Source organism: Enterovibrio norvegicus FF-33, from assembly GCF_000286835.2.
Lineage (GTDB): Bacteria > Pseudomonadota > Gammaproteobacteria > Enterobacterales > Vibrionaceae > Enterovibrio > Enterovibrio norvegicus_A.
In genome coordinates this window covers 653363-711033 of the sequence record NZ_AJYD02000013.1, presented here as the reverse complement: position 1 = coordinate 711033, position 57671 = coordinate 653363, and the positions used below count along the sequence as shown (strand labels likewise).

General features: G+C 47.1%; 48 protein-coding genes (2 of these 48 running past the window's edge). 27 read left to right on the top strand and 21 right to left on the bottom strand.

Annotation, left to right across the window (positions count from 1 at the left end; genetic code table 11):
- The 5 genes in view from sapA to A1OO_RS05470 are tightly spaced (at most 3 nt apart) and all read left to right on the top strand, a layout consistent with a single transcriptional unit that may run on beyond the window.
- Positions 1-1158: the 3' portion of an ABC transporter substrate-binding protein SapA gene (gene sapA, locus A1OO_RS05490; protein ID WP_016960488.1), read on the top strand. It extends 462 nt beyond the left edge of the window; only the last 1158 of its 1620 coding nucleotides appear in the window; its start codon lies beyond the left edge, outside the window; it ends in the stop codon at positions 1156-1158.
- 3 nt (positions 1159-1161) lie between these two features.
- A complete protein-coding gene (locus tag A1OO_RS05485; RefSeq protein ID WP_017004844.1) occupies positions 1162-2124 on the top strand; it encodes an ABC transporter permease in 963 nt (320 codons plus the stop codon).
- On the top strand, positions 2111-2998 hold the full coding sequence (sapC, locus tag A1OO_RS05480; RefSeq protein WP_016960490.1) for a putrescine export ABC transporter permease SapC: 888 nt from the start codon (positions 2111-2113) through the stop codon (positions 2996-2998). Before A1OO_RS05485 ends, sapC begins: the two co-directional genes overlap by 14 nt.
- Positions 2998-4008: a peptide ABC transporter ATP-binding protein gene (locus A1OO_RS05475; protein WP_016960491.1), complete on the top strand. Its 1011-nt coding sequence runs from the start codon at positions 2998-3000 to the stop codon at positions 4006-4008. Before sapC ends, A1OO_RS05475 begins: the two co-directional genes overlap by 1 nt.
- Entirely contained in the window at positions 3992-4798 is an 807-nt protein-coding gene (locus A1OO_RS05470) for a peptide ABC transporter ATP-binding protein (RefSeq protein WP_016960492.1), read from the top strand. Before A1OO_RS05475 ends, A1OO_RS05470 begins: the two co-directional genes overlap by 17 nt.
- 122 nt (positions 4799-4920) lie before the next feature.
- Here the strand turns inward: A1OO_RS05470 and pyrF are convergent, their stop codons facing one another.
- From pyrF to gyrA, 11 genes are all read right to left on the bottom strand, one after another.
- On the bottom strand, positions 4921-5616 hold the full coding sequence (gene pyrF, locus A1OO_RS05465; RefSeq protein ID WP_026024057.1) for an orotidine-5'-phosphate decarboxylase: 696 nt from the start codon (positions 5614-5616) through the stop codon (positions 4921-4923).
- 6 nt (positions 5617-5622) lie between these two features.
- A complete protein-coding gene (lapB, locus tag A1OO_RS05460; protein WP_016960494.1) occupies positions 5623-6792 on the bottom strand; it encodes a lipopolysaccharide assembly protein LapB in 1170 nt (389 codons plus the stop codon).
- Between the two features lie 6 nt (positions 6793-6798).
- Complete coding sequence (locus tag A1OO_RS05455; protein WP_016960495.1) at positions 6799-7083, bottom strand: LapA family protein; 285 nt, start codon at positions 7081-7083, stop codon at positions 6799-6801.
- Between the two features lie 227 nt (positions 7084-7310).
- Positions 7311-7589, bottom strand: coding sequence for an integration host factor subunit beta (ihfB, locus tag A1OO_RS05450; RefSeq protein ID WP_016960496.1), 279 nt, complete (start codon positions 7587-7589; stop codon positions 7311-7313).
- 75 nt (positions 7590-7664) lie between these two features.
- Positions 7665-9335, bottom strand: coding sequence for a 30S ribosomal protein S1 (rpsA, locus tag A1OO_RS05445; protein WP_016960497.1), 1671 nt, complete (start codon positions 9333-9335; stop codon positions 7665-7667).
- 102 nt (positions 9336-9437) lie between these two features.
- Complete coding sequence (gene cmk / locus A1OO_RS05440) at positions 9438-10124, bottom strand: (d)CMP kinase (RefSeq protein ID WP_016960498.1); 687 nt, start codon at positions 10122-10124, stop codon at positions 9438-9440.
- 182 nt (positions 10125-10306) lie between these two features.
- The gene (gene aroA, locus A1OO_RS05435) at positions 10307-11590 is read right to left on the bottom strand and encodes a 3-phosphoshikimate 1-carboxyvinyltransferase (protein WP_016960499.1); all 1284 of its coding nucleotides are present in this window, start codon (positions 11588-11590) and stop codon (positions 10307-10309) included.
- A gap of 115 nt (positions 11591-11705) precedes the next feature.
- Positions 11706-12770: an ion channel gene (locus tag A1OO_RS05430; RefSeq protein ID WP_017004843.1), complete on the bottom strand. Its 1065-nt coding sequence runs from the start codon at positions 12768-12770 to the stop codon at positions 11706-11708.
- A 178-nt stretch (positions 12771-12948) separates the two neighbouring features.
- Complete coding sequence (locus tag A1OO_RS05425; protein WP_016960501.1) at positions 12949-14352, bottom strand: uracil-xanthine permease family protein; 1404 nt, start codon at positions 14350-14352, stop codon at positions 12949-12951.
- A gap of 322 nt (positions 14353-14674) precedes the next feature.
- Positions 14675-15757 (bottom strand): 3-phosphoserine/phosphohydroxythreonine transaminase, encoded by a 1083-nt coding sequence (serC, locus tag A1OO_RS05420; protein WP_017004842.1) that lies wholly within the window; start codon positions 15755-15757, stop codon positions 14675-14677.
- 252 nt (positions 15758-16009) lie between these two features.
- On the bottom strand, positions 16010-18703 hold the full coding sequence (gene gyrA, locus A1OO_RS05415) for a DNA topoisomerase (ATP-hydrolyzing) subunit A (protein ID WP_017004841.1): 2694 nt from the start codon (positions 18701-18703) through the stop codon (positions 16010-16012).
- Positions 18704-19361: 658 nt separating this feature from the next.
- On the opposite strand from gyrA, the gene ubiG reads away from it, so the two are divergent.
- From ubiG to glsA, 11 genes are all read left to right on the top strand, one after another.
- On the top strand, positions 19362-20075 hold the full coding sequence (ubiG, locus tag A1OO_RS05405; RefSeq protein ID WP_016960506.1) for a bifunctional 2-polyprenyl-6-hydroxyphenol methylase/3-demethylubiquinol 3-O-methyltransferase UbiG: 714 nt from the start codon (positions 19362-19364) through the stop codon (positions 20073-20075).
- Positions 20076-20147: 72 nt separating this feature from the next.
- Positions 20148-20804, top strand: a complete 657-nt coding sequence (locus A1OO_RS05400) for an HAD family hydrolase (protein WP_017004840.1) — start codon at positions 20148-20150, stop codon at positions 20802-20804.
- A gap of 400 nt (positions 20805-21204) precedes the next feature.
- On the top strand, positions 21205-23484 hold the full coding sequence (nrdA, locus tag A1OO_RS05395; protein ID WP_016960508.1) for a class 1a ribonucleoside-diphosphate reductase subunit alpha: 2280 nt from the start codon (positions 21205-21207) through the stop codon (positions 23482-23484).
- Positions 23485-23550: 66 nt separating this feature from the next.
- Positions 23551-24684 (top strand): class Ia ribonucleoside-diphosphate reductase subunit beta, encoded by a 1134-nt coding sequence (gene nrdB / locus A1OO_RS05390; protein WP_017004839.1) that lies wholly within the window; start codon positions 23551-23553, stop codon positions 24682-24684.
- Positions 24681-24971: a 2Fe-2S iron-sulfur cluster-binding protein gene (locus A1OO_RS05385; protein WP_016960510.1), complete on the top strand. Its 291-nt coding sequence runs from the start codon at positions 24681-24683 to the stop codon at positions 24969-24971. The genes nrdB and A1OO_RS05385 overlap by 4 nt, the downstream gene beginning before the upstream one ends.
- A gap of 361 nt (positions 24972-25332) precedes the next feature.
- Positions 25333-26346, top strand: coding sequence for a C4-dicarboxylate TRAP transporter substrate-binding protein (locus A1OO_RS05380; RefSeq protein WP_017004838.1), 1014 nt, complete (start codon positions 25333-25335; stop codon positions 26344-26346).
- A gap of 72 nt (positions 26347-26418) precedes the next feature.
- Positions 26419-26895, top strand: a complete 477-nt coding sequence (locus tag A1OO_RS05375) for a TRAP transporter small permease (RefSeq protein ID WP_016960512.1) — start codon at positions 26419-26421, stop codon at positions 26893-26895.
- Between the two features lie 9 nt (positions 26896-26904).
- Entirely contained in the window at positions 26905-28188 is a 1284-nt protein-coding gene (locus A1OO_RS05370; RefSeq protein ID WP_026024056.1) for a TRAP transporter large permease, read from the top strand.
- A 344-nt stretch (positions 28189-28532) separates the two neighbouring features.
- A complete protein-coding gene (locus A1OO_RS05365) occupies positions 28533-29912 on the top strand; it encodes a glutamate decarboxylase (protein WP_016960514.1) in 1380 nt (459 codons plus the stop codon).
- 86 nt (positions 29913-29998) lie between these two features.
- On the top strand, positions 29999-31546 hold the full coding sequence (gene gadC / locus A1OO_RS05360) for a putative glutamine/gamma-aminobutyrate antiporter GadC (RefSeq protein ID WP_016960515.1): 1548 nt from the start codon (positions 29999-30001) through the stop codon (positions 31544-31546).
- Positions 31543-32484, top strand: coding sequence for a glutaminase A (gene glsA / locus A1OO_RS05355; RefSeq protein WP_017004837.1), 942 nt, complete (start codon positions 31543-31545; stop codon positions 32482-32484). Before gadC ends, glsA begins: the two co-directional genes overlap by 4 nt.
- Before the next feature lie 68 nt (positions 32485-32552).
- Here glsA and A1OO_RS05350 read toward each other — a convergent pair whose 3' ends face one another.
- Positions 32553-33806 (bottom strand): CinA family nicotinamide mononucleotide deamidase-related protein, encoded by a 1254-nt coding sequence (locus A1OO_RS05350; protein WP_241819045.1) that lies wholly within the window; start codon positions 33804-33806, stop codon positions 32553-32555.
- A gap of 467 nt (positions 33807-34273) precedes the next feature.
- On the opposite strand from A1OO_RS05350, the gene A1OO_RS05345 reads away from it, so the two are divergent.
- The gene (locus tag A1OO_RS05345) at positions 34274-35161 is read left to right on the top strand and encodes a DUF3943 domain-containing protein (protein WP_016960518.1); all 888 of its coding nucleotides are present in this window, start codon (positions 34274-34276) and stop codon (positions 35159-35161) included.
- A gap of 78 nt (positions 35162-35239) precedes the next feature.
- On the opposite strand, the gene A1OO_RS05340 is transcribed toward A1OO_RS05345, so the two are convergent.
- The 3 genes from A1OO_RS05340 to cysB form a co-directional block, all read right to left on the bottom strand.
- Entirely contained in the window at positions 35240-35962 is a 723-nt protein-coding gene (locus A1OO_RS05340; protein WP_016960519.1) for a sulfite exporter TauE/SafE family protein, read from the bottom strand.
- Entirely contained in the window at positions 35963-37177 is a 1215-nt protein-coding gene (locus A1OO_RS05335; RefSeq protein ID WP_017004836.1) for a methyltransferase, read from the bottom strand.
- 127 nt (positions 37178-37304) lie between these two features.
- On the bottom strand, positions 37305-38279 hold the full coding sequence (gene cysB, locus A1OO_RS05330) for an HTH-type transcriptional regulator CysB (protein WP_017004835.1): 975 nt from the start codon (positions 38277-38279) through the stop codon (positions 37305-37307).
- Positions 38280-38609: 330 nt separating this feature from the next.
- On the opposite strand from cysB, the gene A1OO_RS05325 reads away from it, so the two are divergent.
- From A1OO_RS05325 to A1OO_RS05300, 6 genes are all read left to right on the top strand, one after another.
- Entirely contained in the window at positions 38610-39365 is a 756-nt protein-coding gene (locus A1OO_RS05325) for a hypothetical protein (RefSeq protein WP_016960522.1), read from the top strand.
- Positions 39366-39686: 321 nt separating this feature from the next.
- On the top strand, positions 39687-41660 hold the full coding sequence (locus tag A1OO_RS05320) for a methyl-accepting chemotaxis protein (RefSeq protein ID WP_016960523.1): 1974 nt from the start codon (positions 39687-39689) through the stop codon (positions 41658-41660).
- Positions 41661-41670: 10 nt separating this feature from the next.
- Positions 41671-42972, top strand: coding sequence for an ABC transporter substrate-binding protein (locus A1OO_RS05315; protein ID WP_017004834.1), 1302 nt, complete (start codon positions 41671-41673; stop codon positions 42970-42972).
- A gap of 325 nt (positions 42973-43297) precedes the next feature.
- Positions 43298-44122 carry a DUF3100 domain-containing protein gene (locus A1OO_RS05310; protein ID WP_016960525.1) on the top strand — a complete coding sequence of 275 codons (825 nt, stop codon included), beginning with the start codon at positions 43298-43300 and terminating at the stop codon, positions 44120-44122.
- A 3-nt stretch (positions 44123-44125) separates the two neighbouring features.
- A complete protein-coding gene (locus A1OO_RS05305; protein WP_017004833.1) occupies positions 44126-44575 on the top strand; it encodes a hypothetical protein in 450 nt (149 codons plus the stop codon).
- Positions 44575-45762: a M20 metallopeptidase family protein gene (locus tag A1OO_RS05300; protein WP_017004832.1), complete on the top strand. Its 1188-nt coding sequence runs from the start codon at positions 44575-44577 to the stop codon at positions 45760-45762. Before A1OO_RS05305 ends, A1OO_RS05300 begins: the two co-directional genes overlap by 1 nt.
- A 141-nt stretch (positions 45763-45903) precedes the next feature.
- On the opposite strand, the gene adiA is transcribed toward A1OO_RS05300, so the two are convergent.
- Complete coding sequence (gene adiA / locus A1OO_RS05295; protein WP_016960528.1) at positions 45904-48198, bottom strand: arginine decarboxylase; 2295 nt, start codon at positions 48196-48198, stop codon at positions 45904-45906.
- A gap of 407 nt (positions 48199-48605) precedes the next feature.
- On the opposite strand from adiA, the gene potE reads away from it, so the two are divergent.
- Both potE and A1OO_RS05285 read left to right on the top strand, forming a co-directional pair.
- The gene (potE, locus tag A1OO_RS05290; RefSeq protein ID WP_016960529.1) at positions 48606-49925 is read left to right on the top strand and encodes a putrescine-ornithine antiporter; all 1320 of its coding nucleotides are present in this window, start codon (positions 48606-48608) and stop codon (positions 49923-49925) included.
- Between the two features lie 10 nt (positions 49926-49935).
- Positions 49936-50337 (top strand): hypothetical protein, encoded by a 402-nt coding sequence (locus tag A1OO_RS05285; RefSeq protein ID WP_016960530.1) that lies wholly within the window; start codon positions 49936-49938, stop codon positions 50335-50337.
- Positions 50338-50490: 153 nt separating this feature from the next.
- Here the strand turns inward: A1OO_RS05285 and A1OO_RS05280 are convergent, their stop codons facing one another.
- From A1OO_RS05280 to A1OO_RS05270, 3 genes are all read right to left on the bottom strand, one after another.
- On the bottom strand, positions 50491-51465 hold the full coding sequence (locus A1OO_RS05280; protein WP_026024055.1) for a LysR substrate-binding domain-containing protein: 975 nt from the start codon (positions 51463-51465) through the stop codon (positions 50491-50493).
- A 190-nt stretch (positions 51466-51655) separates the two neighbouring features.
- Positions 51656-52129 (bottom strand): low molecular weight protein-tyrosine-phosphatase, encoded by a 474-nt coding sequence (locus A1OO_RS05275; protein WP_017004831.1) that lies wholly within the window; start codon positions 52127-52129, stop codon positions 51656-51658.
- Positions 52130-52207: 78 nt separating this feature from the next.
- The gene (locus tag A1OO_RS05270; protein WP_017004830.1) at positions 52208-52936 is read right to left on the bottom strand and encodes a dienelactone hydrolase family protein; all 729 of its coding nucleotides are present in this window, start codon (positions 52934-52936) and stop codon (positions 52208-52210) included.
- Between the two features lie 220 nt (positions 52937-53156).
- Between A1OO_RS05270 and cobO the strand changes: the two genes are divergently transcribed.
- A complete protein-coding gene (gene cobO, locus A1OO_RS05265) occupies positions 53157-53747 on the top strand; it encodes a cob(I)yrinic acid a,c-diamide adenosyltransferase (RefSeq protein WP_017004829.1) in 591 nt (196 codons plus the stop codon).
- A gap of 100 nt (positions 53748-53847) precedes the next feature.
- Here the strand turns inward: cobO and A1OO_RS05260 are convergent, their stop codons facing one another.
- Entirely contained in the window at positions 53848-54897 is a 1050-nt protein-coding gene (locus tag A1OO_RS05260) for a metal-dependent hydrolase (protein WP_017004828.1), read from the bottom strand.
- Between the two features lie 212 nt (positions 54898-55109).
- Here A1OO_RS05260 and A1OO_RS05255 point away from each other — a divergent pair, with 212 nt between their 5' ends.
- Entirely contained in the window at positions 55110-55553 is a 444-nt protein-coding gene (locus tag A1OO_RS05255; RefSeq protein ID WP_017004827.1) for a CBS domain-containing protein, read from the top strand.
- A gap of 117 nt (positions 55554-55670) precedes the next feature.
- Here the strand turns inward: A1OO_RS05255 and A1OO_RS05250 are convergent, their stop codons facing one another.
- Positions 55671-57671, bottom strand: partial view of an AsmA family protein gene (locus A1OO_RS05250; RefSeq protein WP_017004826.1) — the 3' portion only. Its footprint extends 165 nt past the window's final position; 2001 of the gene's 2166 nt are visible here — the last part of the coding sequence; its start codon lies off the right edge, out of view; the stop codon is at positions 55671-55673.

Genomic DNA, 57671 nt, shown 5'->3' with positions numbered 1-57671 from the left:
GTCGATAATGTCGCCGCCATCGGTCAATATCAGGTGAGATTCACTTTGTCTCGACCTGATGTGTCGTTCCTTTCTACACTCGCCACGACTTATGCTGTTGTTCATTCTGCGGAGTACGCCAAGCATCTACTCACATCAGGCACACCGGGACGTATTGATACGCATCCCGTGGGTTCCGGCGCATTCTATTTGGATGAGTACCAACCTCACCGCTATATCCGATTGAAACGCCATTGGGGGTATTGGAATGGTGCAGCGCCAATGGAACAAGTTGTCTTTGACATCAGTACACGCGGAACGGGGACATTTACCAAGCTGATCACACGTGAGTGTGACGTGTTGTCGTCGCCTATCGCCAGTCAGTTATCTGTCATCGAGAAAAACCCTGATTTTGTTCTCGCGTCACAAACCGGTATGAACGTCGCCTTTCTTGCGTTGAATACTCGCCACCCTGCGTTATCAGAACTTGAGGTGCGTCAAGCCATTAGCTTGGCTATCAACCGCGATGCGCTCATTCAATCGGTTTACTACGGCACTGGCACAACCGCAACGGGCATGCTTCCTCCCATGTCTTGGGCTTACGACAGTGAAAGCACCACGGCGTTTGATCCTCAACTTGCGCTTGGACTGATGGCTAAAGCAGGCTATCGACATGGCTTTACGGTAGAACTTTTGGTGCCGCTGACGCCCAAGTCCTATAACCCAAGCCCGAGAAAAGCCGCAGAGCTTATTCAATCGAACCTTGCTGCAATTGGCATTACCGTTAATATCGTTGCTCAAGAGGACATTAACCGTAAGCAGCTAAAGCAAGACCCGAGTAATTTAGATATGGTCCTAACCGGTTGGATTGCTGATAACGGTGACCCCGACAACTTCCTTCGCCCACTTCTTTCTTGCAATGCGAAATTCACGGGCTGGAATCTATCTAATTGGTGTAACCGCTATTTTGACCGTCATTTAGATAGCGCTATCGCAACCGATGTTCGTGAAGATCGCAGAGAAATTTACTTACAAGCTCAAGCTATTCTTCAAGATCGCATGCCACTTATCCCTCTCGCGCATGGCGTTCATTATCAAGCTCGAAATGCCAAATTGCAGGGCATTACTCTTAGTCCTTTCGGAGACAAATCTTTTGCCAATGTTTCTAGGAGCCAGTGATCTATGTTGATCTATGTAATACGCCGGCTCAATCTCTTCATCATCACTTTGCTCATCCTGACTTTGATCGGCTACAACATTGTTCGTCTCGACGATTTTTCTATCTATAACCAACAAGAGTTTTGGGCTGGATGGGTGCAATATTTGCGTCAATTGATGCAAGGTAACCTGGGGGTTGCAGCCAACGGCCTTCCGGTGACCGAATCTCTCTCGTTAGTGTTTCCCGCTACCATGGAGTTATGTTTCCTCGCCTTTTTACTGGCGCTGATCATCGGTATTCCGTTTGGCACGCTTGCTGGAATTCGCCGCGGCTCTGTCGCTGACGTGATGATTTCTTCTATTACATTGCTAACGTTTTCCATGCCCATCTTCTGGATGGCAATATTAATGATCATGGTGTTTTCGTTGTACCTTGGTTGGCTGCCGGTTTCAGGCCGGTATAACTTGTTGTTTGAGATCCCAACGGTCACCGGTTTCGCGTTAGTGGATGTATTGCTATCTAATCACCCTCAGCGAAGCCAAGTTATTGAAGACATCATTCGACACCTGATCATGCCAACCTTGGTGTTGGCCGTTGCCCCCACTACAGAAATTATCAAGCTATTGCGCGATTCTGTGGCTGACGTGATGAGCCAAAATTACATCAAGGCGGCCGCGACGAAAGGCTTATCAAAGTCTGAAATCGTCATGCGCCATGTGCTTAAAAATGCGCTACCTCCAATTATTCCAAAATTTGGCATTCAAATTTCTACCATGATGACATTCGCTATTATTACCGAATCAATATTTAACTGGCCAGGTATCGGCACGTGGTTGCTGGATGCACTCAGCTTCCAAGATTATGTGACAGTTCAAGCAGGTGTGCTGGCAGTTGGCAGCGTTGTATTGCTTGCCAACATATTTTCCGACTTAGCAGGTGCTGCAATAAGCCCTCTAGCAAGGAAGGAATGGTATGCCCTCAAATAGCGTTTACGTTGAACAGCATATTCCTACGCAGCTGGAGCGCTCTTGGAGTGCTTTTCGTGAGAACACTTTGGCCGTGTTTGGCTTCTGGTGCCTTTGCTTGCTCGTGCTCATCACATTACTGGCGCCTTGGATATCACCTTATGATCCGCAGTTTCAAACGGGGCATCTTCTGCAGCCCCCTTCATGGGATAACAAAGGTACCGTTGATTATTTCTTAGGAACCGATGACTTAACACGAGACATGTTATCTCGCCTTATTGCTGGTTCCCGCTTAACCTTCGGTTATGCGATTCTAGTGGCACTGGCGGCGGGTGTCTTGGGCGTGTTGATTGGTATTTTGGCAGGCATGACATCAGGCCTAAAATCCAGTTTTCTTAATCACTTGCTTGATACCATACTGTCTATTCCATCGCTGTTGCTGGCTATCGTCGTGGTCGCATTTAAAGGCCCTGGGGAAATGAATATCTTGCTGGCTGTATGGCTAGCATTGATCCCTCGTTTCATTAGGGCGGTTTACACCGCCGTGCATGCTGAGATGGAAAAAGAATACATTTTGGCTGCACGCCTTGATGGCGCTAACAGCTTCTATCTTCTTTATCACTCTGTGCTACCAAACATCCTTGTTGTGTTGAATACAGAACTGACGCGCGCGATTTCTGTGGCTATTCTGGACATTGCAGCTCTGGGGTTTCTCGGGTTGGGCGCACAAGCGCCTTCCCCAGAATGGGGAGCCATGTTGGGTGATTCCATTGAGTTGGTATTTACAGCACCGTGGACGGTCACACTGCCAGGGCTGGCTATCATGATAAGCGTACTGGTGGTCAACCTTGTGGGTGATGGCGTCAGTCAGGCAATAAACGCGGGGACAGAATAATGCCGCTGTTAGATATTAGACACCTGACCATTGAAATTGATACGCCTCAAGGCCCCGTTAAAGCGGTAGACCGAATGAGTCTGACTATCAATGAAGGCGAAATTCGCGGTCTGGTAGGCGAATCAGGTTCAGGGAAAAGCTTGGTGGCGAAAGCCATTTGTGGCGTCACCAAAGACAATTGGCGAGTCAGCGCTGACCGTATGCGCTTAGGCAATATTGATTTGCTCTCGCTACCGGCACGCGAACGCCGCCATTTAGTTGGCAAAGACATTGCGATGATTTTCCAAGAACCTTCGACGTGTCTCGATCCATCAGAAGAAGTGGGGTATCAACTTGAAGAGGCGATTCCTTCTAGCTCATTTAGCGGCAGTTGGTGGCAGCGTCTATCTTGGCGTAAGCAGCAATCCGTCGCGCTGTTACACAAAGTAGGGATTAAAGATCACAAGCGTGTGATGAAAAGCTACCCCTATGAATTAACCGACGGCGAATGCCAAAAAGTGATGATCGCAATGGCGATCGCGAATCGCCCTCGCCTTTTGATTGCTGATGAACCGACTGCCGATTTGGATCCGATCACTCAGGCTCAGATCTTCCGACTGCTCAGTCGAACGAATCAGATCGCCAACACTACCATTTTGTTGATCAGTCACGACCTAACAACCGTGACACAATGGGCTGACCGTATCACGGTTATGTATTGTGGCCAATCCGTTGAATCTGCGGGGCGAAAGCAAATTATAGAGGCGCCGCATCACCCTTATACTGATGCCTTGCTTCGCGCGATGCCAGACTTTAGCAAAGATATACCGCACAAGAGCAAGCTCGCCGCACTGCCCGGCTCTATTCCCCCATTGCAGCATTTGCCGATCGGTTGCCGACTGGGACCACGTTGCCCTTATGCACAACGTAAATGCGTAGAAGTACCGCGTACTCGCAAGGTGAAAAATCACAAGTTTGCGTGTCATTTCCCTCTCAATATGGAAGTCAAAAAGCATGACCGCACTGCTTGAAGTTGAAGGCTTAAGAAAAGACTATCAATATCGCACCGGGCTCTTTACCAAACGTGTGATTGAGGCGGTTAAGCCCGTTTCTTTTTCATTGGATGCGGGTGAAACATTAGCGCTGATTGGCGAAAACGGTTCAGGTAAGTCTACGCTTGCTAAAATGTTGGCTGGCGTCGTCATGCCATCAGGTGGAGATGTGCGTGTTAATGGTGAAGTGCTGAGACCGAACGATTACAAAACGCGTTGCAAACTGATCCGCATGATTTTTCAAGACCCCAATACCTCGCTCAATCCACGCAATCAGATTGGCCAGATTTTGGAAAGTCCCCTAAAAAGAAACACCAATATGACGCCGCAAGAGCGTGAACGCCGAGTGATAGATACGCTGCGTCAGGTCGGTTTGCTTCCAGAGCATGCCTATTTCTATCCGCAGATGTTAGCCACGGGGCAAAAACAACGCATTTCGTTAGCTCGCGCATTGATCTTACAACCTTGTGTGATTGTTGCCGATGAAGCTTTGAATGGATTGGATATGTCCATGCGCTCTCAAATCCTGAATCTTCTTCTCGAACTGCAGGAGCTGATGGGATTGTCTTATATCTATGTGTCTCAGCACATGGGGGTGGTCAAGCACGTGGCCGACAAAGTGATGGTGATGCAAAACGGTGAGGTCGTAGAGTCAGGCAGCACACAAACTGTTTTCTCTGAACCCAAACACGCACTGACACAGCGCTTGATTGAAAGCCATTTCACGGCGCCAACGCTCGACAGGCGCTCTCGCTACAACATGGCTTAAAAGAAAAAGAGCGACCAAGATGGTCGCTCTTTTTCTTTGTCTTCAACGTCTGTTTTCAACGCGTTAGATGGGTGTCTACCCCAGCGTGAAAACTGAATCGACGAATTATCGCTACTATCTTATCAAGCCAACGATGCGTTGATCTCAGCCAGCACCGCTGAAGGGTTGGCGGCTTGCGTAATAGGGCGACCAATCACCAAATAATCGGAACCTGCACTCACCGCTTCCACTGGGGTCATGATACGGCGCTGATCACCAGCATCACTGCCTGCTGGGCGAATGCCAGGGGTGACCAGTTTGAAATCCTGACCAAGGGATGTTTTTAGCATGCTTGATTCGTGTGCCGAACACACTACGCCATCTAGACCACTGTTACGGGTTAGCGTCGCCAGCGATAAAACATGCCCTTGTGGTTCACGGCTAATGCCAACACCTGCCAGATCACTCTGATCCATACTGGTCAGCACAGTCACACCAATCAGCAATGGCTTGTCTTTGCCATACGGTTCCAACGCTTCACGCGCAGCAACCATCATTCGCTCACCGCCGCTGGCGTGAACGTTCACCATCCACACGCCAAGCTCAGCTGCTGCTGCCACTGCTCGCGCACAAGTATTTGGAATATCGTGAAATTTCAGATCCAGAAAAACGGTATGACCACGCTCATGAAGCTTGCGTACATAGTCAGGACCGTAAAGGGTGAACATCTCTTTACCCACTTTCAAGTGACAACTGCCTGGCTCGATACGATCAACAAACGCAAGCGCTTGATCAATGTTTGGGTAATCTAATGCAACAATAACTTTTGGATCCTGCATTTCCAATTATTCTCCGTCTAGGCCTCTGATGGGTTTTATCGAACCCCATCCTTTGCATGATGGACAATGCCAATACAAAGAATGGGTGGAGAAACCGCACTTCCTGCAACGGTAATGCGGCTTCACTTTTAGTTGTTCTGCAACCAAGTGCTTCAGGGTTGTCAGGCTCATTTTCGCCCTCCCTTCTTCAGCTTGTTCGACATGAAGCTCCATGAGTTTGTGGAAGCCTTTCATGGTCGGATTCTTGGTCAATTGGCGTGTTAAGAAACTTTGCGCCATAGCGGGGTTTTCGTGGTCGCTGATTATATCTGACATCATCAACTCTGCCGACGCGCCAGTATTTTTCTCAATGCAATGCTTTAGAAAGCGCACCAACGACATCTCTTTGTCCATGTGTTGGTAGCACTGCTCTAATAAAGGTAATGCTTCACTGACAAAGTCAGGGTCTTGTTCAAGCACCTGCTCAAGCCCTTTGGTCGCATCTTTGTAATCTTGGTTTTGAATATCAATACGCGCCAGCATCAGGGAAGCGCGCACACATCCTTTATCAATCGATAGCGCTTTACGCAGCAGTTGCCTGGTGGTTTTCTCGTCACTCTCGGCCAACGATTGCGTAGCAAGCTCGCAGTAAAAGTGGGAAATATCACGTTTTAGCTTCGTTTTCCCCGATTTAACCAGACGACTGGCGATGTCGATAGCTTTATCCCATTCGCGGGTTTGCTGATAAATGGCGAGTAACTGTTGCAGGGCGAATTGTTTGTAATCAGGTTCATCAATCAACTGATGGAAGATTTTCTCTGCGCGGTCAAAAAAGCCTGCCACCATATAATCTTTGGCGAGTTGTTGCAGTGCGAGGTTACGTTGATCGAGCGTGAGATTAGGACGGGCGATGAGATTTTGGTGAATGCGAATCGCTCGGTCTACTTCCCCGCGGGAGCGGAAAAGGTTGCCAAGTGCTAAGTGTGTATCAATCGTCTCGTTATCGACTTGCAACAGTTCTATAAATAGGTCGACGGCTTTGTCTGATTGGTCAGACAAAAGAAGGTTCAGGCCCGCGACATATTGTCTCGATAGATGATGAGACTGATCCTGTTTGCGATGACGAGCATTCCTATTGCCCATATACCAACCGTAACCAGCGGCGATTGGCAGCAACAGAAACAACAGCTCAAGCATGTACGATTATTCCTTAACTGGGTCGATTCGCAGTTTATCTAATTCCTGACGCTGTTTGTTGACTTGCTTTTTCAGCATGGCGGCAGACATTCTGGCTTTCAGGTAAAGCATACCGCAAATTAGCCAGCCGAGGGCAAACCCGGTGCCAAATACAACGCCCAGAAGTAACGACAATCTAAACTCACCTTGTGCTACCAGATAGTTGAAGTGAACCACTTCCTGATTTTGCGCACCAAGGGCGAGTGTGATTAGAAAACACAAGACGAGTAAAACGATACCAATAATCTTCACAGTCACTCCCTCTCTATTATTTCCAACGGAAGATAAGAATAGACGTCCAACGTCCAGATTCAGTTGTTGGACTAATTATACCCAAGCCGCCTCAAAATCTGACCATCAGAAGTGGCTTGGGTATACCTGTGATTATGCAGTAATTTGGCTTGTCAGACCATTGTAATAGACATAAAAAAAACGGCACACTTAACGCATGCCGTTTTTTGTTCGAAAGCGAATCAATCTTAAAGATTAACTCGGTCGCGAAGCTCCTTGCCCGGTTTAAAGTGAGGAACGTATTTACCGTCCAACTCAACCTTATCGCCTGTCTTTGGATTGCGTCCAACGCGAGGAGCGCGATAATGCAAAGAGAAACTACCAAAACCACGAATCTCGATTCTGTCGCCATCCTCGAGTGTAGTGGCCATGTGTTCAAGGATTTCCTTGATGGCATCTTCTACCTGTTTGGCAGAAAGATGGGTTTGTTGACTGCATAGCCTTTCGATTAGCTCAGACTTGGTCATGTACACCCCGCTTTTAGTATGTTTCTCAACAGTATAACTGTAGAGGGGGAAATTTTCCCCCTCAGTTCACATTAATTATTCGCTTTTCGCAGCTTTGAAAGCATCTGCCATTGCATTACCGAACGCGCCTTCTTCAGCTTTGTTCAGAGTTGCCATAGCTTCTTGCTCATCAGCTTCGTCTTTCGCACGAACAGACAAGTTGATTACGCGGTTCTTACGGTCAACACCGGTGTACTTCGCTTCAACTTCGTCGCCAACAGCAAGAACAAGAGTTGCATCTTCAACGCGGTCACGTGATGCTTCAGAAGCACGTAGGTAACCTTCAACGCCTTCGATCAGCTCAACAGTTGCGCCTTTAGCGTCAACTGCAGTTACTTTACCCTTAACAATAGTACCTTTCTTGAAGTCAGCCAGGTAGTTGTTGAACGGGTCTTCTTCCATTTGCTTAACGCCAAGTGAGATACGCTCACGCTCAGCATCAACCTGAAGAACTACTGCAGAGATCTCGTCGCCTTTCTTGAAGTCGCGAACAGCGTCTTCGCCTGCAACATTCCAAGAAATGTCAGACAGGTGAACTAGGCCGTCGATACCGCCGTCAAGACCGATAAAGATACCGAAGTCAGTAATAGACTTGATCTTACCAGTTACGCGATCGCCTTTGTTTTGCATTTCTGCAAATACTTGCCATGGGTTGTTCTTACATTGCTTCAGACCCAGGCTGATACGGCGACGCTCTTCGTCGATGTCCAGAACCATAACTTCAACTTCGTCACCCACGTTAACAACTTTAGATGGGTGAATGTTTTTGTTAGTCCAGTCCATTTCAGAAACGTGTACTAGACCTTCAACGCCTTCTTCGATTTCTACGAAGCAGCCGTAATCAGTTAGGTTAGTTACACGACCAGTCAGTTTGTGACCTTCTGGGTAACGGTTAGCGATTGCTACCCATGGATCTTCGCCAAGCTGCTTAAGGCCTAGTGATACGCGAGTGCGGTCACGGTCGAACTTAAGAACTTTAACCAGGATCTCGTCACCAACGTTAACGATTTCTGATGGGTGTTTAACGCGTTTCCAAGCCATGTCAGTGATGTGAAGCAGGCCGTCAACACCGCCTAGATCTACGAATGCACCGTAGTCAGTCAGGTTCTTAACGATACCTTTAACTTCCATACCTTCTTGCAGAGAAGCAAGCAGTTCATCACGCTCAACGCTGTTTTCAGATTCGATAACAGCACGACGAGAAACAACAACGTTGTTGCGCTTCTGGTCTAGCTTGATAACTTTGAACTCCAGCTCTTTGCCTTCCAGGTGAGCAGTGTCACGTACTGGACGAACGTCAACCAGTGAACCAGGTAGGAACGCACGGATGCCGTTCAGCTCAACAGTGAAGCCGCCTTTAACTTTACCGTTGATAACACCGATAACAGTTTCAGCTTCTTCGTAAGCTTTCTCAAGTTGGATCCAAGCTTCGTGACGTTTTGCTTTTTCACGAGACAGTTGAGTCTCACCGAAGCCGTCTTCGATAGCGTCTAGCGCTACGTCAACTTCAGCGCCAACTTCAACTTCTAGTTCGCCAGCTGCGTTTTTGAATTGCTCAGCAGGGATAGAAGACTCTGATTTCAGGCCAGCATCAACAAGAACGTAACCGTTCGCGATAGCTACAACAGTACCTTTAACGATGGCACCTGGGCGAGTTTCAATCGTTTTTAGCGATTCTTCAAAGAGTGAAGCAAAAGATTCAGTCATTAATTTGATCTTCAATTATTTAAACGTCCACGGGTATCCTACCACGTGGGGTTGATATTAATGTCGGTCATCATCCTTGCGACCAACGGCTTTGCCGCTACTTCAAGAAGTAACGGTAAATTTGCTTTCAATATAGGACAATGCTAGCTCAAGCACCTGCTCAATGTTAAGAGAAGTTGAATCTAGCAATAGTGCATCGTCCGCGGGACGTAATGGCGCGACTGCGCGGTTGCGATCTCGATCATCACGTTCCTGAATTTCGTTCAAAAGGCGGTCAAAGTTAACATCTAACCCCTTTAGTTGCAACTGGTTCATGCGGCGATTGGCGCGCTCTTCAGCGCTTGCGTCTAGGAAGATTTTCACTTCTGCTTTTGGAAAAACAACCGTGCCCATGTCTCGACCGTCAGCAACCAATCCTGGCGCCTCGGCAAATGCGCGTTGTCGACGCAATAATGCTTCACGCACACGAGGCAATGCCGCAACTTTAGATGCCGCCATACCCGTTTCTTCTTTACGCAGCTCACTGGAAACATCTTCGCCTTCCAGAATCACTTTAACCAACTCGCCTTCAGCTTTGAACTGCACATCAAGGTGTGCAGCGAGCGGAACTAACGCATCCTCAGATTCAGGATCAACACCGTGATGAATGGCTGCTAGCGCAAGAACACGATAAATCGCGCCAGAGTCGAGCAAATGCCAGCCCAGCCTTGCAGCTATTAGCATGCAAAGGGTCCCTTTTCCGGCACCACTTGGGCCATCAACAGTAATTACGGGCGCGAGCGTAGACATATACTTCTCCAAATCGTTTACGATCAGAGCACCATTAAAGGCAGACGATTGGTGAATCACCAAACGTTTAGGCACTCTGAGGAATCGGGGACGTATTATAGGGAATTTCGACCAAAAAAAATAGGTCGGCGATGTGCAGACCTATTTTTGTTATGTCGATATCTTGTATGCGTGTTGTGGCGTTATCTTTCCGCTAGTGCGTCCAGTTTATCGAAATAGTCTGGGAATGTTTTCGATGTGCATTTAGGGTCATTGATGGTGACGGGCGTATCGCTCAGCGCAATCAATGAAAAGCACATTGCCATACGGTGATCGTCATACGTATCAATGGCGGCATGCTTAAGGTTCGCCGTCGGTGTAATGGTGATGTAATCTTCACCTTCTTCGACTTCTGCACCGACTTTTCGCAATTCAGTGGCCATGGCTGACAGGCGATCTGTTTCCTTCACACGCCAATTGTACACGTTGCGAATGGAAGTCGTGCCTTTTGCAAACAATGCAGTTGTGGCGATGGTCATCGCAGCATCAGGAATATGGTTGAAGTCGAGATCGACTGCGTTTAACTCACCACGTCGAGCAATGACGTAATCATCACCCCACTCGATTTCCGCTCCCATTGCTGCCAACGCATCAGCAAACTGTACATCACCTTGAATGCTTTTCTTGCCAATACCCGTCACTTTCACTTCTCCGCCTTTAATCGCGGCAGCGGCAAGGAAGTATGATGCTGAAGAAGCATCACCTTCCACCAAGAAGTCACCTGGTGCTGTGTAGGTTTGGTTCCCTTTCACAAAGAAGACTTGGTAATTGTCGTGCTCAACCGAAATACCAAACTGCGACATGATGTGCAGCGTGATATCAATGTAAGGCTTAGACACCAAATCACCCTTGATGCGGATTTCTGTGTCACCGCTAAACAGCGGTGCAGTCATCAAAAATGCCGTCAAGAACTGGCTCGAAATCGTGCCATCGATTTCTACCGAACCACCCGCGATATCAGCGCTAATGATTTTTAGCGGCGGATAATCTTGATTCTCAAGATAGGTGACATCTGCACCCACATCACGAAGCGCGTCCACCAAATGGCCGATCGGGCGCTCTTTCATACGTGGCTCACCGGTGAGTACGTATTCTCCTTTGCCCAAACACAATGCAGCAGCCAACGGTCGCATTGCTGTGCCTGCATTACCAAGGAAGAGTTCTGTCGGTTCAGATGTTTGAAACGCACCGCCAAGACCTTCAACTTCGCAGACCGTTTTGTCGTCTGACAAACGATAGGTAACACCCAGTTTCGCGAGTGCATTGAGCATGTGGCGAATGTCATCACTATCTAGCAAGTTGGTTAAGCGAGTTGTGCCTTTTGCCAGCGCGGCTAACAGCAAAGCACGATTTGACACGCTTTTTGAACCAGGGAGGTTCACTTCACCGTTAATTTTGGAAATAGGTTGTAACGTCAATTGCTCCATCTGAACTACTTGGGATCCTTAATTTTTCGTACCCCGAGAGTAACGAAAAAGCAGCGGTTCGGCTAGTCCCCCGCTGCTTTGATGTTTTTTAGCCCGTTTTTTGATATTCAGAATGTTAACGTGTCATTTTCTTCACAAATACAACAACAAATAGGGCAATGGTGAAACTACCAGTGAATGCTTCTGTCGCAGCCACTAATCTCGACATTCCGATCGGTATGTAGTCACCATAACCAAGCGTGGTAAATGTCACCACACTGTAATAAAGGCACTCTGCAAACGCTTGAGCATTTCCCCCAAGCCCCTGACTCTCTGAATATCCCACAGGTTCACCTGAAAACTGTATCCCGGTGAAAAAATAGAGCATTGCACTGATGACGATGAGCGCAAGTGAGAAAAAAACAACCCGAATCGGGCTTTCGCCATAGCCGCAAAAAAGATCCACCGTTTTTGACATGGCTCGTTGAGTGGAAAATAGAGGCATTTGATAACGGCGCATCGTCAGTTCTTTTTGTAAGAAATAGCCTGCCATGGTGAAAATGCCATTCGCTTCCGACGCCTTACGTAAATCTCGATATATTTCTTCAGACTGCTCATACAGGTCTAACGCTTTTTCCATGTCACGATGCTTTTCTGCGATACGCCCCTCCGCTTCTTGTTGCAGAGTGTGGCCTATCTTAATGTTGTCAATTTTGGTGTCAGTTAACTTCACACCCAACAAGTTACAGTTGATAAAGCTGGCGCAGTGAATATTGGCGTCATGTAAGTCTGCTTTCATCAAGCTGCCGTGATCGAATTTGGCATTGAAAAGGTGAGCGCAGGTCATGTTTGAGCGATAGAAATTAGCATGGCTGAGATCATAACCACCACCTGAGCCATGCCTAACGAGGTTCACGTCTTTAAGGTCCCCACGCTTGACGATGATACCTCTCAACTGGCCGCCGCTTTTGGCATAGGCTTCGAGCTTCTCTTTAACACCAGGAACTTCTTTCGAAAGATTCTCGTCATGCCAGTAACAAAAACCTGACTCTTCCGCTGGCTCATGGCAACTATGTTTCTCGCCATCGGGATCACAGTATCGGCAAATGGCTTGCTGAATGTCGTCGTTAACGATTGATGAGGATGATTCGGAAACAGTATCTGCGCCTTCAATGTGCGCGGACTCAGAGCTATTTGACATAACGGCACCTCCAATTTCTCAGTATAGAGACTGAAATGAAAAAGTGAGAGACGGTTATTTTTCATAGAGGTAGTGACGTAGAGGGAGGGCGAAAGAGAAAAAGGATCCAAAGAGGTAAAGAGGTAAGGTAGCGACCGTGATCTATGTAGTCGCTACCCTCTGTTCTTAACAAAGCGTGTTATTTCGCTTCTTGTCTCTCTTCGTGTTTTTCTTCGCGCTTGTCTTCTATTGGTAGCACAAGATTCAGAATGATTGCCGTCAAGCCACCCGCCGCCATACCTGAAGAAAGGATATTTCTGATCCAATCTGGCATGAATTGCAGGATCTCTGGTTTTTGCGCAATACCCAACCCCATGGAGAAGGACAGTGCCATGATGAGAATAGCTCGGCGGTTCAAATCACAACGCGAGATAATGCGAATGCCTGAAGCTGCAATCGTGCCAAACATAACAATCGTTGCGCCGCCCAACACAGGCTCCGGAATCAATTGAACCAAAGTTGCAACGCCCGGAAGTAAGCCAAGAATGACCAACATTCCCGCGACGAAGTAACCAATGTAACGACTCGCCACACCCGTTAATTGAATAACGCCGTTGTTTTGACTAAACGTTGAATTCGGAAAGCTATTCAAAACCGCAGCCAAAGCAGAGTTAACACCATCCGCCAACACGCCACCTTTAATGCGTTTCATGTAGATAGGACCTGATACTGGTTGCTCTGAGGTTTCAGACGTTGCAGTAATGTCCCCAATGGCTTCCAATGACGTGACTAAGAAGACAATTACAAGAGGCACAAGTAAGGTGAAATCGAACGACAAGCCATATTGCATCGGCTGAGGGATAGCAACCCACTCAATATCTTGTGCTGGTGCTGTATTTATCATACCGAGCACATAGGCAAGCAGTGTCCCCACGGTCATGGCGATAACAATCGAGGACATACGTAAATAAGGGTTATTGATACGATTAAGCAACACGATGACCACGAGTACGGAACCCGCGAGTAATAGATTCTTTAATTCACCAAACGTACCGTTCTCAATCGCCGCATAGCCGCCCCCCATAGAAGTCAGACCCACTTGGATCAGCGTCAAACCAATGAGTGTCACAACAATCCCCGACACCAATGGCGTGATCACACGTTGAGCATGCTCCAGCACACGAGATAGGAATACTTCCGTTAGTGAAGCAATCATGATGGTACCAAATATCGCTGCCATCATGGTTTCGGTATCTGCACCGCCCGCTTTCATCGCAAGACCCGCACCGATAATTGGCCCCAAGAAGTTGAAGCTGGTTCCCTGAATTGAGAGTAAACCCGACCCTAATGGCCCAATGGTTCGAATTTGAATAAGAGATGCCAGGCCAGAAGCAAAGAGAGACATACTGACAATGGTATTCGTGTCACTGGCAGGTAAGCCCAGAGCCTGACAAATGATCAATGAAGGGGTCACTACCGCAACAAACATCGCGAGCAAATGTTGTAGCGCAGCAAAAAGCGTCTGCGGAAGGGGCGGGCGATCATCAAGGCGATAAATCAACTCTGATGGACGAACAGTATCCGAATTTGAAGAAAGACTCATTGCGTACTACCTACGTTAAATGCACTTACTTCATCACGCTGAATGGGTGAAGAAGTTACCTGAATACATGTTCTGTGATTGCTGTTACTCAGAGCAATCAGGTAGCTAAGTGGCTGTTGTGGGGGGGTGATTTGCGCGCCATTTTATACAGCGAAAAATGAAAAGCAAACGTTTGCGCAATGCGGTTGAACTGTATGGCTACAGAGTGAGCACATTTAACAAGTTGCAAACAAAACAGATGGTAACGAAAGACAACTCGCGATATTTTAAATAAAAAAAACCGCCACATTGGGCGGTTTCTTCAATCGGTGAAAACAACGTATTAGGTGTTTTTCGCTTCAAACTCTTTCATGAAAGTAACCAGCGCTTGAACACCTTCCAATGGCATTGCATTGTAAATGGAAGCGCGCATGCCACCGACATCACGGTGTCCCTTTAGTGCTTTCAAGCCGAGTGCATCAGATTCAGTAAGAAATGCGTCGTCTAGTTCTGGGTTAACCAGTTGGAATGGCACATTCATCAATGAACGGTTGTCAGCATGAATTTGGTTCACGTAGAAGTCAGACGAATCAATGAAGCCGTATAGCAATGCGGCTTTTTCTTCATTCTTCGCTTGCATCACTTCAAGCCCACCCTGCTCTTTTAGCCACTTGTAGACTTCACCCGCCAGATACCAACCAAACGTTGGCGGTGTGTTGAACATGGAGTCTTTTTCCACCAAGGTTGTGTAATTAAGTACGTTTGGCAAAAATTCTTTTGCACGCCCCAACAAATCGTCACGAACAATCACCAAGGTGATCCCAGCAGGGCCAATATTTTTCTGTGCACCCGCATAGATGACACCGTATTTCGACACATCGATAGGACGTGACAAAATCGTAGATGACATATCAGCCACAATAGGTTTGTCCGTTTCTGGAAGATCGCGAATTTCGATACCATCTATCGTTTCGTTCGGGCAAAAATGCACAAATGCCGCGTCACCGCTCAGCTTCCAATTTTTTGCAGGCTGTACGGCGCGCTTACCATCAATATCAGTCAATACATTGACGACGTTTGGTGTGCAATATTTCTTTGCTTCTTTCACCGCACTCGTCGCCCAATAGCCTCCATCGACGTAGTCAGCAATCGTTTTATTGCCCAATAGATTCATCGGTACAGCGGCAAACTGAGCGCGAGCGCCACCCTGACAGTAAAGGACATGATAGTTATCTGGGATGGATAGCAATTCACGGAGGTTTTTCTCAGCCTCATCCACAACCGCTAGAAACGCTTTGCTGCGATGAGAGATCTCCATGACCGAAGAACCAGTGCCGTTCCAGTCAATCAGTTCAGCCTGAACTTTTGCTAGAACAGCTTCCGGTAACATCGCGGGACCCGCTGAGAAGTTATGTACCTTTTCCATGATTTATCAATGCTCCTGCGTTTAATCGCTTAATAGTGACTTTCGACCTGTGAGTCGGATGATTTTTTTGCCGACAGCGCCCTGTATCAGGTGAGAAAGAAAGCCAAAAAAAATTCGTATTGGTTTTGTTTTATCACCTTTTTTAAGGGATTGGAACGGGAAATATGCTCGACTTTCTTTGACCTTTAGAAAGAAGATAAAAAAAACGCAGCCTAAGCTGCGTTTTTCTATGACAGAGGATGAAAGGAAAGATTATTCCTCTTCAGTTCCTTCGTCTTCAGGCTTGTCTGTAGGTGTTTCTACTGTCGCATCGTCAGATGTTGCTTCTGATGCTTCAGCAGGTGCTTGCTCTACAACTTCGCCGTTTTCATCCAGAATTAGTTCTTCTTCTGGCTCATCGATGCGTTGGAGACCAACCACTTTTTCGTCTTCGCTGGTGCGGATCAGAGTGACACCTTGGGTATTTCGACCCACTTGGCTGACTTCAGCAACACGAGTACGAACTAGCGTACCTGCGTTGGTGATCATCATAAACTCATCACCGTCGGTCGCTTGGACAGCGCCAACCACACAACCATTTCGCTCAGAAACCTTGATAGACACAACGCCTTGAGTCGCACGGCTCTTCGCTGGGTATTGGCCAAGTTCAGTACGCTTGCCGTAACCGTTTTCGGTCACAGTCAGTACATCGCCTTCGTTTTTCGGAACGATAAGTGAAACCACTTTATCGCCTTCAGCCAACTTAATACCGCGAACACCAGCCGCTGTACGGCCCATGCCACGAACACCACCTTTCGCATTGCCTTCTTCATCATAAACAGGGCTTTCGTAGAAACGAACAACCTTGCCATACGAAGAGAACAACATGATGTCACGCGTGCCATCGGTGATATCAACACCAATTAGCGAATCACCTTCACGAAGGTTAACAGCAATGATACCTGCGCTACGTGGGCGGCTGAAATCAGTCAACGGCGTTTTCTTCACAGTACCGTCACCGGTTGCCATGAAGACAAACTTGTCTTCTGAGTACTCTTTAACAGGCAGAATCGCAGTAATGCGTTCATTCGGCTCAAGAGGAAGTAGGTTAACAATTGGCTTGCCACGTGCAGTACGTGATGCCAATGGAAGCTGATAAACCTTCAACCAGTACATACGACCACGGCTTGAGAAGCACAAAATGGTGTCATGAGTATTCGCGACGAGAAGACGTTCAATGTAGTCTTCTTCTTTCATGCGTGTTGCTGACTTACCTTTACCACCACGACGCTGCGCTTCGTAATCAGACAGAACCTGATACTTCACGTAGCCCGCATGAGAAAGTGTGACAACAACATCTTCTTGATTGATCAGATCTTCAATATCGATGTCATGGCTTGCTGCAGTGATTTCAGTGCGACGCTCGTCACCATATTCATCACGTACCGCTTCAAGCTCTTCACGAATGACTTCCATCAAACGATCTGGATTAGACAGGATGTACATCAGCTCGCCAATCAATGTCAGCAGCTCTTTGTATTCATCCAGGATCTTGCCATGCTCTAGACCCGTCAATTTGTGCAGACGCAGATCTAGAATTGCTTGGGCTTGTTGTTCTGTCAGGAAGTACATTCCATCACGAACACCAAACTCATCTTCAAGCCATTCAGGACGAGCCGAGTCAACACCAGTCGCCTCAAGCATTACCGCTACTGTACCCAAATCCCAACCACGTAGTTGCAGTTGTTCGCGGGCAATAGCTGGCGTTTGTGCGTTACGAACCATTTCGATGATTTCATCGATGTTCGCAAGGGCAATCGCCAAACCTTCCAAGATATGTGCACGATCACGCGCTTTGCGCAGTTCGTAAATAGTACGACGTGTTACCACCTCACGGCGGTGATTCACGAAGCACTTCAGCATATCTTTCAGGCCGAACAGGCGTGGCTGGTTATTGTCCAGCGCGACCATGTTGATACCAAAAGAGGTTTGCAGTTGCGTTTGTGAGTAAAGGTTGTTGAGAATAACCTCGCCGACCGCATCACGTTTACATTCAATCACGATACGCATGCCGTCTTTATCAGACTCATCACGTAGCGCACTGATGCCTTCAATCTTCTTATCTTTAACCAGCTCGGCAATCTTCTCGATCAAACGTGCTTTGTTAACTTGATAAGGGATTTCAGAAACAATGATGGTTTCTTTACCGTTCTTCTCGACTTCGATTGCCGCGCGAGAGCGCAGATAAATCTTGCCGCGACCAGTACGGTAAGCATCTTCAATGCCTTTACGGCCATTGATCATTGCTGACGTCGGGAAGTCAGGACCTGGAATGTGTGTCATCAGCTCTTCAATGCTGATTTCTTCATTCTCAATGTATGCCAAACAACCGTTAACCACTTCAGTCAGGTTATGCGGAGGAATATTGGTCGCCATACCTACTGCGATACCGGACGAACCGTTCACAAGCAAGTTTGGAATACGCGTTGGCATCACGTCTGGAATTTGTTCAGTACCGTCGTAGTTTGGAACGTAATCGACAGTATCTTTATCCAAATCAGCCAGCAGTTCGTGGGCGATTTTTGACATGCGAACTTCGGTATAACGCATTGCCGCCGCTGAATCGCCGTCAATAGAACCGAAGTTGCCTTGTCCATCAACCAGCATGTAACGCAGCGAGAAAGGCTGTGCCATACGAACGATGGTGTCATAAACAGCGCTGTCACCGTGTGGGTGGTATTTACCGATCACATCGCCGACAACACGGGCAGATTTTTTATATGCTTTGTTCCAGTCGTTGCCTAATACATTCATCGCGAAAAGAACGCGACGGTGTACTGGCTTCAGACCATCACGCACGTCTGGAAGAGCACGACCAACGATAACGGACATCGCATAGTCGAGATATGAGCTTTTCAGCTCATCTTCAATGTTGACGGGCGTGATCTCTTTAGCAAGATCGCTCATGGAGCCAATATCCCTCAGGTAAGTATGTCAAAAATGACTACGTGCAAGACGGTGAGAATACCACAAAAACAGTCCAAGAGTCACAGCCTAAACCCGAGATAAATCACGAATTACTCTTAATCTGGCGCTCTAACGCACGACAGGGCGAAAAAATGCTCGGTGACAAGGTGGAGCTAGAAAAAATTGTCAGAATCGCTCACAGAAGCGTAGGCGTATATTTCACTGTCCTCTGGATATTTAAGGATCGAGCACGATCAACATTCGTTAGCTCACGATTTGTCATGTAATAAAAGAAAGAAAATCAGAGTGGGAAGCGTCTCTCAATATCCCTTCTCTTAGTAAGGAAAGATAGGGGCTAACACAATCAAGTGTTTGCAAGGAGGCGCTATGTTACATCAAGCAATCAATGCGGTGGGTATGGCAATAATTATCGGTAAATACACTTTATTGGCCCTACTGGCAGCCGTTGCCGTGACCAACGCAGCTTAACTTTCTTACCGAGAAATCATGTAGCTTCAACATTCACTCCGGGGGTCAACGCCTCCGGCTTTCAAGTTGCCCTCTCCCCTAATTTCTAATATCTGCTCCATTTCTTTGTTGATGTTTTTAATCTTTATAAAGCGGTTATAATGAAAAAAAATTTAGGGATAACTGCGCAATGACGACCCAACTCAATGTCGATCCAGCCGAAATAAAAAAATTTGAAGACATGGCCTCTCGTTGGTGGGATTTCGACGGCGAATTTAAACCGCTTCACCAAATAAACCCTCTTCGTCTGAATTATGTGATTGAACGCAGTGCCGGTGTCTTCGGTAAAAAAGTACTGGATGTCGGTTGTGGCGGAGGCATTCTGGCAGAAAGCATGGCACGCGAAGGTGCTGAAGTGACTGGCCTCGACATGGGTAAAGAGCCTCTTACTGTCGCGCGATTACATGCCTTGGAAACAGGCACTACTTTATCTTACATTCAGTCTACCGCTGAAGAACATGCAGAAACCCATGCCAATTACTATGACATTGTCACCTGCATGGAAATGCTGGAGCATGTTCCTGACCCAGCTTCAGTGATTGCCGCTTGCGCAAAAATGGTGAAGCCTGGCGGTCATGTCTTTTTCTCGACACTAAATCGCAACACAAAATCTTGGTTGTTTGCCATTGTCGGCGCAGAGCACCTGATGAAGATTGTTCCTAAGGGTACCCATGACCACAATAAATTCATTCGACCATCAGAATTGTTAAAGATGATTGATGCCACACCGCTTACTGAGCAGCACATGACGGGCCTCCACTACAACCCGCTGACAGACAAATACTGGCTCTCGCCTCGTAATGTAGACGTCAATTACATCGTACATACTCATAGCCCGGAATAACCGGGCGTTTTTTTGTTCGGGAATTGACTTCCCTAATTTGTCACTAGCGATCAGCGATTAAAGGATGAATCGATGAAAGGAACGATCAAAGCTGTGTTGTTTGATTTGGATGGCACACTACTTGATACCGCGCCCGATATGGCAAATGCCGCTAACTGTGTCCTGCATGACTACGGTCTTCCTCCTTTAAATGACGCACAAATTCAAGCTAACACCAGTCACGGGGCGCGCGGCCTATTACGTGCAGGGTTTGGAGACTCTCTAGAGGGTAGAGACATTGATTCTCTCCGGCTGTCATTTCTTGACCACTATGAGAAAAACATCTGCACTGACACCAAGTTTTACGAGGGCGTTACCGATCTCATTGCGCAACTCTCAGCGCGCAATATCCCATGGGGTATTGTCACTAATAAGCCTGGCTTTCTTACTGAAATGTTACTCCCCTACTTTCCCGAACTCGAACAAACACAAGCACTCGTGTGTGCCGACACGCTCAGCCGAGCGAAACCGCATCCTGACCCACTTATCTTCGCTGCAGGCTTACTGTCTATGCTGCCATCAGAGTGTTTATATGTCGGTGATATCAAAAACGACATTGTCGCCGCTAAAGCTGCGGATATGCATTCTGCTGTTGCTGCTTGGGGTTACATCGGCGCGGAGCAAAACCCTATCGAGTGGGATGCAGATCTTATTTTTAACAAAGCTGTAGGAATTCTGTCATTATTCTGATCCTCGTCACAAGCATGGAGAACATAAAATAACCACTTTTCAGTTAGTTAACTTGAAACATTGTTTGCATTCCTAGGCAAGGATAATATTTTTTTTTATTTGATTCCGTACCCTAAAAATCGTTGCATTTCTCTATGCCATTGCATCTTATGGGACAAAACAGTTAGTAAGCACTAACATGGCAATCTTCATCCCCAAGATATCCACAGAAGTCACAATTTACTCAACTTGCAATATCATCAGTGCACCACTATCTTGTTACTCAAGTAAGGCCTACCCCCTACATATAGTGTTTGAGTGTGTACGCCATTAGTTTAATATTGATCACAAATCTTCCTTGCAATTTGTGAAATGTTTCAAAAACACGTCTTCAAGCAAGGAAATACCGGGAACGAGATAAATGAACCAACAACTTACCGTCCAAAAGCGCAGTGGCGCGAAGGAAAACATTGATCTAGACAAAATCCACCGCGTTATCGAGTGGGCAGCTAAAGATCTAGATAATGTCTCAGTATCACAAGTCGAACTCCGTTCTCACATCCAATTTTACGACGGTATTAAAACTGAAGACATCCACGAGACCATTATCAAAGCGGCTGCCGATCTAATCTCTGAACAGACGCCTGACTACCAATACCTCTCGGCACGTCTTGCCATCTTCCACTTGCGCAAGAAAGCCTATGGACAGTTTGAGCCACCAAAACTGGTTGAACATATCCGCAAAATGGTCGACATGGGTAAGTACGACAAACACATATTGGAAGACTACACAGAAGAAGAGTTAAACATTCTCGACGGTTATATCGACCACTGGCGTGATATGAACTTTTCTTACGCTGCCGTTAAGCAGTTAGAAGGCAAATATTTGGTACAGAACCGTGTTACTGGTGAAATCTACGAAAGCGCACAGTTTTTGTACATCATGGTTGCTGCTTGTCTGTTTGCTAACTATCCCAAAGAAACGCGCCTGGCTTATATTCGTCGTTTCTACGATGCAGTGTCACAATTCAAAATCTCACTGCCAACGCCAATCATGTCTGGTGTTCGTACGCCGACTCGACAATTCAGCTCGTGTGTACTGATCGAATGTGATGACAGCCTAGACTCTATCAACGCAACGGCCAGCGCTATAGTGCGCTATGTTAGCCAGCGTGCTGGTATCGGCATCAATGCAGGTCGCATTCGCGCACTCGGTAGCCCAATTCGCGGCGGCGAAGCTTTCCACACCGGTTGTATCCCGTTTTATAAGTACTTCCAAACAGCCGTTAAGTGCTGTTCACAAGGCGGTGTACGCGGTGGCGCAGCGACATTGTTCTACCCAATGTGGCACCGCGAAGTAGAAAACCTACTGGTCCTGAAGAACAACCGTGGTGTTGAAGAGAACCGCGTCCGTCACATGGACTACGGTGTGCAAATCAACAAACTGATGTACACCCGACTCATCAAGGGTGGAAACATATCTTTGTTCTCTCCATCGGATGTCCCAGGTCTCTATGACTCATTCTTTGCTGATCAAGAAGAGTTCGAACGTCTTTACGTTCAGTATGAACAAGATGCATCAATCCAACGTGAAACAGTGAAAGCTGTTGAGCTGTTCTCTTTGATGATGCAAGAGCGAGCATCAACAGGTCGTATCTATATTCAGAACGTTGACCATTGCAACACACACAGCCCGTTCGACCCAAAAGTTGCGCCAATTCGTCAGTCAAATCTATGTTTGGAAATCGCATTGCCGACCAAACCGCTGACCAATGTTGAAGACGACAATGGCGAAATTGCGCTTTGTACCCTGTCGGCGTTTAACTTGGGTGCAATTAAAGAGTTGGATGAACTGGAAGACTTGGCCGACCTGACTATCCGCGCATTGGATTCTCTACTTGATTACCAAGACTACCCACTGCCAGCGGCACGCAAAGCGACGATGAACCGCCGTACTCTAGGTGTAGGCGTGATCAACTTCGCTTACTATCTGGCGAAAAATGGTGTGCGCTACTCTGACGGAAGCGCGAATGGCCTAACACACCGCACCTTCGAAGCGATTCAGTATTACCTGCTGAAAGCCTCTTTGGGTTTAGCAAAAGAAAAAGGCGCTTGCCCGTCGTTCAACGAAACAACCTACTCGCAAGGTGTGCTGCCTATAGACACTTATAAGCGCGATTTAGACAAAGTTTGTGAAGAGCCACTTCACTACGATTGGGAAACCTTACGTGGTGAAATCGTTGAGCATGGCCTTCGCAACTCGACGCTGTCTGCATTAATGCCGTCAGAAACGTCGTCACAAATCTCGAACGCAACCAATGGCATCGAGCCACCGCGTGGTTTTGTTTCAGTCAAAGCATCGAAAGACGGCATTCTGAAGCAGGTTGTTCCTGAGTACGACAAGTACAAAGAAAACTACGAACTGCTATGGAACATCGGATCTAATGATGGATACCTACAGTTAGTCGGTATCATGCAGAAGTTTGTAGACCAAGCGATCTCGGCAAACACCAACTATGACCCAAGCAAACAAGCTGGCGGTAAAACACCGATGAAACTGCTGTTGAAAGATTTGCTTTCAGCGTACAAGCTGGGTGTAAAAACCTTGTATTATCACAACACCCGAGACGGTGCGGATGATGCGCAGCAAGATCTAGCAGTACAAGACGATGACTGCGCAGGCGGCGCTTGTAAAATCTAATACCCAAACGGGAGGGAGCACATGCTCCCTCTTTGAGGTTTCATTCTACACGGTATATTGAAAGCAATGGCTTACAGCACTTTTTCAAAAGAAAACAACAATGCACTCAAAGAACCAATGTTCTTTGGTCAATCTGTTAACGTCGCGCGATACGACCAACAGAAATATGAAATTTTCGAAAGACTGATCGAAAAGCAACTTAGCTTTTTCTGGCGTCCCGAAGAAGTTGATGTATCAGGCGATCGCATCGACTACAACAAGCTACCAGAACATGAAAAGCACATTTTCATCAGTAATTTGAAATATCAAACACTGTTGGACTCCATTCAAGGCCGAAGCCCGAATGTCGCTCTGCTGCCATTGGTGTCTATTCCTGAACTAGAAACGTGGATTGAAACATGGTCTTTTTCTGAAACCATTCACTCTCGTTCTTACACGCATATCATTCGTAATATCGTCAACAATCCATCCGTGGTGTTTGATGACATCGTTGCCAACGAGCAGATCATCAAGCGTGCGAATGACATTGCTAAGTATTATGACGACTTGATCCTGGCCACCAGTGACTATCACCGTTTAGGCGAAGGTGAACACACAGTAAACGGCGAAACCGTGGTTGTGTCGTTACGTGAACTGAAGAAAAAGCTTTATGTGTGCCTGATGTCAGTTAATGCGCTTGAAGCCATTCGCTTTTATGTCAGCTTTGCTTGTTCATTTGCGTTCGCAGAGCGTGAGTTGATGGAAGGCAACGCAAAAATCATCAAGCTAATCGCACGTGATGAGTCTTTGCACCTGACAAGCACACAGCACATGCTGAACATTCTTCGCAGCGGCGATGACGACCCAGAAATGGCTGAAATCGCAAAAGAATGCGAGCAGGAGTGTTTTGAGCTGTTCAAAGAAGCCGCCGAGCAAGAAAAAGAATGGGCAGAATACCTATTCAAAGATGGCTCTATGATTGGTTTGAACAAAGACATTCTTTGTCAGTACGTCGAGTACATTACCAATCTGCGCATGGCAGCGGTCGGCCTAAAATCAGCCTATCCGGGTGCATCGCAAAACCCAATTCCTTGGATTAATGCGTGGCTTTCTTCTGACAACGTGCAAGTCGCACCGCAAGAAGCTGAAATCAGCTCTTATCTGGTTGGCCAAATCGACAACGATGTTGATATGGACGATCTGGGTGACTTCGAACTATGAGTCGAATCACTATCACAGTGAACGGACAAGCGCTGGTGGGAAATACCCACCAGCCTCTGCTTGAGCAAATCGAGCAGGCTGGGTTGCAACCTGAGTTTCAATGCAGAAATGGTGTTTGCGGCGCGTGTCGTTGCAAGTTGGACAAAGGCGCCGTTTCTCAACAAGATGCGATGGCTTATCTGGCCGCAGGTGAAATCCTTACATGCCGTTCTACACCACGTGAAAGCGTGGACCTAGAATTTGATTACCAGGTTTCTTTAGTCACTAAAAAAGCCGCGAACCTCTGAATCAGCCTTCGCGGCACTATTCCCTTCCTAGACTCTGACCCAAGCTGACTAGCTTAACGTCAACTGCCTCAACCGCGTTTTGCACCACACCAATTCAAACATGTTCACATGAAAACGAGCAGCCGCTTTTACATCCCCTGCAACGCCCTTTAAACACGGGTCTTTCCGCCAAGAAAGCGCTTCCCTTAGCTTTGTTAACGTGATCACAGCGTTCGTATGAACATTTATATGTTCATGTGAAACTCACCCCATTTACTATATCTTGCCTAGAGCTCGTTACATTTCTGCAACAAGAATCACGGTTGCATATAAAATCAATGAAAGAAAGTGAACTTTCATCAATAAAGAAGGGAACGACCGAATGAAAAAGCTATTACTTGGAACCTTACTTTCTGCCACAACCTTATTTGGGTTTGGTATGGCCTCGACTGCAGCCATCGCCAGCGACAATGACCCAGTAAAAATCAATATGAGTCTCGTTTTCACCCAAAATGAACTCCTCACTCAAGAGTTGATTAAAGTTGCTGATAAAATCAAAGAACGCACTGACGGCGGCGTAAACATCAAAGTTTTTCCTGGAGGCCAACTCCCAGTATACAAAGATAACCTTGAGCAAGTTGTAAACGGCGCAAACTGGATTGCGGTTGAAGATTTAAGCTACCTCGGCGATTACGTCCCTGATTTTGCCGCACTAGCAGGGCCAATGCTTTATACTTCTTACGATGAATACCTGGCGATGATGGACACCGACTACGTTGCGAAGTTAACTGAAGAAGTCGAGAAGAAAGGCATAAAAGTGCTCAGCGCGGATTACATCTTTGGTTTCCGTCACATGATCACCAATAAAGAAATCAATACACCAGAAGACATGAACGGAATGCGTATTCGCGTACCAGGTAGCCAGCTCTTCATCAATACACTGTCCTCAATGGGCGCATCTCCAGCCGCATTGCCGTTCCCAGAAACCTACGCAGGTGTTCAGCAAGGCGTGGTTGACGGACTGGAAGGGTCAATTCTGACTATGTATTCGACCAAAATCTATGAAGTGGCGAAGAACATGTCTAAAACGGGCCACTTCCTCGGCACCGTTGGCCTTTACATCTCTCCAAGCGTTTGGGACAAACTGACCGCGGAACAACAAAAAATCGTGATGGAAGAAATCAATGCCGGCGCAGTATCAAACACCGAGCAATTGGTGAAGCTTGACGCTGAGTACGAGCAAAAGCTTAAAGAACAGGGTGTGACGTTCAATGATGTGGATACCGCCGCGTTCAACAAGCTAACCGCTGATGTCTATAATCAATTCCCTGCATGGAGCGAAGGTGTTCACGGCACTATCAACGCAGAATTGGAAAAAATCCGCGCTGCTAAGTAAGCCTCTAACCTCTGCCCCAGCGCATCTCATGCTGGGGCTAGATCTTTTCAGCCTTACTGTCTTGGAGTCACCATGCGGTTTCTAGCTAACTTCGAAGAAATCTTGGCCTCAATCGCCATTTCCATCACAGTCGTGGTGGTTATCATCAATGTTTTTCTTCGCTATTGCTTTGGGTTTGTTGTGCCTTGGAGTGAAGAGCTTTCAGTGATCTGTTTTACATGGTCCGTCTACTTCGGCATTAGCTCTTGCTACAAGCATAAGCTGCATATGGGTGTCGATGTCATCTTGAGCTTCATCCCCCAGAGTGGACAGCGATATTTCAGACTTTTCATCTCGTTTTTCCTATTGGTACTCAACGTTACGATGGCCTACCTCAGCGTCAGCTACACCATGCTTTCGACAAAGGTCACCCCAGTGATGGGCATGTCTTATTTCCCAATTAACAGCGTTCTTGTTGTCTGCTTTTCTTTGATGGCGTTTCACACCATCAGATTCATCATCGATGATTTGAAGCCGTCAGATAACGACACGCTTAACAAAGCGCAATAGGTGGCTGCTGTGGATATCTATATACCTATTATTCTTTTATTTGTGTTGTTCCTTCTCAACATACCCATTGCCTTTTCCTTGATCGCTTCATCGATGTTTTACTTCCTATTCATCAATGACTCCATCCCAGTAAGTTTGGTCATGCAGCGGTTTATCTCTACGGTTTCTTCCTTCCCACTTCTTGCAATCCCTTTCTTTATCATGGTTGGCTCAATCATGAACTACGCGGGAATAAGCCGAAATCTACTGGCATTTGCAGACTCACTCATCGGACATAAAGTCGGTGGATTAGCACATGTGAATGTGTTGCTCAGTACCTTGATGGGCGGCATTTCTGGGTCGGCGAATGCGGATGCTGCCATGCAGTCAAAGATACTCGCACCAGAGATGACAAAACGCGGTTACGACTTGCCTTTCACCGCCGCTGTCACTGCGGCGTCGTCAAGCATCAGTCCTGTTATACCACCAGGTATCAACCTGATCATTTTCGCTTTGCTTGCCAATGTATCCGTGCATTCCATGTTTATCGCTGGGTATGTCCCTGCGTTTATGATGGCTGCAGCCTTGATGATCACTATTGCTTTCATTTCCAAAAAACGTAAATACAAGCCTTCACGGGAGCACCCTGCGAGCGGAAAAGAAAGGCTCGGCTACTTCGGCAAAGCGATACCTGCGTTGCTGATCCCGTTTGGCATCATATTAGGCATGCGCTTTGGTCTCTTTACCCCGACGGAAGCTGGCGCTATTGCCGTATTGCTCTGTACCATCATTGGTTTTGCTATCTATCGCGAGTTAAAGATCCATCATTTTGCGGCCATTTTGCGCGAAACCATTCAGGGCACCAGCAGCGTCATGTTCATCATTATTGGTGCAATGGTCTTTGGGTATTACATGACGTTGGAGCAAATACCTCAAGACGTTGCGTCAATGCTTATTAGCCTGACGGATGACAAAGCCGTGTTGCTGCTCATCATCAATATTCTTCTGATCGTTGTTGGTATGTTCATTGAGGGTGGCGCAGCAATGATTATCCTGACACCACTGCTGTTGCCCGCTGTACTCAATCTCGGCGTCAACCCAGTTCACTTCGGTATCATTATCATCGTCAATATCATGATTGGTGGTGTCACTCCACCGTTTGGTTCAATGATGTTTACCGTTTGCTCCATTCTTCGGGTAAGGATGGTTGATTTTGTGCGAGAAGTAGCGCCGTTACTGGCAGCACTACTGACTGTATTGATGATTCTGACTTACTGGGAAGGGCTGGTGATGTTCTTACCAAACCTTTTTTAATTGATTCATCGTTTCAACAAGATGCCATCGCATATCTTGTTGCCAAAATAGGCCGCAAAACGCTTATTCAGGTTCTGCGGCGTTTTTTTCACTCCCATCGTCAAGATACATTGCCTACAATCTCGTCCACCGATCTCTCGCTAATATCTCGACTCTTCGTGTTATTACATTGATAGAAAATCACACCCCGCATTGCGATGTCCAAAAAACCGTCTTTTTTACTGTTATCATCTCATTTATTGAACACTTCTTTTTCTCTGCCTTTCCAATACTGATAGCTGGACGAAATCATTCGTCAGAGAACACTTTTTCTCAACCATTTCCAGCGCGTCAGGAGACACAAAATGGGATTGCATTTCACCAAACAACAAGACCCTCAAAATGAAGATTTCTATGAAGAGGCTCTTTCCCGCACTCAATTACCTAAGCATGCCATACCAGCCAATAGCCAATCTCCAGAGTTGATTGCACAGTTGTTACGTGATGAATTGTTGATGGATGGAAACGCCAGACAAAATCTTGCCACATTTTGTTCAACATGGATGGAGCCGAGTGTTCACGAGTTGATGGACGCATGTATCGACAAGAACATGATTGATAAAGACGAGTATCCGCAGACTGCGGAAATTGAATCTCGCTGCGTACATATTCTCGCCAAACTTTGGAATAGCCCGGAAAGTGACACCACCGTCGGCTGCTCAACCACGGGTTCATCAGAAGCTGCCATGCTCGGTGGCCTTGCTATGAAATGGAACTGGCGCAAAAAACGCGAAGCCTTAGGCCTTGCGACTGACAAGCCCAATATTGTCTGCGGCCCCGTACAAATCTGCTGGCATAAGTTCGCCCGCTACTTCGATGTAGAAATGCGTGAAATCCCACTCGACGGCGATGAAGTGGGAATGAACCCAGACAAGCTCTCTCAATACGTAGATGAAAATACGATAGGCGTCGTGCCTACCTTAGGTGTGACCTACACCTGCGTGTACGAACCCGTTGAAACCATTTCACAAAAACTCGATGAGCTCCAAGCACAGACCGGACTCGATGTGCCCATTCACGTTGATGGTGCTTCGGGCGGCTTTATTGCGCCGTTTGTTACCCCGGAATTGAAGTGGGATTTCCGGCTACCTCGCGTTGTCTCCATCAACAGTTCTGGTCATAAGTACGGACTGGCGCCTCTTGGCGTGGGCTGGGTAGTATGGCGAGATAAGGCACATCTGCCCGAGGAACTCGTGTTTGATGTCGATTACCTCGGCGGGAATATGCCAACATTCGCGCTCAATTTTTCTCGTCCCGGCGGTCAAATCGTCGCGCAATACTACAACTTTCTGCGTCTTGGTTTTGAAGGCTACAAAGGCATTCACGAATCGTGTTTCAGCACAGCACAATGGCTAGCAGATGAAATTGCCAAAATTGGTCCTTTCGATCTCTTCTACGATGGCCGTGGTGGACTTCCTGCACTCAGCTACAGCCTAAAAGAAGGCGATTGGGGCTTCACTCTGTATGACTTATCCGATCGGATGCGAATGCGAGGATGGCAAATTGCTTCTTATCCCCTACCAAGCAACCGCCAAGACACCGTCATACAGCGCATCATGATCCGTCATGGCGTTAGCTTAGATATGGTTGCGATGCTGTTAGAGGACCTTAAGCGGTGTATCGACTACTTCAAGCAGTACCCGCAAGCAAAATCCGGTACCACTTCCTCGTTCCATCACGGCTGATACTGAGCATCACAGCGTCGATGAATCGTTCAATTTAGTCCAAAGGCCACAAATAAACCGTGGCCTTCATATCTAAGGATTAAAAGATGGATAAGAAAATCAGTGCCTCATCAGTCGGCAAAATCAGCGTTTTCACTTTTGCCATTATGAATGTTGTGGCCGTGGTGAGTCTGCGTGGCTTACCCGCTGAAGCAGAATACGGGCTCAGCTCTGTATTTTATTATGCGTTTGCCGCCGTATTTTTCCTCGTGCCTGTTTCACTGGTGGCTGCGGAACTTGCTACTGGGTGGCCAGAAAAAGGAGGGATCTTCCGTTGGGTCGGAGAAGCCTTTGGTCCAAGGTTAGCCTTTATGGCCATGTTCCTGCTGTTCGTTCAAGTGTGTGTATGGTTCCCCACTGCGCTCACCTTTGGTGCTGTATCACTGGCCTTCATTGGCCCCGATCAAACCTTTGATGCAGCCTTGTCACAAAATAAATTCTTTGTTCTGGCCATTGTGCTGGCTATCTATTGGTTTGCCACTTTCATCGCTTTTCGTGGTGTTTCAGCATTTACTTTGCTGTCCAAGTGGGGTGGGATCATCGGCACCATCATCCCCGCGATCATCCTTATTTTGCTTGGTTTTGCTTTTCTGTTCAGCGGCGAGAAAATCCAAATAGAGATGGCGTGGAAAGACGTTATCCCCGACTTTTCTAACTTCAATAACGTGGTACTCGCGGCCAGTATTTTCCTGTTTTATGCGGGGATGGAAATGAATGCGATTCACGTGAAAGACCTAGATAATCCAACGCGCTCCTACCCGATCGCCATAGGTATTGCTGCGCTAGGTACCGTCGTGATCTTTGTGCTAGGTACACTTGCCATCGCCTTTGTTATACCCAGTACCGACATCAATCTCACACAAAGTCTGCTTGTGGCCTATTTTGATATGTTCCGCTGGGCGGGCCTGAGCTTTCTGGGGCCAATTATGGCTATTTGCCTCGCCATTGGCGTGCTCGCCGGTATTGTGACTTGGGTAGCGGGTCCCTCGACCGGTTTACTTGAAGTGGCAAAAGCGGGTTATATGCCGCGGTTTTGGCAAGAGACCAACAAAAACGGAATGGCGACCCATATCCTTTTGGTGCAAGGCATCATCGTAAGCTTTCTCGCGATAACCTTTGTCGTGCTGCCCTCCGTCGAAGCGGCTTACCAAATTCTGAGTCAACTGGCCGCGGTGATTTACCTCACCCTATATATGCTGATGTTTTCAGCCGCGATTTATCTGCGCTTTAGTCAGCCTAATCGTCCGCGCCCGTACAATGTTCCCGGTGGGAAAAAAGGCTTATATCTTTTTGCTGGCGTTGGTTTCACAAGTTCTGCCATTGCCTTTGCTTTTAGCTTTATTCCACCAAGCCAGATTGCTGTTGGCAGCCCAACCGTGTTCATGTCAATACTGGTAGGGTTAAGCGTTGTCTTTATCACGATTCCCTTTGTTATCTATGCCATTCGCAAACCGCATTGGCGAGACGAGAACTCAGATTTTGCGCCGTTTACTTGGCAAATTGAAGGCGTTCACCCTGGCCTTAAAAACGAATCTGTCACACACACTGAAGCCGTAACGGCGATTCATCGTGAAGGTAAAGGAGAAGCATCATGAGTGCATTACCGTCTCCCGAAGCCCTGCAAACGTTAGTGGATGAAACTTATACTCAATTTCGAGCGTTACCAGGGGGCGAGAACGCAAGCTATATCCCATACCTCGCTTCTGTACCTTCCGATCTTGCGGCATTGGTGATTGTCACTGCAGATGGTGACATTTATCAGGCTGGCGATAGCAGTTATGGTTTCGCGATTGAATCCATCTCGAAGGTGCCGACATTGGCTTTACTGATGGAGGATGTTGGCCCAGAAATGGTGCGTGAAAAAATTGGCGCAGAGCCTACCGGGTTGCCTTTCAATTCTGTTGTGGCACTTTGTGAACATCAGGACAAACCATTGTCACCTCTCGTTAACGCGGGGGCGATGGCGAGTGTCAGCTTGCTCACCGCCTCTGACCCTGAAACACGATGGGCGCGTATTCTAGACATGCAGCAACGGATCACGGCTGGAAATATTGTGCTTTCTGATGACATCAATGCGTCTGAGCAAACCACCAACTTTCACAATCGCGGTATTGCATGGATTCTGTATGCGGCGGGCAACTGTTTCTGCGACCCAATGGAAGCTGTTGATGTCTACACGCGGCAATGCTCAACCTTGGTCACCTGCAAAGATCTTGCGGTGCTGAGTGCAACATTATCGAATCGCGGTAAGAACCCTATCTCTGGAGAGCAAGTCATCTCAGCGGGCAATGTTGCACCCATACTGGCAGAGATGTCGATGGAAGGTCTGTATGACTACTCAGGTGATTGGGCATTTGAAGTCGGCATGCCCGGTAAAAGCGGGGTGGGTGGTGGTGTGTTGGCGGTCGCCCCTGGCAAGCTGGGTATTGCTGCCTTCTCCCCACCCTTGGATGAGTCCGGCAATAGTGTTCGAGCGCAACGGATGATTTCTCATGTTGCTAAGACACTGAATCTCAACTTGTATGCTTCGTAACAGCTTTTAGCGAATCAAAAAAACGCCTGACAATGTCAGGCGTTTTTCTCTAAATACTTCAATGGGTATCAATTCGCATCGTCAGCTTCGACAGGAATGTGCAGCGATTCTAGCGTCACCAACGAAGCGATATCTGGGAACATCGTGTGCCCCGAAAGATAACGCCTTAACATATCAAGCAACATGGTCGCCGTGTAACAGCGAAAGTTCTCGTTGGACTGAGAACGACGAGGCTTCACTATAATACCCCAATCACCATCTGCAGCAGAAAGCCCCAGAGCAACACGCCCTGCCTCCATGTTTCCACATGCCAATCCGATGTTTACACCTGCATTTTCGCGAGACGCCGTTGCCATCGCTAAGACCGCCGCGAGCGGGTTATATTCACTATCCGTAATCAGTGTCGAGTCACTGAGCACCCACCCCTGAACGAACGCCTCTTTCGTTTCCTCTGCCTGATTTAGCCAATTAGCCAAATACCCGCCAGAGAATTTTTCAGCCACTGCAATGGTTGTATTTTCCTGCGACAGCAAACCACCGACAGTTTCAAGCATCGGCACACCGTCACCCACTAAGCGATCACCCAACACATTTCGTATCGCATCGGTGATCAACGAAATATCGGAGTGTTGACGCGGAGAGAACAGCTTTACCTCAATAAAAGGTAACGATGAACGGTATCCCAGTTCAAAATCATCTGGCAGTGCGAGCGCTTCTAACTTGTCGTTAAGAAGGGACTCGGAAAAACCGAAGGTGTACAGACGTTGAATTTCTTGCTTTTTCGTATTAGGAAATCGTGTTTGAAGACGTGACACAATTTCATTCTCAAACATGTGCTTGAATTCACTTGGTACACCCGGCGTGAAGAAGAAGAGACAATCATTAAGTGTCGCGGCAAATCCACACGCACTGCCCACTGGATTATCCACTAGTTCGGCACCTTCAGGGAGCATTGCCTGCTTAATGTTGCTTTTCGGCATGGCTTTACCGTTTTTTTCAAACCGCTCTTTGAGCTCGGTTAGCCAGTGATTATTTAATTCAAGGTCAACGTTCATGGCCATCGCCATAGCTTCAGTGGTCAGATCATCTGTGGTTGGCCCAAGCCCACCATTCACGATCACCACATCGGAAACTTGACTGCATCTCACCAATTCAATGGCAATATCATCTACCGCATCACCGACAGTGACTCTACGATGCAAAGCAAAGCCTTCCTCAAAACAGCGTCTCGATAACCAAGCTGCATTGGTATCGGTGATATCACCGTGCAGCACTTCCTCGCCAGTACTTAACATTGCGACCCGAAGTTTGCTCTGTCCCACCGATATCTCCTTGTATGCCATGACGTAAATCCATTATGCCCAGACACTTACCGCTATCGCAACCCGCGATATCTTTTATTCGCATGAATCGTAGTATGCCGTTTTTTCCTTAGGAAACTTCATGCTTCGAACCCGCTAGGCGAACTGGGTTTAGGTTGATTTTCTCGTCAGACTTCCCACTTAAAGAGAAATTAGCTCTCTCAACCAAGACAAAAGTGCGACCTCTATCAAGTTTTTGGTGGAAATATGGGCCTTTCCATTGCTATGATTAGCGGCTTAATTGTGAGTGCCTCACAATTGGTACGCGGTATCGGTTTAACGCCTTCCGTATCGGTGTTGTTATCATGGACGTATTTCGCTGAACACCGACTGAATAACATCTTATTACTAAACACTTTTCTTGCCAGGCCTTACCAGCAAAACACATTGCTGAATGGTTTGGCATTTTGTTGTGTGGGAGATCCTACGTGCGCTATCGCTCAACCGTGGCTGCGGCCGCTCTGTTCTGTGCTCAATCGGCCTTTGCTTTTGATGCATCTACCCTCGATTTCGAGCAGCAAGCTTATAACTATTCGAGCAACTATGGCTTCGACACGCTTGCATTGAACCAGGCGCAAACACAACCCCAAGACAATGCGCTTCGTTTTAACGAAGCTCCAGCGCACCGTCTACCAAAATATTTGTCTACGGCCCCAGAAAAAGACTGGGACTACCTGATGGGTCAAACCTATACCATTTTGGGTTTAAGTGTCGCGACCGTCGGCTTGATGACATTACTGCCTGAAAGCGTCACTAACTGGACAGCAGAAGATCGCGACTTTAGTAACCTTTCCAGTAAATGGTGGGACAATGTGTCTGCGGGTCCAGTCTGGGACCAGGACGACCATTACCTGAACTACGTGATGCACCCTTACTTTGGCGGTGTTTACTATACGGCTGCGCGTCACTCTGGTTTCAATGAATTCGAGTCATTCTTGTACTCATTCACCATGTCGACGTTCTTCTGGGAATATGGTGTAGAGAGTTTCGCTGAAGTGCCATCTATCCAAGATATTATCGTGACACCATTATTTGGTGCAGCTGTCGGTGAATGGATGTACCTCACTGAACAAGATATTGTCGCTAACGGCGGCGAAGTCATGGGCTCAGACACAATGGGTGGCGTCAGCTTGTTCTTCCTTAACCCTGTCGGACATATCCACCACTGGATAACCGACATGTGGCAGGGTGACACTGACGTGCGCATGAATTATGACCCTTGGTTCAACAACCAAGAAGCCGCACGGTATGCAGCAGATGCGGGCGCACCTTACGACAGCCAGTTTATTAGTATGCAAGTCAGCTTGAAGTTTTAATAACGAATAGTTTGATACTGCACACTGAAATGTGCTGGTAAGAAAAAGCCGACATGATGTATGTCGGCTTTTTTTGATTCAGGAAAAACCACGTACGAATGTTGTCACACCAGCAAACGAGCATAGAATCAGCAAGCCGTGTCTTACCCATTCAGCACGAACACGCGGTGCCACTTTAAACGCTACCCACGAACAAAGAAATACGACAGGCAACGACATAACACCGACTTTGACATGCCACCATTCGAAATAGCCAGTCATTCCCTGCACAACAAGAGATATGGCACAGCTAAAAATAAAGTAACCCGCCAAGTTTGCTCTTAACTTAACAATGTCCATTTTCTGCAAAACCAATGCCATTGGTGGACCACCAATACTGGTTGTTGTGCCCATAACCGCAGCAGCAAAGCCCGCCCAAAACATATTCTTATTGCTCGGCTCCACAGAAAACTTGAACACACTAGCGACAACCGCAAACAAAACAGCTAGCCCCATGATAATTTCTAACGCATTGATTGAGAGATACAACAGCAATGCGCCAGCAACAAAGGTGCCAGGGATTCGGCCAACAAAAGCCCAACCAATACCGCGCAATGACAGTTGACGGCGATATTGCCACGTATTCACCATGGCAAGAAACAAGGTTACCAACGTGACGGTCGCTGGTACCAGCGAAGGTTCGATCATCATAAGGAGGGGTGCGCCAACAATCGCCAGCCCAAACCCAATAATGCTTTGAACAAACGCGCCCAAGCCCAAGGCCAACATCACCATGATGAGCTGTTCATAGCTCAGTTCCATTTAGCCTTTCCTTGTGGCTTGAATAAGAAGATTTCTCGGCGTCAACTCACGCGCACAGAATGTAGTTACGTCGACATCAAAACCGTTTTCGCTCAGAAACAGCGCTCTATCGAGAACCAGCCACATCTCTAATGGTCGGCGAAACAGCGTACGTATGGTTTCCATTTTTTCAACGGTCGAAAACCGTTGCTCTCCCTGCGAGAGAAAAGCTGCAAAGTCTGTGTTATCTGGAATGGAAATACCTTTTTTATCAGCAGCCCATCGGCAAAATGCCTCAAAGCCTTCATTTAACAAAGACTTTTGTATATTCGGTACAGGCAGATAACTGTCACTATGGCCTAGAGCACGCTGCAAGCTATCAAAGCCCAAGCGAAAACTCACTTCAACAATACGCTTGTTTCGCACTGTTTTCCCTGCGGTGACAGTTTCTTGCAGTGGCAGCTTTAGATCATGACGACTCAAGGACAGTAAAGAGCCCGTCGCCACAATGGACAATGGCTGATAGTAGACTTCATTGATCAGATGATAACAACAAGGTGAGACAGAAAGACTTTGCGGTTTGGCTTTCACACTATGGCGTAACAGTGTCACGTGCAAGTCACCACAGGCATGCAACGCTACCGCATGATCACAATGACTGACCAGTAATTCACTCTCGGGTGAAAATGCATCACCATGGACAAAATGCATCGGTAACTGATGTTGATTGGCATAAGCCTGGCCGTCTTGGCACAGCGCTTCCTGCCATTCTAGACTGGTGACACCAACCTGACGTGTAGCCGAAATGACACGCCCTAGATACCCTTTTCCTGCGCACCACTCCAACCAGGCACCCTTGTTAGATAGTGGTATCGCACTGTTGAAAGCAGTTATCTGCGACCACTTTCGACCTGGGATACCTGTAGCAATATGGCTGTCGCAATGTATCTCTGGCCGATTTTGGGTTTCTACTTCAGTGCCACATAATGATACCAACTGCGCCGCCTCAGGCAGCCACGCTTTCACTGTCTCCGCTAACCGCTCTGGCGATTCCTTATACGCTTGCAGTTCTTTTAGACACAGCAAATCTAACCATTGGCATAGCTCAGGATGAGAAGCTCTCCACGGCAGATCAAGACAATCAAAAGGCATTCCTTGCCATAGCGAAACATGACGCTGCAGTAAGGCATCAATTTGCAGAAAACGCTCTTTTTGAACGAGGAAGGATTGAGACAAGGTGAATTCCAACTATCAGCCGACACAAACGGTGTATACCCCAGTATATAGCACCGTAAAAGCGGCAAAAACACCTAAATCTGCACGAATAGCAGAGCACTGACAATATAGTACACCGCGTCTAACGCTATCTAATAGGGAGATCAAACGGCGTAAAGAAGCTATCTAACTCGCTGGGATCTTTAATCTGCATGGCGGTATCAATGGTGCTCCTATCAAGGTGCGGCGCAAAACTCTCGATAAAATCATACATGTAATTACGCAACACCGTGCCACGCCTAAAACCGATGCGTGTCGTGCTTGCATCAAAGATGTGGCTGGCATCAATAGCGACCAAATCTTCATCCAAGTCTTTATCATAGGCCATGCTCGCCATCACCCCAATACCGATGCCAAGGCGAACATACGTTTTGATAACGTCTGCATCTGTTGCTGTAAACACAATATTCGGCTTCAGCTTGGCGTTATTGAACGCACTGTCAAGACAAGAACGTCCAGTAAAGCCAAAGACATAAGTAACCAATGGAAAACGCGCGATATCATGAATGGTCACGGCAGAACGTCGCGCCAAAGGATGGTCTTTTCTCACAATCAGAGACCTTGTCCAGTGATAGCAAGGCAGCATGACCAAATCTTCATAGAGATGGGATGCCTCTGTCGCGATAGCAAAATCGGACTTTCCTTTCAAAACTAAATCGGCGATCTGGCTTGGCGCGCCCTGATGCATGTGCAAAGAAACATTCGGATAGCGCTTCACAAAACGAGATATGACATCAGGCAACGCATATCTTGCTTGAGTATGGGTTGTTGCGATGTTGAGTTTACCTTTATCGGGTGTGGTGTATTCGTAAGCTACTGACTTGATACTATCCACACGAGACAAGATATCTCTAGCAATATCAACAATTTGTTCTCCTGCGGGTGTCAGCTTGGTTAAGTGTTTTCCACTGCGACCAAATATTTGCACCCCAAGTTCGTCTTCCAACGCGCGAACTTGCTTACTGATCCCCGGCTGCGAGGTGTAAAGACTTTCCGCCGTCGAAGAAACATTAAGGTCGTGATTGACCACTTCAACGATGTATTTAAGTTGTTGTAATTTCATAAGGTTGTAGTAATCGTGAATGATTATACATATGTTATATCGTGTATTGGCAAGCGGACGAAGTGCTGAGATGCATAACCATTACACAGCGCCCAAAATACCGCCAAACTGGCTGCAGTGTTGCTGATATTAATCCAGGCTTACACACCAAATAATGCCATCATAGCTTCGCAAATAAACGTGCAGTGAAACGCACTAAATCATAGAAAAGCAATACGACACGCCAGAATTTAGCTAAGATCGAAAATAGTACTAACAAACTATGACCATACTTGCAGATCGTGTATCTTAGGCCGTCTTAGTTTTAACAGGGATTATCGACGCTCACTTATGAATATCGCCTTAGTGGTTGGCTTATGCGTCATCCTGCTCGGTCTCATTGTTGGCTACAACATTATGGCTCAGCAGCGTCAACGTGTAGAGTCATCAAAGCGCCAGGAAATGGCAAAATATATTGCAGTTATTGATGCCACTGAAGAGCTGATCGGTAATGCACACAACCTGCCTTATAGCGGCACCCTGCTGGTATGTCTTAACCAGAAAATTCTAGATGCATTGAAGACAATGCATGATATTGATAAGACTGATCGCTCACTTCCACAGCGCATCTCGGACGTGCAAGCACAGATCAATCAAATCAAACAAACTTACCAAAACAAAGAATCGACGTCTTTTCGTGTACCTGACAGCGATCGTGAAGCCATCTCAATGCTTAAATTGGTAAAACGTTTGAGAGCAGTCATCAAAGCTGAGCACACCAAAGGTCGTTTGCCTACACAAGCATTTGTGTCTGAAAATTCTCGCTTGGAACAGATGCAGATGAAGATCAATATCGAAAACGTTCTCAAACGCGTTAACGATGCGAAGATCAAAGGCCAGATGGGTACAGCTCAACAATTGCTGAAAAAGGCATTAGATGTGGTTAGCAGTAAAAGTGACCCGTATTGCCAATCTGCAAAAGAAAGTCTTTCTGCCATGCTTGAAGAAGTCAACACATCACTGAGCAAAGGTCACGAAGCCAACAGGCCTAAAAATGATGAAAACAAAGAGCTAGACGAGCTGTTTGCACCGAAGAAGAAATGGTAATTTCACACATTCTGTAAAAGCCCCTTCTGGGGCTTTTTTTATGCCAAAGAAGCATCCTTCATTCCCCCCCTCACTCAACGCCCAATGCCCACCTGAAACAGTGTGACATTCGTTCCTCATTTAATTCGTCATGTAAAATATTGGTGTGGATATATCACTTTTTCATTAAAGAAATGACTTATGGGTGCCGATACCCCTGATTAGTGTCACAATCTCTGGCATTTTTAGCCGCTTTGAAGATAATTATTTTCAAGCGTGAAATTAGAGCCCAGCAAGACTTTTAGTCTTTATCTTTCAAGACTGTTGTAGAGTGAGAGAACAATGAAGTTGTCCGTCGTTCAGAGAACAATCGCCGGTTTTGCCTTGATGTTTGTGTTAATGGCAATACTTAGCAGTATCAGTTTGTTCAATGCCAAAACACTGCAAGGGAAAGTAGAACAAATTACCAACCAATCCACACCCATGGTCGTCGCCTCGGGTGATTTGATCACCCAATTGATGCGAACCAGCCTTCTTATTCGCACGTTTCAAAACGATCCGACAAACGCTAACCGTGTTGACCAACAATTTGATCGTCAAAAGCAAAGCTTCTTTCAAACGTTAAGCCAGGCTCAACAAAACGCACAGCACGACGACGAACGTAGACAAGTTAATGCTATCCATCAGGCTTCAACCCGATACTTTGAACAAGCACGCACGCTTATCAACCTACAAAAGCAATCAGATACACTGATTGCTCAACGTCAAACGCTGGATCTGCAATTTCTTCGCCTTGAAGACACTTATCAGTGGGCTGCGAATCTTTTACTACAAAAAGCCGCAGTAAAACGTTCACTGCATAACCGCGCCGAACTCATTACCAGTGGTATCGCACGAGACATGAAAATGTTGCGTCGTGCCGATCAAGATACTGACCTCAACCAACTAAGGTCAGCATTGGCGAAAGATATCGAGATTGCATTCAAACGTCTTGAGCGCATTTCCGTTGAAGACGATGTTAAAGCGCGTTATTCACGGAACCTGAAAAAGGTAGAGCAGCTGACTTTAGCTGAAAGTGGCGTATTGGATGTGATGAGCCGCCAACAGCAAGTTAACGCCCAGCTTCAACGTGAAAGCACGCAGACAGACAAGCAGATGAACGACATTCAATCTCGCCTGCAAGCTTACGCAGACTATGCACAACAATTGGCGCAGACCAGCCGAGATGACGCAGAAACCGCAGTGAGTGAAGCCTTGCTTTACATCATTGTGATGACCTCTGTCGCCGCGGCCATTAGCTTGTGGGTTGGCGTTAGCACAACGCGCAGCATTCAAAAGCCGCTCGCACTTATCACCAACGTCTTACACAAAATGACCGACGGTGATATGCGTACACGCGCTAACTATCACGCCAACGATGAATTCGGCGAGCTAAGTCGCTCTATCGATATGCTGGCAGACACCATGTCACGCACCTTGGCGAAATTTGGTGATGGCGCGAAGCATTTGCTTAGTGAAGCGAGTCGTGCAGCCCTCGTCAGTGACAGCGCCATGACCCGAGTTGAAGACCAGAAATCCCGTACCGACCAAGTGGCCGCGGCGATTTCAGAAATGGAAGTCAGTGCCAAAGAGATTTCTCGTTCGACAGAACTTACCGTCGCAGAAGTCGAAAACACCAACCAAACAGCGAACAGTGGACGTGCGCAAGTGTCTCTTAGCCGTCAACTGACTGAGCAGCTTTCGAGTAATATCGGTGAAGCCGTATCTAATACTCAGCAGTTGAACCAATATTCCAACAATATCGGCTCGATTTTGCATGTCATTCAAGATATTGCCGAGCAAACTAACTTGCTTGCCCTAAATGCCGCCATTGAAGCTGCACGCGCAGGCTCTCACGGTCGCGGTTTTGCCGTGGTTGCCGATGAAGTACGCGCACTGGCAACACGCACACAGCAGTCCACTGAAGAAATCCAGCAGATGATCAATAACCTGCAAGGCAACGCATCACGTATGGCTGAAACCATGAGTGCTAGCCAGAAGCAAATGGATGATTGTTTAATCCAAACGCGGTTAACCGATGAAACTTTGCAAGACATTGTGGCGCGTATGGAAGCGATACAAGATATGGCCGTGCATGTCGCCCAAGCAACCGAAGAACAGATCAAAGTCAGCCATGAAGTAGCAGAACACATTAATGGCATTGCCCACGTTGCTTATGAAGCAGAAAAAGATGCCCGTGAGTCAGCATCAAGCAGCGAGTCTTTGGCCAATCTGGCTCAAGATCAGCAAAACCTAATATCAAACTTCCGCGTTTAAGGAATTGAGAATGAAACATATAGCCAAACTATCTCTCGCGGCCTTAGCGCTTACCGTCACATCATTTGCACATGCTCAAACGACACTGGTGATTGACTCTTGGCGCAGCGACGACGCGGTATGGAACGAGAAAATCATCCCTGCTTTCAACAAGCATTATCCGAACATCAAGGTTGAGTACCGCTCACCTTCAGATATGGATGCATCAAAGTGGAACAGCAATATGGAGCAACGCTTCGAGCAAGGCTCCTCGGGTGACTTGATAGCTTGCCGCCCGTTTGATGGGTCGCAAGCACTTTTCCAACGTGGCTTGCTCAAAGAAGTTACTGAAATGGAAGGGATGGAAAACTTCCCGAGTTTTGCCCTTGCTCCTTGGCAGACCGACTCTGGTGCACAAACCTTCTGCCTGCCGATGGCTTCCGTCATTCATGGATTTTTCTATAACAAAGATATTTTCAAAGAATTAGGGGTGAACGAGCCTGTTACCAATGCGGATTTTTACTGGGCATTAGAGAAAGCCAAGCGTGCTGGATATTTGCCACTGGCAATGGGAACAAAAGACAAATGGGAAGCCGCCACCATGGGCTTTCAGAATATCGGCCCTACCTATTGGAAAGGTGAAGATGGCCGAGACGCCCTGCTTACAGGCAAAGAGCGTATGGATAGCAAACCCTATCGCCAGACCCTGAGTGAGCTAGCCAAGTGGTCGAAGTACATGGGTGAAGATTTTGAACAGCGCAGCTACGCTGACTCAATCTCGGCATTTGCTAACGGTAAAGCTGCTATCTACCCTGCAGGCTCATGGGACATCATGACCTTCGCCGGCAAAATTGACATGGGAGTGTTTCCGCCGCCTGTTGAAAAGAAAGGTGATGCTTGCTACTTCAGCGATCACACAGATTTGGGCATGGGTATTTATTCGAAATCCAAAAATCCTGAGGCCGCAGAACTATTCCTGAAATGGATGACCACGGCAGAGTTTGCCGAGTTGCTCACCAATGAAATATCAGGATTCTTTTCCCTCTCTAACCACTTCTTCGATGTGAAAGACCCTATTGCGCAAGAGATGATCTCTTGGCGCGATCAGTGTGATTCTACCATTCGTAATTCTGCACAAGTGCTATCCCGTGGTGAGCCAAACTTGGAACTGGAGATTTGGGAAACGTCGGTCGGCGTCATGGCGGGACAAATGTCGCCCTCACAGGCTGCCAATCAATTGCAAAAAGGCCTAGAAAGCTGGTATTTGCCGCAAAGAAACAGCACCAAGTCTGTGTCTAACGCTGCATGTAACTGCTCGCCTGTGGTTCAATAGCATCCAAAAGAAATCAAAGTAGCTCCTACCTCAAACCCGACCTTACGTCGGGTTTTTCGTATCCAGCAGGTAAGCATCGCACTGACTGACGCTTGTTGCAGTATGGTGTCAGCGGGTTGCCACTGTTGCGCCTAGGCGCTAAAGACCAACACAATACACACCAAAGTCATCGTCTTTTTACCTAAAAATAACCCTTAATTCCGTAAGGGAATAAGATATTTAGTTTTCATCTAATGACTCACAGCAACAGTTGATCTCATTCACGTTTCGTTTTTCGGGCCTCTCTATAATCAGCCTCGATTTCAACTATTAATGATGATGACCTATGAACACAGAAGAAAACAAGAGCGGTCAAGCTCGCGTTGTAATGACAAGTGTTATCGCTGTATCGGCGCTGATTTTCGTTTCTCAGTTTATTATTGGCACCCAAAAAATTGATATGGGATTCGCCACCATTTCCATACTCCCTATGCTGTTTGCCGTCATGCTTGGTATGGCTCTATCCGTGAATTGGACCAAAACAAAAATCAAAGCATGGGGCAAGGTCTTTACTGCTAAAGAAGAAGGTTTCTGCGGCAAAATGGTGGGTTACTGCCTGCTGGTTCTTGGCACCCAATATGCGGGAATGATCATCCCTAACCTGGACATGATCATCGATGCTGGCGTACCTCTCCTTTTCCAAGAGTTGGGCAACCTACTTCCTATCCTCATTGCCGTTCCGCTCGCTGTTAAGTTCGGCTTTGGCCGCAAAACCATTGGCGCATGTTCATCAATCAGCCGCGAGCCTTCCATTGCGGTGGTTCAAGGTAAATTTGGCACAGGTAGTCCTGAGTACGTTGGCGTATTGGCGATTTACTTGTGTGGTTCGGTTATCGGTACCTTGTGGTTCAGCGTACTAGGCAGTATTGCCCCACTTACAGGTCTTCACCCACTCGCACTGGCTGCGGGCTCAGGCGTGGGTAGTGGCTCAATGCTGAGTGCTGCATCTGGCGCATTGGTTTCGGGCTTGGAGCCTGAAATGGCGAAGCAAGTACTGAGTATTGCTGCTGCATCGAACCTACTTTCTTCTGTACTTGGCGCACTGTCACTGACCTTCTTGGGTCTGCCGCTTGCTGAGTTCGTTTACAAAATCTGCAACAAAGGTAAATAAGCCATGAAAGTCATTCTGAATGATATGAAGCTGGTCTCTCTCGCGATTGTACTAGCTGGTTTTACCCAGTTCCTGACTAACGGCACAGCACCACTAGAAATGGTAAACAGCTTTATTGCCATGTCTGTGATTGTTTTCTTATCACTAGTAGCAAAGAAATTTATTCCGTCGTCGCTACCCACGTTTGCCTACGCAACCATAATCGGCATTTTAATCTGTCTGCCTGACACCGTTATCCGTACTTACTTCCTTGAGTCAGTCGGTAAGATCCAATTCCTATCAGTGTGTGTGCCACTGCTAGCATTTGCAGGTCTGTCTGTTGGCGGCCAAATGGAAGAACTGAAGAAAATGTCTTGGAAGGTGATCGTTATCTTCCTTATCGTTGCGACGAGCTGCTTCTTTGGCGCGTCGATGATTGCGCAGATCGGCTTTGAAATGAAAGGAATCATCTAATGTCAGCGAAATACAGCCAATTTAATCTAGACAGCAAACTGCTCGAACTACACGCTTTCAGCGTGAACACTCGCCGTGATTTGCACCAGATCCCAGAAGCATCAGGCCAAGAATTTAAAACCACCGCATACTGCCAAGCGTTGATGACTGAGCTCGGCTACGCACTTACCACGTACGAAGGTTTTACCGGCTTTATCGCGGACCTGACTATCGACGAGAGCTTGGGTCGAGTGGCTTTCCGTGCTGACATGGATGCACTGGAAATGGACGACATGACAGAGAACGACTACCGCTCTCAGCATGAAGGCCGTTCACACAACTGTGGTCACGACACCCACATGGCAATCATTCTGACCACCGCTAAGTACTTGTCAGAAAACAAGGATTCACTGAAACACAACGTTCGCTTTGTGTTCCAAATGGCGGAAGAAGACATGCGTGTTCCAGGCGCCAGTAAAATGGTAGAGCTTGGTTGCATGGAAGGTGTTGCAGAAGTGTATGCCCTGCATAACGACGCGGCACTCGAATACGGCATGGTAAAAATCAACAACGGCATTATGTCGTCTTACGGTTCTGCGTGGACACTGGATGTTCACGGCGTCTCTGCACATGGTTCAACCCCACAGAAAGGCCTAGATGCGATCCGCGAAGCGAGCCGCATCATTATGGACATGGATTACATCGTTGCGAAACGTACCAATCCATTCAGCCCTGCGGTATTTGGTTGCGGCATGTTCAATGGCGGCAGTATTCCTAACGCTATCCCTGACTACGTGCAAGCACGAGGCACCATTCGTGCCATGGATGCAGAAACCGATCAGATCCTGAAAGACAGCTTTGGCAGCATCGTGAAAGAAAGCGAAATCCGTGGCTTCAAAACCACCATGGTTTGTGAAGGCTATCCTGCGGTGATTAACCACGCCGATGCGTATCAGCGTGTTATCGATGCAGCGCGTGACACCGTGCCTGCAGACCGCCTAGATCCAAACGGCAATCCAATGACGGGCTCTGAAGATTTCAGCTTGATGGTAAACGCGGCTGAAAACCAAAAAGGTGCAATGTTCTTCCTAGGTAGCGGCAACAAAGAAGCTGGCATTTGTAACTACCTGCATGCTAACCCTTACTATGTTGATGATGATTTCCTTCTTGTGGGTGCTCAGATCTTTATTCGTATCGCCTGTTCATAACACCAAAATCGTTATGGTACTGGCTGCGTAAAGAAAGGTTTCGCTGATAAAAAGAAACACAAATAAAAAGAAGGCCTGATGTCTCCATCAGGCCTTCTTCATTTTTTCACCCGCTAAGGCTGTCTAAATCTCAGCAAAGGCTCAAACGTTTTTAACACACATGACGTGGTAAATGCCGTCGTGCAACTCAGTACCTTCCGTCTCCTTCTCGAAGCCAGGGAACTCTTCATCCCACACTTCTAGACTCTTAAGGTACTTGATCTGCGGGCTTGTCTCATCGCCAAAGCTTTCTCCAGACATCAACATTGGGATACCCGGTGGATACGGGATAACCGCATTTGCTGCTACACGTCCAACCAATTGAGACGATGGCACCATTTCAACATTATCAGCAACAATCGCTTCAAATGCTGCATGAGGTGTCATCACCGCTTCAGGTAAGGTTTCATACGCGGCATTAAGCACTTCACCAGGATTATGTTGTTTCAGGTAGCCGAAAATTTTATCGCCTAGCTCTTTCAAACCCATATTTCCGTAAAAATCAGGGAAATCAGCAACCAGATCTGGCAATGCTTCTTCGAGCGGTGTGTTGTCATCATAATGGCGTTTAAACGCCATTAAAGTGTTAACCAAGGTTGCCCATTTACCTTTGGTAATACCCATAGAGAACAGGAACATCACTTGGAAATCCGTAGTACGGGTTGGCACGATACCAAAGCGACCAAGGTACAAGGTCACCAAGGCTGCTGGGACACCGGCATCAAGGAGATGACCATCATCACCCATACCTGGGGCGAGAATGCTGACCTTGATCGGATCGAGCATGCACCAATCGGCTGGCATATCTTTGAAGCCGTGCCAATTGTCATTCGGGTGCATGACCCATGCGTCTTGGTTTTCGCACAATAGGTCAGCTGGCGCATCTTCAAATGCGTAACTCTGACCTGATACAGGATCCTTGACTGTTTCCGCATTCCACGGTTTGAAGAACCAATCACCGTCTTGATTAAACTCACGATTGAGTCGACCCATCGCTTGACGGAAATCCACCGCTTCACGGATTACTTCCAGCGTCAAAGAGTGTCCGCGGTTGCCGTCCATCATGGACGCTGCGATATCATTCGAGGCGCAGATTGCGTACAAAGGGGATGTCGTAGCATGCATCATATAGGCTTGGTTGAATCGTTCGAAACTGATCGCGCCTTTACCGTTACGGACATGCAGGAACGAAGCCTGAGACAGTGCATTCAATAGTTTATGCGTTGAATGCGTTGCAAACACCGTTGGCCCATCAGGGTCTTCAACAGGATCGCCGCGCATAGCGAAGTGATCTTCATAAATAGGGTTGAAGCGCGCATAACCATACCATGCTTCATCGAAGTGAATACGATCACTACTCTCTGCAAGAATGTCCTGTGCTTTTTTAGCGTTGTAGCAAAGCCCATCGTAAGTACAGTTCGTAAGAACGGCATACACCGCGCGTTGGTCGGCATAATCTTTGGTCAATGGTTCCGCTTTTGCGCGTTGCTGCAATACGCTCTTCGACAATTGATCCGGAAAGATAGGTCCTATAATTCCGTACCGATTACGTGTTGGCACCAGATAAACGGGTCTAGCACCGGAAATCATGAGCCCCTGCTCGATAGATTTGTGACAGTTACGGTCACAAATGACCAAGTCGTTCGCTTTCATACAAGCTGACATGATGGTGCGGTTAGAACCCGATGTCCCGGTCACCAGCGAGTAAGATTGGTGCGCGCCAAACACACGTGCAGCATAACGTTCACTTTCACCAAATGAACCCGTATGGTCAAGCAAAGAGCCTAAACTGCCGCGTTCGATCCCCATGTCTGTGCGAAACAGACCTTCACCGTAGTAATTATAAAACCGCTGACCTGCTGGCGTTTTAGTGAAGCCCACGCCACCTTGGTGCCCAGGGGCTGCCCACGAATACTCATGAATATCATCATAATTCATCAATGCTGCCATCAGTGGCGGCAGAAGCTGTGCGCGATAACGAGTGATTGCGGCCACTGCACGGCCTGCAATGAAATCGGGCGTATCTTCAAGGATCCATGCGAACTCATCAACATTCTCCATCATCTCGCGAGTGACATGAAGAGTGATTTTTTTACGCTCCGCTAGCAAGAAAACCGGAACGTTTTGCTGTCTTTTGTTTAACTTTTCGATGAGCACATAGAAACGCTCATTCTCTTCGCTTTGAGAGCCGCTCATGGCCGATGTCAGCATGAGACAATCTAGCGCTGTGTTTGAATTAATCATGGAGTAACAATCATCGAAACTGTTTGCGACCATGACTCGGGCACCACTGTTTTCGAGTTCAGCAATCAGCCTTTCAATAGCGTTGCCGACGACACCCTCTCTATGGGCCTCTTCTAGAATCAATACGTTAAATTTCTTTCCATAGGTTTTCATAGCCCTGCTCCGGCACTGTACTTGAAGAAGAGTTGACTCAATTGTCGTTAAGACATCTTCAACATAGAAGAGCGCGGGATAAGACAAAGTCGCAAAATAGACATTTTAAGTAAAAAGGTGAATAACAGCTTTTTGGGCATGGTCAGTTCAGAAATCTAGCACGCGATTGAACCTGAACGATCCGAAGAGAAATTATCCTCCCAATCGTTTTATCGCTGATCTGTCTTGTAAAAGAATCAATTTGTCATGATGACAACATCTACTTTCAATTCGACGGTAATCACGTTTTCACATGGTTTCTAACTCAGTTCTCGTTAACGTAGCAATGCTATGACCGTCCGAAAAATGATTAGAAAATAGAGTGTTACCGTATTTCGCACCAAAAAATCACGAGGTGGAGAATTAGCATGGCATCTGAAAAAAATAAAATGGGATTGGTCGGTCTCACAACAATCGTGACCGTCAATATGATGGGGTCAGGCATCATCATGCTGCCTGCCAGTCTGGCCCAAACTGGGGCCATATCGCTGTTGTCGTGGATTGTGACTGCAATAGGCGCAATGTGTATTGCCTATGCTTTTGCTAAATGCGGCATGTACTGCAATAGAGATGGAGGGATGTCTGCATATGCTGATGAAGCACATGGAAAATCAGCATTCTTCATTGCGTCATACACTTACTACGTCTGTTTGGTTATCAGTGCAGTAGCAATTGCCGTGTCTGCGGCAGGTTATTTGGTGCCCTTCTTTCCTTGGATAAAAACAACCCCTTATCACACTTTTATTGCTGTCGTGGGCATCCTTGTTGTCACTATGGTTGCTAATTTTTGGGGTCCAAAGCTCACCGGTCAAATCTCAGCCGTAACGGTCTGGGGGATTATCATCCCAGTGGTAGGTCTATCTGTCGCAGGTTGGTTTTGGTTTGAGCCTAAGGTGTTTGCAGAAGCGTGGAACCCCCACCAAGATACGACGGTCACCGCGATATCTTCCGGTATAGCGTTAACCCTCTGGGCCTTTTTGGGCATTGAATCAGCAGGGGCAAACTCTGGGGCGGTAGAAAACCCCAAAAAGAATGTCCCCTTAGCCTGTATGCTCGCCACCAGCTTTACAGCCATCGTTTACATTGCATCAACGTCGGTTATTCAGGGCATTATTCCCAATGAAGAATTGGCAAAATCTGATGCCCCGTTTGGGCTTGTCTACACCTACATGTTTAATGAAACAGTTGGACAAGTTATTACTGCCCTTGCGGTGATCGCATGTATTGGTTCATTGCTTGGTTGGCAATTTACCAATGCCCAAGTGTCAAAGGCCGCAGCAGATATTCGTCTTTTCCCTAAAATCTTTGGTGAAGTAAGCAAATCAAATGCCCCTATCAAAGGCATGTTGATCATGTTGGGTTTAGAGCTCGTACTCGCCATCATGACGATTTCGCCAAACTTGGTCAGTCAATTCAATATCCTGCTAAATCTGGCCGTGTTTATTAATATGGTGCCTTACATCTTGTCGCTCACTGGGCTTGAAGTCATTCTGCGCAAGCAAAATTTAAGTGCTAAAGAATACAAAACTGGGGCTGCTATCGGGACTTTCGCTGTCATCTACAGCATCTACGGTGTGTATGCCTGTGGTCAATCTGCCGTATTCTATGGCGCAATATTGACGCTGATTGGTTACATTTTCTATGGCTTTATTGCTGCGCGCGACACCAAAGATGGTTCAGTCGCCTAGGAGGTGCATTATGAATGACATGGCAAACCTCACTAAAACCAGTACACGATTGGCATTATTGAGCCTGTCGTTATTTCTGATGAGTGGCGTTGTTTCTGCGTACGCAGCGGAAGAAGTGGATGTGAGCGAAGTGGTTGAAGTGGAATCCGGCCCAATGACGGCAATCGAAGTTATCATTGGAAAACGAATTCCTGATACCGTAATAGAAGGCGAGCGACCGCCGCATGTTTATCGGCCCCGCACCCCGATCTTTCATCACCATCATCCTGAAAATGAGCCGGTTCCACCTAAGATCACCAAGCATTTGCTTGTCGACCATCCGGAACTGAACAACAATCAGGGAAGGATCATCCGTACCCCGCCAGGCAGCGGTTCTACGGATTCAAACACAGGTGATAGCTCGAATAACTAACGTTTTACGCGCTATGGTCACTAGATGACTATCTAATAAAAAACGCCAGCGTCTAACCGCTGGCGTTTTGTTTCTTGAAATGGCTTTTCATTATCGATGTTTCTGCTCGCTAACAGTAACAACTCGCTAGCCTTTCGCGGCTAGGTTTCGTTATCAGTAAACGGGCAATTCAAGGCCTTCAAACAACTTATCGACCTTCTCGCTACTGTTTTGCATCAACACACTTTCCATCAATATCTTGGTTAAGTGCGGCGAGAACGACAACAAGAAATCATACATATAGTTTTGCAGCAAAATATCTTTAGAAAAGCAGATCCATGCGCTAGATGGCTCAAACAAATGATCAAGGTTGATGTATGTCAGCCCGGTATTTTCGATGTCTCGAGCCGCTAACGTAGAAACGATACCAATACCAAAACCGAGCTGGACATATCGTTTGATGACATCGGCATCCATCACCGTCATAAAGTAGTTCGGAGAAATACCAAGACGGCCAAAGGCTTCATCTTGCGTTCTGCGCCCTGTTGAGCCCGGTTCGTAACTCAAGATAGGATATTCCGCCAATTGCTTTAATGTTGGCTTGCGTACATGCGCAAGAGGGTGCTCATCCGGTACCACCAGCCCCAACGTCCAAAGGTACGCTGGCAACACAATCAAATCGTTATCCGCCCCCACATCGTGGGCAACAATTGAAAAGTCAGAATGCCCTTTACTGATAATCCCTTTGGTTTGCAAAGGCAGAGTCGGATGCAGATGGAAATTGATATTTGGGTACTTTTGCGTGAAGTAAGAAACACTGTTTGGCAGTAAATATCGAGCTATCGTGTGCGTGGTGTAAATATTCAGTGTGCCGACACTGGGATCAAGATGCTCATTCGCCAGCGCCTTTATTTTTTGCTCGAGTGCCAGCATACGCTCAACTTGCTCGAGAATTTGTTCACCAATAGGTGTCACACCACTTAAATTTTTACCACGTCGCTCAAAAATCCGAACACCCAATTCTTTTTCTAACAACCCGACTTGTTTACTCACACCCGGTTGCGTCGTGAACATCGACTGCGATGCAGCGGACACGTTTAAATTGTTGTCCTTTATCGCTTTTAGATATTTGAGCTGTTGAAGTTTCAATCCCTTACCTCACACAAAGACATTCGCTTTAGATCTTAAATTTATAAGAGCCGTCTATTTTAAACAAGCAGCATCCCCTAAAAATGATCTATTTATGGCAAATATTTCGCTTTTCTTGACTAGATCAGGCATAAAAAAGCCCGTATTTCACGGGCTTCAAATCTGTTAGTAGCAAAAAGTGTCGATGGTTTTATTCAAAGTTGTCGAGAATGCAGTCACTCGCTTGCTCAATTAAATCCAGCGCATGTTCAAAACCGCGCTTACCGCCAAAGTAAGGATCAGGAATTTCATTTAATTCGCACTCACCGTGACTGAGAAACAGAGATACTTTATAACGATACTCAGGCGGACAAATATCGATTAAATCAGCCAGATTCGCTTTATCGGCGGCAAGGATCAGATCAAAGCGTTCAAAATCTGCGACTTCAACCTGACGTGATGAAATACCCGAAAAGTCATATCCCCTCGCCTCCCCAGCTTCACGACTGCGAGGATCTGGCTTTGCGCCAGTGTGATATCCAATAGTCCCAGCCGAATCGACAATCACATTTAAACCCCGAGCCGTCGCTTTGGCCCTTAAAACTGCTTCTCCAGTAGGAGAGCGGCATATATTGCCCATACAAACGACAAGAATTTTCGGTTTATTATCATTGCTTACAGACATTGGCACTCCATTCCTTTATCACGTTGCGACACTCTAACGAATGCAGAAACAGAGCGCAAAATAGTACATCAACCGATGTTAAAAATTTTGACCCAAGAATGTGCCAAATGTTGCCCATGAGCGTGAGTCTGCTGCCTCACGATAACGCGGGGACTCAAACACGGTAAATGCATGAGGTGCACCAGAGTAAACTTCTATCAGGTAAGGCACTTTTGCTGTCTCCAGTTGCACAGAAAGATCGGCGACATCCGTCATCGGGATCCCTGTATCAGCTCCCCCATGCGCTATAAAAATCGGTGCCGTATTTTCAGGATAACTTTGCTGGGCTGGCGTTTTTAGCCCACCGTGAAATGTCGCATACCCATTAACGCCTGCAGCCTTGCCAGAACGTGCGAGTTCTAGTGTTGCGGCTCCGCCAAAGCAATAGCCCGCCACCACCACCTCTTCGACACCCATTTCACGCGCCTTGTCCAGGCCCGCTATAATGAGCGTGCGCATTTTTTCCCTATCTTTGTAGAGCTTTCCTGTTTCGGCTTTTTTCGCGTTAGTATCAACAGGGCGATTACCTTTGCCATAAAGATCAACCGCAAATGCGTTGTAGCCCATTTCGGACAGCATGTTTACGCGCTTTTGCTCGTATTCTGTCAAGCCATCCCAATCGTGAATAAGTATCACCGACCCTTTGGGTGTCCCCTGTGCTTGTGCGTAATAGCCTTCCAATTCCACGCCATCAGATTGATAATCAACACTCTGGCCCGCAAACGCATTAAACGATAATCCCAATATCACCAGTGCTAGTCGTTTCATCTCTCGATCCTCCGTGTGTGCCCACATTCAAGCTTAGTTGTTCAGTTTCCGTACGAAGCAGAGAAACAAAGCGTTCAGTTACATGAGACATCATTTACAACCGACAGCATTTCAACACTTCCAAATACGGTGAGGTTTGTTATGTTGTGATCCAAATTTCGAGGGTGCTCATACTGTTTGAGCCAAATGAAAAACCGACGATTTAAGAAAGGAATGCAGAATGAGCGACGAGCGCTATAAAGCCCGACAACAAAAAGTGAAAGAGAAAGTGGACGAGCGTGTTGCCGCTGCACAAATTGAAAAAGGCTTGTTCCTGGTTATTACAGGTAACGGCAAAGGCAAATCGACCTCAGGTTTTGGCATGATCACTCGCGCGACAGGCCATGGTCAAAAATGTGGCGTGGCACAATTTATCAAAGGCACATGGGAATGCGGCGAACGTAATCTGCTGCAAAAATGTGGCGTTGAGTTCCATGTGATGGCAACAGGATTTACCTGGGATACACAAGATAAAGAAAATGACACCCGCGTTGCTCAAGAAATTTGGGCTGAGTGCAAACGCATGCTGGCTGACCCAAGCTACGATGTGGTCTTGCTTGACGAAATGACTTACATGGTGACGTATGGCTATATCGACCTTGATGAGGTCGTGACGGCATTGGAAAACCGCCCAAGCGAGCAGTCTGTGGTTATCACAGGCAGAGCAGCACACCGAACGCTAACTGATATGGCAGATACCGTATCAGAAGTTCGAAACGTGAAACACGCTTTCGATTCAGGCGTTAAAGTGCGCAAAGGCATCGACTGGTAACACAAACAAATCACTAAAGAAAACGCCCCGCAAAATGCGGGGCGTTTTCATGTGAATCCAAACCTGTTTAGCGGGTTCGTTGACCACTAACTGTTGATCATTATTTCGTCATATCAACCAATTCATCACGATAGCAGTCGAATTCATTGCAAAGCAAAGCATCAATGCTCTGCTCGCCTAACAGTCGTATCCAAAGGGCAGGTATCTGTCTTGGTAGCAATGGGCCGGGATCTAATTGCTCCGGCTCAACTAACTGCCAAACCTGTTGATCACTCTTTTTCGCCATCACAAAACGGAAAGGATGATACATCGCCATGCCCAAACGAAGGTCGGTCACCGTCAGTTTATCCCCCTCTTGTTTGAACTGAACAAAACCACGACTAAAGGCATTGAATTGTGACAGCAGCTCGGGCTCACTCGGAAACGGCCATTCTCCTCGAACCATTGGCATCCAATCAATGGTTGGGTCTTCATCATGTAATGACGCTAACCCTTCCCAATATTTGTCATCATCAAGCACCACCACACGCCACAACACAGTATTGAATGGCGTTGGTGAAATAAACACAGGTTGACCTTCCAGATGCGTGCCCGCCACGTTCTCTTCGACGCGATCTTGGATTTGCCCAAGCGCAACTAACGACCACATCAAATAAAGGCTTGATAGCGCCAAACCTGCCCCACACAGCTTGGCTGCACGGCTTCGCCAGATAAACGCGGCCAACACCGGAACAAGCAGTGGCAAGGTATAAAGGGGATCGATGATGAATACGCTGGAAATCGCAACAGGTGCAACATCTAACGGCCAGAATAGTTGCGTACCGTAAGAGGTAAAAGAATCCAACAGAGGATGGGTAATCAACGCCGCTGAGATGAGTGTCAGCAATTGTACGAAAGGCCATGACGGGGCAAAAAATCGCTTCCAAACCAGAGTAAGCAACAGCGCAAATGGGAAAAGCACAAACAAAGAGTGGCTAAAGCCACGATGTTTGATCATATTGGAAACAGGATCACCATAGTCCAGCAGCACATCCAGATCAGGAAGTGTGCCCAGAGCTGCCCCTGCTATCAGTACTTTCGGTGTGCACCGCTTGCCTGCGACTAAGCCTGAAACTGCAGCGCCTAAAGCTGCTTGAGAGATTGAATCCATTGCCGCTGATATTCCTTGTTGTTTTGGTTTTCGGGAACAGAACCCACGATTCTAGCGATCCCTACCGATAGTGAAAGTCATTCCGTGCGATGAAACCGTTAATTATTGTGTCGCCTCAAAATTTCTGCGTTACGGCTCTCAACATCATCACCATACATTCTGTAGCTTTATATTGGTGTCACCTTAAATCACCCTATGGAGGATTCAATACGATGCCAGGAAAAGTTTCGGATTACATGACGCGAAAGCTGATCACCGTCAGCGCAGAGATGGGCGTGCGTGAAGCATACTTTCTTATGCGAGATAGCGAAATTCGCCATTTACCTGTCACCAAAGATAAACAACTGGTCGGTATTATCAGCGATAGACAGTTACGTCGTCCAAACTGGGCCGATGAGGCACCCGATATTGAACACCCCTACCTTCTGTCAGACGACCTGACCGTTGGTGATGTAATGATTAAAGATGTGATCACTTGCCGAACGTACGAAACGCTGTCGAAAGCCAATCAAGCATTGCTAGATCACAATGTTGGGGCGCTGCCCGTTTTGGATAAAACCGACGAGCTCGTGGGTATCCTTTCTGCTGTTGATTTACTGACAGCATTGCAAGATCTCTTAAAACGAGAAAAAAGCCTCAAGAAGAAGCATGCCTAAGTCACACCGCGCTTTGCGAAACAACAGTGATCAATATGAATCTAAAAAAGAAGCCGCATCATGCGGCTTCTTTTTTGATTAACTTAATAGATCAAACAGATAGATTGACAACAAGCATTAGTTAAACAGACCTTTTAACAGTTTGTCTGCCGCCTGCTTCACTTTGTCGTCTCCTGCTTTATCACCCAACAGTTTTTCCAAACCACGCTGAGCTTCTTTGCGCACTTTGTCTTCTAATACCTTGTTGTTGGTCAGCAATGCTTTAACGTCAAGGTTATAGCTAGGCGCTTGCCAAGTGCCACCAATTTCGACAGGTATGGTGACATCTTTTAGCTCATCGATATCTTTACCACCTTGTCCTTTGCTGGTACCGACAACAGAAACAAACACGTCAAAATCTAGATTTTCTTTGACCAAGTTTGTTTGACCTTCACTGCGGATACGCAATGCTGGTGCTTCCATCTTCATATTGCGGGTCGAAGCAATGCCTTTGCCGAGGTTGAACGTGGCGGTTAATCCGCTGAAATCTGTTTTACGAGTTTCTTCAACGTAGTCTGCACGTTTACCTTTTAATGCTGCTTTGGCTTCACGGATCATTTCTGGGATGTTGATGCCGTCAACTGAACCATCAGCAAAGTCGATAGCAACCGTACCGGCAATGCCCGTGCGAAGACGTTTGTCTGACAAGCCAACACCATTGACGTTAACATCAATACTGCCTCGACCAGATAACATGTCTTCATTGGCGGCATCCATCAGCAATGGTTGAACATTGATGTTCTTAATACCTTTCGTGACGTTATAACGCGCAGGTGACGCGGTTGCATCCAATGAACCCTGTGCCGCTATCGTGCCGCCATAAAGCTTGGCATCAAATTGACTCAGCGTCACTTTGCCGCGATTCACTGCAAACGTTGTGATCACATCGCTGACTTTGACGTTGTTTGCCACAAATTGGTCAATCGCAATTTTGCCTGCAACATCCAGCCCTTTCAGGGCTGACAAATCAGGCTCGACATCACTCAATGGGGCTTTCTGTCCGGTTGGAGCTTGCTCACCTGAACCAGATTCTGAAGGTTTGCTCGGTGTTGAATCTGTAGGTTTAGCTGCCGCTTGCTTGTTACCCAGAAATGCATCGACATTAATGATTGGACTATGCAGTTCAAAACGCACGGCAGGAATATCGGCCAAAGCAACCGACGCACTGCCATCGACCACCAGCTCATCAAGGTTGGCAACAAGCTGACTTAGCGTCAGTTTTTGTGCTTTGTTATCAAAGACTGCATCACCTTTTAGTCCGATTTTCATTTCTGGACGTGGCAGCGTTGAACCTGCCAGCGTCGTGGCAATATCAATACCAGAGGCACGGATAATTTCGATGGCTTTATCAACCGTCACAGTGACCTTGCCTGATGTATCAAACGCCAAGTCACTCGCCTGACCTTTAGCGGAGAACTCAATGGCAGCTGGCATCGCCAAAGCGACTTGATCCGCAGTAAGCGAAACGCTTTCCAGTTTCATGCTCGCATCATCTAACGTCGCCGAGAGCGAAAGCTTGCGAAGCTGAGAGTCCATCACCACTTTTTCCAACATGGCTTCGGTACTGCCCTTGGCCGTGAACGCCATCGCATTTTGCTTACCTTCAACATTAAACTCTACGGGTACCCAAAGACCCATTTCCAGCTTTCCAACATTCAGATTCAGCTTACTGATTTCACTCACAGCATGAGTTTGGTCATCGCGCACAATAGCGCTGGCATCGACCAAATCTACACCACCAATTGCGATCGTCCATGCGGTTGCTGTTCCCGTGTCTTTAGCGGGTTCCGAAGCAGGCGAAGATGCAGGCTCTTGAGCAGCCGTGTCCGTGTCTTTTTGCGCGGGTTGTGCTTCCCCCGTTAAACCGTCGAGGTTACTTTTCCCATTCGGCAGCGTTTGAATGAATACATGCGCGCCATACAGAGTGACCACACCAATATCGAGAGTGTCGGACATGAGTGGCATCACGGCGACTGACATCTCCGCGCGATCAAGTTTGAGCATATCTGGCTCGGCAAACCCTTGTGGGTTCTTAAAGGCTAACTTTTCGACCGATAAGCCTAGGCTTGGCCAAAAGCG

What these genes read in the sequence shown, in the direction of transcription:
- A1OO_RS05485 (WP_017004844.1), top strand. Translation starts at nt 1,162, where the DNA reads ATGTTGATCTATGTAATACGCCGGCTCAATCTCTTCATCATCACTTTG.
- sapC (WP_016960490.1), top strand. Translation starts at nt 2,111, where the DNA reads ATGCCCTCAAATAGCGTTTACGTTGAACAGCATATTCCTACGCAGCTG.
- A1OO_RS05475 (WP_016960491.1), top strand. Translation starts at nt 2,998, where the DNA reads ATGCCGCTGTTAGATATTAGACACCTGACCATTGAAATTGATACGCCT.
- A1OO_RS05470 (WP_016960492.1), top strand. Translation starts at nt 3,992, where the DNA reads ATGACCGCACTGCTTGAAGTTGAAGGCTTAAGAAAAGACTATCAATAT.
- pyrF (WP_026024057.1), bottom strand. Translation starts at nt 5,616, where the DNA reads ATGCAGGATCCAAAAGTTATTGTTGCATTAGATTACCCAAACATTGAT.
- lapB (WP_016960494.1), bottom strand. Translation starts at nt 6,792, where the DNA reads ATGCTTGAGCTGTTGTTTCTGTTGCTGCCAATCGCCGCTGGTTACGGT.
- ihfB (WP_016960496.1), bottom strand. Translation starts at nt 7,589, where the DNA reads ATGACCAAGTCTGAGCTAATCGAAAGGCTATGCAGTCAACAAACCCAT.
- rpsA (WP_016960497.1), bottom strand. Translation starts at nt 9,335, where the DNA reads ATGACTGAATCTTTTGCTTCACTCTTTGAAGAATCGCTAAAAACGATT.
- cmk (WP_016960498.1), bottom strand. Translation starts at nt 10,124, where the DNA reads ATGTCTACGCTCGCGCCCGTAATTACTGTTGATGGCCCAAGTGGTGCC.
- aroA (WP_016960499.1), bottom strand. Translation starts at nt 11,590, where the DNA reads ATGGAGCAATTGACGTTACAACCTATTTCCAAAATTAACGGTGAAGTG.
- A1OO_RS05430 (WP_017004843.1), bottom strand. Translation starts at nt 12,770, where the DNA reads ATGTCAAATAGCTCTGAGTCCGCGCACATTGAAGGCGCAGATACTGTT.
- A1OO_RS05425 (WP_016960501.1), bottom strand. Translation starts at nt 14,352, where the DNA reads ATGAGTCTTTCTTCAAATTCGGATACTGTTCGTCCATCAGAGTTGATT.
- serC (WP_017004842.1), bottom strand. Translation starts at nt 15,757, where the DNA reads ATGGAAAAGGTACATAACTTCTCAGCGGGTCCCGCGATGTTACCGGAA.
- gyrA (WP_017004841.1), bottom strand. Translation starts at nt 18,703, where the DNA reads ATGAGCGATCTTGCTAAAGAGATCACGCCCGTCAACATTGAAGATGAG.
- ubiG (WP_016960506.1), top strand. Translation starts at nt 19,362, where the DNA reads ATGACGACCCAACTCAATGTCGATCCAGCCGAAATAAAAAAATTTGAA.
- A1OO_RS05400 (WP_017004840.1), top strand. Translation starts at nt 20,148, where the DNA reads ATGAAAGGAACGATCAAAGCTGTGTTGTTTGATTTGGATGGCACACTA.
- nrdA (WP_016960508.1), top strand. Translation starts at nt 21,205, where the DNA reads ATGAACCAACAACTTACCGTCCAAAAGCGCAGTGGCGCGAAGGAAAAC.
- nrdB (WP_017004839.1), top strand. Translation starts at nt 23,551, where the DNA reads ATGGCTTACAGCACTTTTTCAAAAGAAAACAACAATGCACTCAAAGAA.
- A1OO_RS05385 (WP_016960510.1), top strand. Translation starts at nt 24,681, where the DNA reads ATGAGTCGAATCACTATCACAGTGAACGGACAAGCGCTGGTGGGAAAT.
- A1OO_RS05380 (WP_017004838.1), top strand. Translation starts at nt 25,333, where the DNA reads ATGAAAAAGCTATTACTTGGAACCTTACTTTCTGCCACAACCTTATTT.
- A1OO_RS05375 (WP_016960512.1), top strand. Translation starts at nt 26,419, where the DNA reads ATGCGGTTTCTAGCTAACTTCGAAGAAATCTTGGCCTCAATCGCCATT.
- A1OO_RS05365 (WP_016960514.1), top strand. Translation starts at nt 28,533, where the DNA reads ATGGGATTGCATTTCACCAAACAACAAGACCCTCAAAATGAAGATTTC.
- gadC (WP_016960515.1), top strand. Translation starts at nt 29,999, where the DNA reads ATGGATAAGAAAATCAGTGCCTCATCAGTCGGCAAAATCAGCGTTTTC.
- glsA (WP_017004837.1), top strand. Translation starts at nt 31,543, where the DNA reads ATGAGTGCATTACCGTCTCCCGAAGCCCTGCAAACGTTAGTGGATGAA.
- A1OO_RS05340 (WP_016960519.1), bottom strand. Translation starts at nt 35,962, where the DNA reads ATGGAACTGAGCTATGAACAGCTCATCATGGTGATGTTGGCCTTGGGC.
- cysB (WP_017004835.1), bottom strand. Translation starts at nt 38,279, where the DNA reads ATGAAATTACAACAACTTAAATACATCGTTGAAGTGGTCAATCACGAC.
- A1OO_RS05325 (WP_016960522.1), top strand. Translation starts at nt 38,610, where the DNA reads ATGAATATCGCCTTAGTGGTTGGCTTATGCGTCATCCTGCTCGGTCTC.
- A1OO_RS05320 (WP_016960523.1), top strand. Translation starts at nt 39,687, where the DNA reads ATGAAGTTGTCCGTCGTTCAGAGAACAATCGCCGGTTTTGCCTTGATG.
- A1OO_RS05315 (WP_017004834.1), top strand. Translation starts at nt 41,671, where the DNA reads ATGAAACATATAGCCAAACTATCTCTCGCGGCCTTAGCGCTTACCGTC.
- A1OO_RS05310 (WP_016960525.1), top strand. Translation starts at nt 43,298, where the DNA reads ATGAACACAGAAGAAAACAAGAGCGGTCAAGCTCGCGTTGTAATGACA.
- A1OO_RS05305 (WP_017004833.1), top strand. Translation starts at nt 44,126, where the DNA reads ATGAAAGTCATTCTGAATGATATGAAGCTGGTCTCTCTCGCGATTGTA.
- A1OO_RS05300 (WP_017004832.1), top strand. Translation starts at nt 44,575, where the DNA reads ATGTCAGCGAAATACAGCCAATTTAATCTAGACAGCAAACTGCTCGAA.
- adiA (WP_016960528.1), bottom strand. Translation starts at nt 48,198, where the DNA reads ATGAAAACCTATGGAAAGAAATTTAACGTATTGATTCTAGAAGAGGCC.
- potE (WP_016960529.1), top strand. Translation starts at nt 48,606, where the DNA reads ATGGCATCTGAAAAAAATAAAATGGGATTGGTCGGTCTCACAACAATC.
- A1OO_RS05285 (WP_016960530.1), top strand. Translation starts at nt 49,936, where the DNA reads ATGAATGACATGGCAAACCTCACTAAAACCAGTACACGATTGGCATTA.
- A1OO_RS05275 (WP_017004831.1), bottom strand. Translation starts at nt 52,129, where the DNA reads ATGTCTGTAAGCAATGATAATAAACCGAAAATTCTTGTCGTTTGTATG.
- A1OO_RS05270 (WP_017004830.1), bottom strand. Translation starts at nt 52,936, where the DNA reads ATGAAACGACTAGCACTGGTGATATTGGGATTATCGTTTAATGCGTTT.
- cobO (WP_017004829.1), top strand. Translation starts at nt 53,157, where the DNA reads ATGAGCGACGAGCGCTATAAAGCCCGACAACAAAAAGTGAAAGAGAAA.
- A1OO_RS05260 (WP_017004828.1), bottom strand. Translation starts at nt 54,897, where the DNA reads ATGGATTCAATCTCTCAAGCAGCTTTAGGCGCTGCAGTTTCAGGCTTA.
- A1OO_RS05255 (WP_017004827.1), top strand. Translation starts at nt 55,110, where the DNA reads ATGCCAGGAAAAGTTTCGGATTACATGACGCGAAAGCTGATCACCGTC.